The organism is Tabrizicola sp. (genome assembly GCF_034366665.1).
Taxonomy (GTDB): Bacteria; Pseudomonadota; Alphaproteobacteria; order Rhodobacterales; family Rhodobacteraceae; genus Tabrizicola.
The window spans coordinates 54327-111997 of record NZ_JAXMMF010000096.1; the positions used below are offsets into that span (position 1 = coordinate 54327).

The window sequence follows — 57671 nt, forward strand, 5'->3', positions numbered from 1 at the left end:
TATCCAGCCGCCCCGCGACATCAGGCCCAAAGCCTCCATCTGTCGCCAGCCGGTGTAGCGGGTGGATGCCCGCGTATGCAACACCGGGTTGGCGGTCAGATGGTCGTAGTAGGCAGCATATTGGCCAGCGTTGCCGAAATGCTCGCCCCGGGCCTTCTCTTCCGCGGAACGTTCGGTGATGCCGGGCAGGAATTTGGTGTGCAGGAGGATGCCTGAGGTCAGCTCTCCCCCATCGGTGGCGTAAACCTCGTTCAGCCTTGGGGGCAGCAGCGCGTGGGTGGAGTTCACATAGGCATAGCGCCAGTGCCAGCGGACCAGGGGGGTCTTGTTCAGCGTCGGCGCGCGGCGGGGGGCGACGGCGAAGAAGGCCCGCGCCCGGGCCCCGCCCTGAACCCACAAGTTGCGCATCCGGGGCTGGACCTGCACCTGATAGTTCCCGGTGTCGAACCAGCCAAGGTGGTCAGTGGGGTCGTCCCCTGGGCCGACGTCCCCCTCGGACACCGGACCTTCGGGATACATGTCCACCGTCAGCGCGCCAAAGCTGTCGCGGCCCTGGGTGTCCAGCCAGCCGGTCAGGGCAGGCAGGGGTCGGGTCTGCCAGTAGGGGTAGATCAGAAGCTCATCCGCATCCAGCGTCAGGCACCAATGGCCCGAGCCGTACTGCATCATCAGCCAGGTCAGCCAGTCCATCCCGAAGCGGCTGGCCTTGTAGCTGGCCACCGTTGCCCACAGCGACACATCAGGCTGGTCGCGCAGCAGGTTGGCTGTGCCGTCCGTGCTGGCGTTGTCCACGGCCAGGAAATGCCGCACGCCTTGCGCCCGGTGATGGCGCAGGAAATGCGGCAGGCGGGCGGCTTCGTTCCGCACGCACAGAAAGCAGAGCACGTCCTGGGGTGCGATCTGCACGGTGCGATCCTGAAGGGCGCGCAGCTCGCTCCGCTTGCGCCAGGCGCGCCAGAGCAGACGCTGGCGGCGGGTGCGCAGCTTGAACGCCAGAAGCGCCCCGGCAAGCCCGGTCAACGGGGGGTCAAGCGTGCCGATCGGGCAGGCATGGGGCAGGCCCGGGGGAAAGCTGCGCGTCTCGCCCGGGCTGCCCAAGCCTATTGCGCGGCCTTCTGCATCGCCACCATCTCGTGCAGGAAGTCCGCGAATTCTTCGCCAAACTCGGGCCGCGACAGGCCGAAGGCGACGGTCGCCTGCAGGAAACCGATCTTCGAGCCGCAGTCATAACGCTGGCCCCGGAAGCGCAGGCCGTAGACGCCGCCCTTCTTCTTGGTTTCCTGCGCGATGGCGTCGGTCAGCTGAATCTCGCCGCCCGCACCCTGCTTGATCTTGTTCAGGTTGGTCAGCACCTGCGGCGTCAGGATATAGCGGCCAATGACAGCCAGGTTTGACGGCGCTTTGCCCTGCGCGGGCTTTTCCACCATGCCCCGGACCTTGACGATCTGACCGTCATCCTCGCCGATATCCAGGATACCGTAGCTGGAGGTCCGCTTCGGCGCGACTTCCATCGCCGCGACCATGCAGCCGCCGGTTTCGGCATGGGCCTCGACCATCTGCTGCAGGCAGGGCTTTTCGGCGGCAATCACGTCGTCGGGCAGAAGAACCGCGAAAGGCTCGTTCCCGATCAGGCGGCGGGCGCACCAGACAGCGTGGCCCAGGCCCATCGGCCGGTTCTGCCGGACATAGGCGATGGCGCCCGAATCCATGTTGGTGTCCTTCAGGACATCCAGAAGATCGGTCTTGTTCTTGCGGCGGAGTTCCGATTCCAGTTCCGGCGCGTGGTCGAAGTAGTCCTCAAGCGCCGATTTCCCGCGCGAGGTCACGAATATGAATTCCTTGATTCCGGCCGCACGGGCTTCGTCGATGGCGTACTGGATCAGCGGCCGGTCGACGAGGGTCATGATCTCTTTCGGGATCGACTTGGTCGCAGGCAGGAAGCGCGTGCCCAGGCCCGCGACCGGAAAGACTGCTTTGGTGATTTTCTTCGGTTTCATGACTCGTCCTAACCCTGTCTGGTCGTGATCAATAGTTCGGGCTCAAAAGCATTGTCAGGCGAATCTGACCTTATCCGGGCAGCCCCGCGGCAATATTTGTAACCTGCCCTATGGCTGCGGGTTTCGCATCAAAAAACGACGAAAAGACGACGTCCCGACAGGCTGACAGCGTTTTCAACCTGGGGTTGCCGCGACGAGCATCCGTTCAATGATCGCGACGTCCGACGGGTTGTTCAGCTCCCAGAACTCGCGGCCGCGGGCCTGGACTTCGACGCACAGGACGGGGTGGCCGTTTTCCAGGAAGCGCAGCTGTTCCAGGCCTTCCAGCTGCTCCAGCGTGCCCAGCGGCCAGGCGGGATAGGCGGCAAGCGCGGCGGGGCGGTAGGCGTAGACGCCGACGTGGTGGAAGACCGGAGTCGGGGCCTCGGGCGCATAGGGAGTTGCGGTGAAGGGGATGACTTCCTTGGAAAAATACAGCCCGTGGCGGTTCCGATCGAAAACCGCCGTGGTGCCGCCGACCCGGCCAGCCTTGCGGTCGGCCAGCAGGCTGGCCAGCGCCCGCCCATCGCAGCGCAGGACCGGTGTTGCGATCTGGGCATGGAGGTCGGCGTTCAAGCCTGCGATCAGATCCTCGACGAACCAGGGGGGCGTCAGCGGGGCGTCGCCTTGCAGGTTCACGATGATGTCGAAGCCCGGCAGCTTGGCGGCCACCTCGGCGCAGCGTTCGGTGCCGTTGCGGGCGTCGGACGAGGTCGTCACCACCTCGGCCCCGAAGGCCAAGGCGTGGTCGGCGATTCGGGCGTCATCTGTGGCCACGACGACCCGGTCCGCGCCACGCACGGCCATCGCGGCCTCCCAGCTGCGACGGATCAGGGTCTTGGGGCCGTCCGGGCCGGTCAGCGTGACCAGCGGCTTGCCGGGGTAGCGCGTGCTGGCATAGCGGGCGGGAATGGCTATGAGCGTGGTCATTTCAGCACCACTCCCGGCGCGTAGGCGATGAAGAACGGATTGTCCCAGCCGGGCTTGCCGTAGGCAAGGGGCTGGTGGGTGTCGAACCTCACGACATGGCCCCCTGCCCCGCGCAGGACGGCATCACCGGCGGCGGTGTCCCATTCCATCGTCCGGCCAAGGCGGGGGTAAAGGTCGGCCTCTCCCGTAGCGACCAGGCAGAACTTCAGGCTGGACCCGGCCGAGGTCATGTCGCGGACAGCATAGCGCGAGATGTAATCGTCGGTCGCCTGGTCGCGGTGGGACTTGGAGGCCACGACCATCAGGGCCGCGTTGTCGGGGGTAGAGACCTTCAGCGGCGTCAGGGCGCCCGGTTCTGGGCCGAACGGGCCGGTTTCCTCAACCGCGGTGCCGTCAGGCAGGGTGTAGAACAGGCGGTCCTTGGCAGGGGCATAGACGACGCCCAGGGTGGGGATGCCGTCCCGGACATAGGCAATGTTGACGGTAAAGTCGCCGCGGCGCTGGACGAACTCCTTGGTGCCGTCGAGGGGGTCGACGATGAAGAAGGTGGTGGCGGTCAGGGCGTGGGAGGCGGCCTGTTCCTCGGTGATCAGCGGCACCTCGGGAAACGCGGCGCGCAGGCCGGCCGAGATCACGGCATCGGCGGCCTCGTCCGCCTCGGTCACCGGCGAGGCGTCGCCCTTGGCGCGGACCTCGAAGTCGGGGCCGTGATAGACCTGCAGGATACGCTCGCCTGCTTCCAGCGCCAGTCGGCGGAAAAGCGGCACTGCCTTGGCAAAATCCATCATCTCTCCTGCGGCGATTGATTAGCGGTTTTGCGGCCCTTATCCTGCGTCGTCAACGGAACGGCAAGATTTGCTGATGCAAGATGCCGCCGGAAGGAGTCTGGGCTGCATGTTCCGACACAAGCCGCAAGAGCGTTCATGGATCGGCCTGGGGTTCGAAACCCTGGAGCTGATCTATCATGTCGGCGTGCGCAACCTGCGCAAGACGCACAACAATGCGGTGCTTGGCCTGGTGATGTCGATCATGCAGGCGCTGATCATGCTGCTGATCATGTTCTTCATGATGAGCCTGTTCGGCATGCGCCGCATCGCGGTGCGCGGCGACTTCATGCTGTATGTGATGTCGGGCGTCTTCATGTTCATGACCCACGTCAAAGCCATCGGGGCGGTGTCGCATGCCGACGGGCCGACCTCGCAGATGATGATGCACGCGCCGATGAACCCGATCATCTCGATCATGGGGGCGGCCTTGGGCTCGCTTTACCAGCAGACGCTGTCAGCGGCAGTGATCCTGTTCGTCTACCACGCGCTTTGGAACCCGATCACCATCGACCAGCCGGTGGGGATGCTGGGAATGTTCCTGTTGTCCTGGTTTACCGGGATCGGGATCGGGATGGTGTTCCTGTCGGCGAAGCCCTGGCAGCCCGAACTGGTGGGCATCCTTGTCACGCTTTACACGCGGGCCAACGTGATCGCCTCGGGCAAGATGGTGCTGGCCAACAACCTGGCGACCAACCGCCGCAACTGGTTCGACTGGAACCCGCTGTTTCATACCATCGACCAGGCGCGCGGGTTCGTCTTCCTGAACTACACGCCGCGTTATACCGACTATCACTATGCCATCTATTATGCGCTGGTCTGCATGATGATCGGCCTGATGGCGGAATTCTTCACCCGGCAACATGCCTCGGCCAGTTGGAACAAGCGGCGATGATCCGGTTTCTGTTCCTGTGTCTTTTCCTGACGCTCCCCCTGAAAGCCGAGGAGTTTCCCGCGCTTTATGCTGTCACCGGCGTCTCCGCCGACGACGTGCTGAACATCCGCGCCCGACCCGATGCCGGTGCACCAATCATCGGCAGCCTTGCCCCCAATGCGACGGGGGTCGAGGTGATCGCAACATCGGGCACCTGGGCGGTGGTCAACAGCGCCGAAGGCTCGGGCTATGCCGCGCTACGCTTTCTGAGGCGCGAGCCAGGGCCGGACTGGAACGCATTGCAGACCCCGCTTGCCTGCTTTGGAACCGAACCCTTCTGGTCGCTTGAGATCGATCCCCAGCGCGGCGAGACGCGGTTCATGACGCCGGACGACCAGGCGCCCGCCGCTGAAAAGATCTCAGGCCGCTGGCCTGCCCAGCCCTGGGCGCAGTCAGCGGCGATCGGTCTGTCAGACGGCATCGCCGTTCTTGCCGGGGCCGAGTGTTCCGATGGCATGTCGGACCGCAGCTACGGGATCGCCGTCGACATCTTCCGCACCGGACCGGCAGGCGGCGGCCGCTTGTCGGGCTGCTGTCTTCTGGCCCAGCCCTGAGGCCGCATCGAAGTGCCCGGATTTTCCGCATCACCGACGAAGATTCACTGCTCTGCCCGCGCGGCAAGAGTTGCAGGCCCGAAACCGCCTGCCTATATACGCCTCACACGGGTGCCAGGCCGCCAGACCTGACACCTATCCAGGGCGGGGATGCCTCCTTCTCAAGGGTCCTTGCCGGAACATCGCCTGAAGTAAAGGGATACACACATGGCTAAAGTCATCGGTATTGACCTCGGGACCACGAACTCTTGCGTTGCCATCATGGATGGTTCGCAGCCTCGGGTCATCGAGAACTCGGAAGGCGCGCGCACGACGCCTTCGATCGTCGGCTTCACGGAAAGCGAACGCCTGGTCGGCCAGCCCGCCAAGCGCCAGGCCGTGACCAACCCGGCGAACACCGTCTTCGCGGTGAAGCGCCTGATCGGCCGCCGCCTGGGCGACGCCGAGGTGGAAAAGGACAAGAAGCTTGTCCCGTACAACATCGTCGATGGCGGGAACGGCGACGCCTGGGTCCAGGTCCGTGGCGAGAAGTATTCGCCCAGCCAGGTCAGCGCGTTCATCCTGCAGAAGATGAAAGAAACCGCCGAGTCGTACCTGGGCGAGACCGTCACCCAGGCTGTGATCACGGTGCCCGCCTATTTCAACGACGCCCAGCGTCAGGCCACCAAGGATGCCGGCAAGATCGCCGGTCTTGAAGTGCTGCGCATCATCAACGAGCCCACGGCGGCCGCACTGGCCTATGGTCTGGACAAGAAGGAATCGCGCACCATCGCGGTCTATGACCTTGGCGGCGGCACCTTCGACATCACCATCCTGGAAATCGACGACGGGTTGTTCGAGGTGAAGTCGACCAACGGCGACACCTTCCTTGGCGGCGAAGACTTCGACATGCGCATCGTCCAGTACCTGGCCGATGAGTTCAAGAAAGAGCATGGCGTCGACCTGACCCTGGACAAGATGGCGCTGCAGCGTCTGAAGGAAGCCTCGGAAAAGGCCAAGATCGAGCTGTCGTCGTCCCAGCAGACCGAGATCAACCAGCCGTTCATCAGCATGGACAAGAACACCGGGCAGCCCCTGCACCTGGTCGTCAAGCTGACCCGGTCCAAGCTGGAAAGCCTGGTCGAGGACCTGATCAAGAAGTCGATCAAGCCCTGCATCGCCGCGCTGAAGGATGCCGGTGTGTCCAAGGACGACATCGACGAGGTCGTGCTGGTCGGCGGTATGACCCGCATGCCGCGCGTGATCGAGGAAGTGACCAAGTACTTCGGCAAGGAACCCCACAAGGGCGTGAACCCCGATGAAGTCGTAGCCTTGGGCGCGGCCATTCAGGCCGGCGTTCTGCAGGGCGACGTCAAGGACGTTGTGCTTCTGGACGTGACGCCCCTCAGCTTGGGGATCGAAACGCTGGGTGGCGTCTTCACCCGCCTGATCGACCGCAACACGACGATCCCGACCAAGAAGTCTCAGGTCTTCTCGACCGCCGAGGACAATCAGAACGCGGTGACGATCCGCGTGTTCCAGGGCGAGCGGGAAATGGCCGCCGACAACAAGATGCTGGGCCAGTTCAACCTGGAACAGATCCCGCCCGCCCCGCGTGGCGTGCCGCAGATCGAGGTGACCTTCGACATTGACGCCAACGGCATCGTGTCGGTGAAAGCCAAGGACAAGGGCACCAACAAGGAACAGGCGATCACCATCCAGGCCTCGGGTGGTCTGTCGGATGCGGACATCGAACAGATGATCAAGGACGCCGAGGCGAACGCCGAAGCCGACAAGGAACGTCGTGAGCTGGTCGAGACGAAGAACCAGGGCGAAAGCCTGCTGCACTCGACCAGGAAGTCGCTGGCCGAGCATGGCGACAAGGTCGATCCTTCCACCGTCGAGGCGATCGAGCTGGCGATGGGTCCGCTGGAGGATGCGCTGAAAGGCGAAGATCCCGGCAAGATCAAGAGCGGCATCCAGAACCTGACGGAAGCTGCGATGAAGCTGGGCGAGGCGATCTACAAGGCCAGCCAGACCGAAGGCAGCGCGTCCGAGGATGACCCGCGGCCGGTGGATGACGATGATATCGTCGACGCCGACTTCGAGGACCTGGGCAACAACAAGCGGAAGTAAGCCGCAGGAACACGGGAAGGGGGCGGTCTGGCAACGGACCGCCCCTCCTCGGTTCCCTATGGGGGTTTTGCCGTGGCAAAGCGCGATTATTACGAGGTCCTTGGGGCAAAGAAGGGCGCGTCGGCCGAAGAGCTGAAGAAGGCTTACCGGACGAAGGCGAAAGAGCTGCACCCCGACCGCAACGCCGACAATCCGCAGGCCGAGGCCCAGTTCAAGGAAGTGAACGAGGCTTACGAGGTTCTGAAGGACGAACAGAAGAAGGCGGCCTATGACCGCTTCGGCCATGCCGCGTTTGAAAACGGCATGGGCGGGGGTCCGCGTCCGGGGGCCTATGGCGGCCAGCAGGGCGATTTCGCGTCGGCGTTCTCGGACGTGTTCGAGGACCTGTTCGGCGATTTCATGGGCCGCGGTGGCGGCGGAGGCGGCGGCGGGCGGTCTCGCGCCCAGCGCGGCTCGGACCTGCGCTACAACATGCGGATCTCGCTGGAAGAGGCCTATGCGGGCATCCAGAAGACGATCTCGGTGCCCACGTCCGTCACCTGCGACACCTGTCACGGGTCCGGCGCGGAAGGCGGGGCCGAGCCTGTCACCTGCCCGACCTGCAACGGTATGGGCAAGGTCCGGGCGCAGCAGGGTTTCTTCACGATCGAACGGACCTGCCACCAGTGCAACGGCATGGGCCAGATCATCAAGAACCCGTGCAAGACCTGCGGCGGCCAGGGCCGGATGCAGCGCGAAAAGCAGCTGTCCGTCAACATCCCGCAAGGGGTGGAAACCGGCACGCGGATTCGTCTTGCCGGTGAGGGCGAGGCGGGCCTGCGCGGCGGGCCGAATGGCGACCTTTACATCTTCATCGAGGTGAAAGAGCACGCCTTGTTCCAGCGCGATGGGGTGCATCTCTTTTGCCGTGTGCCCGTGTCAATGCCGACAGCTGCGCTGGGTGGCGAGATCGAGGTGCCGACGATCGATGGCGGCAAGGCCAGGGTCAAGGTCCCGGCCGGGGCGCAGTCGGGCAAGCAGATGCGGCTTCGGATGAAGGGGATGCCGGCGTTGCGGTCCTCGAACACCGGCGACATGGTGATCGAATTGGCGGTGGAGACCCCGGTCAATCTGACCTCGCGCCAGCGCGACCTGCTGAAGGAGTTCGAGAAGCTGAGCGAGGAGAACAACCCCGAAAGCTCCAGCTTTTTCAGCAAGGTCAAGGGCTTTTGGGACGGGATGAAAGGCTAGTACATGCGTAGGGTGGGCGATATCGCCCACCCTACTCTTGCGCTGCGCCGTTAACCGTTTCTCAACCATGACGCGGCAGACTTTCCCGCATGGTCCAGTCGTTCCACGAACCCTTTCTACCCCTGGTCGCGCCTGCGGGGGACGCCGATGAGGCCGAACCGCAGGCGTTGACCGGGCGCTTGCCCTCTTACATAGCCGACCACCGCCAGCGCCTGCGAGACCGCTTCCTGCAAGGCGGGGGCACAGCTCTACCAGACTACGAACTTCTTGAACTCGTCCTCTTCCGCGCGATCCCGCGGCAGGACGTGAAGCCGCTGGCAAGGCTCCTCCTCGACACGTTCGGCGATTTCAACCGGGTCATCACCGCCTCCCCCGCCCGCTTGCAGATGGTCAAGGGCGCAGGTCCCGCCGTGGTGCTGGAACTGAAGCTGGTCGAAGCCGCCGCACAACGGATGATGCGGGCGCGGGTGATCCAGAAGCCGATCCTGTCCTCGTGGGACGCGCTGCTCGACTACTGCCACACCACGATGGCCCACCGCGAGACGGAACAGTTCCGCGTCCTATACCTCGACCGCAAGAACGTGCTGATCGCCGATGAGGAACAGGCCAAAGGCACCGTCGATCATGTCCCCGTCTACCCGCGCGAGATCGTCAAGCGCGCGCTGGAGCTGAACGCCAGCGCGCTGATTCTGGTCCACAACCACCCCTCGGGCGACCCCACGCCGTCCGATGCCGACCTGTCGATGACGCATCAGGTCAAGGACGCCTGCGAAGCCTTGGGCCTGACCCTGCATGACCACCTGATCATCGGCAAAAGCCGTGAATTGAGCTTCCGCTCAACGGGCTACCTTTAGCCCACGGCTTGCGCTACGCCTAAGCGCATGAGCGACTTCGACCTTGTCATCTTCGACTGCGACGGCGTGCTGATCGACAGCGAGATCATCAGTGCCCGGATGCTGGTGACCGAGCTGGCCCGTCTGGGCCTGACCATCGACCTGGCTTACGTCGAACGCCACTTCCTGGGGCGCAGCTATCCCGTGGTGATGGAGACGATCCGGCGGGAATTCGGGCTGGACCTGCCGCCCGACTTCGAAGCGCAGTACCGTGAGGCGTTGCTGGCGGCCTTCCAGCAAGAGCTGACCATCGTCCCGCATGTCCGCGAGGTTCTGGAAACCATCGGTGTTCCATTCTGTGTGGCGACGTCCTCCTCGCCTCGGCGGGTGGAGATGTCACTGAATCTCGTAGGGCTGACTGAACTGGTCGGCGACCGTGTCTTCACCTCGACTCTGGTCGCACGAGGCAAACCTGCGCCCGATCTGTTCCTTTACGCCGCCGACCGTATGGGCGCGCGACCGGACCGCACCCTGGTGATCGAGGACAGCCTCACCGGCCTCCGCGCCGGGCTGGCGGCGGGGATGACCGTCTGGCGTTTTGTCGGCGGCAGCCATCTTGGACCGCAGACCCCCGAGGAACCCGAAGACGCCCGCCCGCACCGCAGGCTTGTCAGCTTTGCCGACTTCTTCCAGATTGCGCCCAGTCTGATCAGGCAGCCGGCATGAGCGTCGAACCCACATTGCAGGACGAGGCGGCCCGGGCGGGTTGGCTGTACTACGTCGCCGGGATGACTCAGGACCAGATCGCCGCCGAGCTGGGGGTCAGCCGCCAGCGGGCGCAGCGTCTGGTCAGTCGGGCGATGGCGGAAGGACTGATCCACGTCCGGCTGAACCACCGGATTGGCGCCTGCCTGGACCTTGAGGCCGCCTTGCGCGACCGCTTCGGTCTGGACCGGGTGCGGGTGGCCCCTGGACTGGGGGCGGGGGCCGACCCAGTGCGGGCGCTGGCCCCGGCGGCTGCGGCTGAGCTGGAGCGGTTCCTGCGGATGCCGGAGCCTTTGGTCGTCGCGCTGGGAACCGGCCGCGCGATGCGGGGGATGGTCGACGCGATGGTCGAGATGGAGGCGCCGCAGCATCGCCTGGTCAGCCTGATCGGGAACATCGCCCCGGACGGCTCGGCCAGCTTCTTCGACGTGGTGATGCGGATCGCCGACAAGGTCCGCGCGCCGCATTACCCGATGCCGGTGCCGGTGATCAGCCCCACGCCCGAAGAGAACGCGGCCTTCCATCGGCTCGGCCCGGTGCAGAAGGTGGTGGAACTGGCGCAGAAGGCGGATGTGGTCTTTGTGGGCGTCGGCCAGATGTCGAACGACGCGCCGCTGCTGGCCGATGGTTTCGTCAGCCGCGACGAACTGGACGAGATGCAGGCGGCGGGGGCGGCGGGCGAGGTCGCGGGTTGGGTCTTCGATTCGGAGGGCCGCTACCTGGACCTTGGGACCAACCGCAGGACGGGAGGGGTGCGGGTTTCGCAAGGGCTGGATCGCCCCTCGATCGGTATTGCTGCGGGTGCATCCAAGGTTCCGGCGATCCACGCGGCGATAAAATCCCGAATCATCAATGGGCTCGTGACCGACGAGACCAGCGCAAAGGCGCTGCTGGCCCGCCCCTGAACCGTGCAGGTGCGGCGGAAGAGGGGGCTTGACGACTCTGGGCTAGTTGTGAGCATTTACCCAGTAGGCGATGATTTGCTCATACGCTGATCCAGGGAGGATTACATGACCAAGACGCTTCGCGCCCTTATGGGTGCAACGGCCCTTGTCGCGCTTGCGGGCGTGGCCTCGGCCGAGACGACTATTACCGTCGCAACCGTGAACAATGGCGACATGGTCCGCATGCAGGGCCTGATGGACGACTTCTATGCCAAGCACCCCGACATCAAGGTCGAGTGGGTGACCCTGGAAGAAAACGTCCTGCGCCAGAACGTGACGACCGACATCGCCACCGGCGGCGGTCAGTATGACGTGATCACCATCGGCACCTACGAGGTTCCGATCTGGGGCAAGCAGGGGTGGCTCGAAAGCCTGAACGACCTGCCCGCCGACTATGACGTGGACGACCTTCTGCCCGCGATCCGCGGCGGTCTGACGGTGGACGGCAACCTTTTCGCGTCGCCCTTCTACGGTGAATCGTCGATGGTGATGTACCGCAAGGACCTGATGGAAGCCGCCGGGATGGCGATGCCCGACGCGCCGACCTGGGCGGACATCGAGAAGGCCGCGGCCGCGATGACCAACAAGGACGCCGGCATCTATGGCGTCTGCCTGCGTGGCAAGGCCGGCTGGGGCGAGAACATGGCCTTCCTGACCGCGATGTCGAACTCGTTCGGCGCGCGCTGGTTCGATGAGGCCTGGAACCCGCAGTTCGACAGCCCGGAGTGGAAGGCCACCTTGGACTTCTACCTGAACCTGATGAACAACTATGGTCCTCCGGGTGCGTCGAACAACGGCTTCAACGAGAACCTGACGCTGTTCAACCAGGGCAAGTGCGGCATGTGGATCGACGCCACGGTTGCGGCGTCGTTCGTGACCGGCAAGGATTCGACCGTGGCCGACAAGGTCGGTTTCGCTCTGGCCCCCGACAATGGTCTGGGCAAGCGGGGCAACTGGCTTTGGGCTTGGTCGCTGGCGATCCCGGCATCGTCGGATGCCAAGGACGCGGCCAAGACCTTCGTGAACTGGGCGACCAACAAGGACTACCTGGCGCTTGTCGCGTCCAAGGAAGGCTGGGCGAACGTTCCTCCGGGCACGCGGACCTCGCTGTACGCCAACGAGGAATACGCCAAGGTTCCGTTCGCCAAGATGACGCTGGACAGCATCAACTCGGCTGACCCGACCGCCCCGTCCGTGCAGCCGGTGCCTTACGTCGGCGTCCAGTTCGTCGCGATCCCCGAGTTTGCGGGCGTGGCGACCACGGTTGGCGAAATCTTCTCGGCAGCTTTGGCCGGGTCGAAGACCGCTGACGAGGCGCTGGCCGAAGCTCAGACCGCTGTTGCCGACGAGATGAAAGCCGCCGGCTACATCCAGTAAAGCCCGATCCCGGGGGGTGCCTCCCCAGCCCCCGGGATCACCTTCGGCTTGCGGGCCGCGTTGCCTGCAAGCCGACCCTTCCAAACCGAAAACCCGTACGAGTTGCTTGCGTGGCCACCGTTCCTGGCCGCACCCTGTCGTCATCCGCGCTTCGGGAGACTGCCCCATGTCCACGCATTCCAGCCGTCTTGCCGCCCGAGCAATGGTCGCGCCTTCGGTCGTCCTGCTGTTGATCTGGATGATCGTGCCCTTGGCGATGACGCTGTACTATTCCTTCCGGTTCTACCGGCTTCTGTCGCCGGACCGGACGGGCTGGGTCGGGGTCAACAACTACCTGTGGTTCTTCAACTCGCCCGATTTCTGGCTGGCCATGTTCAACACCCTGGCGCTGGTCGGTGGGGTGCTGTTCATCACCGTGGTCCTGGGGACTCTGATCGCGCTTCTCATCGACCAGCCGATCAAGGGGCAAGGCTTCCTGCGCATCCTGGTCATTGCGCCGTTCTTCGTCATGCCCCCCGTGGCCGCCTCGATCTGGGAAAACCTGTTCATGCACCCGCAGAACGGGTTGTTCTCCGCCGTTTCGCGCGCCCTGGGGTACCAGCCGATCCTGTTTCTGGAGCAGTACCCGATGTGGTCGATCATCGGCATCGTCAGCTGGGAATGGCTGCCCTTCGCCACGCTGATCCTGCTGACAGCGCTGCAATCCTTGTCATCGGAACAGCTTGAGGCGGCCGAGATGGATGGCGCCAGCCCCTTCGCGCGCTTCCGCTATATCATCCTGCCGCACATGACGCGGGCGATCACCGTGGTCATCCTGATCCAGACGATCTTCCTTCTGGGCATCTTCGGCGAGATCTTCACCACCACCCAGGGCGGGCCGGGGTCGGCCTCCACGACGCTTCCCTACATGATCTTCAAGCAGGCCATCGCCGCCAAGGACATCGGGCGCGCGGCGGCGGGCGGGATCATCGCGGTGATCCTGGCGAACATCGTGGCCTATTTCCTGATGCGCGGCCTTGGCCGGAACCTGGAGAACTGACGATGGCCCGCGCCCTTTCCCCCCGCCGCATGTGGATCACCACCGCCGCCGCCTGGTTCGTGGCGCTGCTGATCTTCTTCCCGGTCCTCTGGATGATCCTGACCAGCTTCAAGACCGAAGCCAGCGCCGTCGCCATGCCGCCCCAGTTCCTGTCAGCCGACTGGACGCTGGAGAACTACGCCGAGGTCTGGTCGCGGTCGGATTACCCGCGGTTCTTCTGGAACTCGGTCGTCATCTCTGTCGGCTCCACCCTTCTGGGCCTGCTGATCGCCATTCCCGCCGCCTGGGCGATGGCTTTCGTGCCGGGGAAAAAGACCAAGGACCTTCTGATGTGGATGCTGTCCACCAAGATGATGCCCGCCGTGGCGGTGATGATCCCGCTGTATCTTCTGTTCCAGCGGCTGGGCCTGATCGACACCAAGGTCGGCCTCGTCATCGCGCTGATGCTGATGAACCTGCCGATCATCATCTGGATGCTCTACACCTACTTCAAGGAAATCCCTGGGGAAATCCTGGAGGCTTCCCGCATGGACGGGGCCACGCTGTGGGGAGAGATCATCTATGTCCTGACCCCGATGGCGCTGCCCGGGATCGCGTCCACCATGCTTCTGAACATCATCCTCGCCTGGAACGAAGCGTTCTGGACCATCGTCCTGACGACCACCAAGGCGGCCCCCCTGTCGGCCTTCATCGCCAGCTTCTCGGCGCCGCAGGGTCTGTTCTACGCGAAACTTTCGGCGGCATCGGCGATGGCGATCATGCCGATCCTGATCCTTGGCTGGTTCAGCCAGAAGCAACTCGTCCGCGGCCTGACCTTTGGCGCGGTGAAGTGAGGTAACATGGGCAAGATCCAACTGACCAAGGTGCGGAAGTCGTTCGGCGAGGTCGACGTCATCCCCGGCATCGACCTGACCATCGAAAACGGCGAGTTCGTCGTCTTTGTCGGCCCGTCCGGCTGCGGGAAATCCACGCTGTTGCGCCTTATCGCGGGGCTGGAGGATACGACCAGCGGCGTGATCGACATCGACGGCAAGGACGCGACGAACCTGCCGCCGGCCAAGCGCGGTCTGGCGATGGTGTTCCAGAGTTACGCGCTTTACCCGCACATGACGGTGCGCAAGAACATCGCCTTTCCGTTGAAGATGGCAGGCATGTCGCCCGAAGAGCAGGACAAGCGGGTTGAACGGGCCGCCAAGGTGCTGAACCTGTCGAACTATCTCGACCGTCGCCCCGGCCAGCTTTCCGGCGGCCAGCGCCAGCGGGTCGCCATCGGGCGGGCCATCGTCCGCGAACCGGCGGCCTTTCTTTTTGACGAACCCCTGTCCAACCTCGACGCTGCGTTGCGCGTGGGGATGCGGCAGGAAATCAGCGAGCTTCACCAAAGCCTCAAGACCACGATGATCTACGTCACCCACGACCAGGTCGAAGCGATGACGATGGCCGACAAGATCGTCGTCCTGAACGCGGGCCGGATCGAGCAGGTCGGCGCCCCGCTGGAGCTGTACAACCACCCCAGGAACCTGTTCGTGGCGGGCTTCATCGGCAGCCCCAAGATGAATCTGATCGAAGGCGCCGAGGCCGCCAAGCACAACGCCCACACCATCGGCATAAGGCCCGAGCATATCACCGTGGGCGATGGCCCTTGGGAGGGGGTCGTGGGCCTGTCGGAGCATCTGGGGTCGGACAGCTTCCTCAAGGTCGCGGTCGAAGGCCTTGGCACGATGACCGTCCGCGCGCCGGGTGAGGTTCACGCCCGCCACGGCGACCGCATCCGGCTGGCTCCGGCCGGGAAAATTCACCGCTTTGACACGAATGGACTGGCGATATGAGACTTGCAGGGAAAACGGCGCTTGTGACCGGCGGGGCACGGGGGATCGGGTTGGCGTTCGTCGAGGCCTACTTGCGCGAAGGCGCGCGGGTGGTGATCGCCGATGTGGGTGGCGCTCAGGACGCGGCGGCAAAGCTGGGCGACAAGGCGATGGGGGTCACGATGGACGTGACCGATCAGGCCTCGATCGACGCGGGCGTGAAGGCGGCGGCGGAGTGGGGCGGGGGGATCGACATCCTGCTGAACAACGCCGCCATCTTCGATCTGGCCCCCATCGTGGACATCACTCGGGCGAGTTACGACAAGGTCTTTGCGGTGAACGTCGCGGGGACGCTGTTTCCGTTGCAGGCGGTGGCGAAGGTGATGATCGCGCAAGGACGCGGCGGGAAGATCATCAACATGGCCAGCCAGGCGGGCCGCCGGGGTGAGGCCTTGGTGGGGGTCTATTGCGCCTCCAAGGCCGCCGTCATCAGCCTGACGCAGTCGGCGGGGCTGGACCTGATCAAGCACAAGATCAACGTGAACGGGATCGCTCCGGGAGTCGTGGACACGCCAATGTGGGACGCGGTGGATGCTCTCTTTGCCAAGTACGAGGGCAAGCCGAAGGGCCAGAAGAAGCGTGAGGTCGGCGAGGCGGTGCCTTACGGTCGCATGGGCCGCCCCGAGGACATGACCGGGGCCGCCGTCTTCCTTGCCTCCTCCGAGGCCGATTACATTGTCGCCCAGACGTTGAACGTCGACGGCGGCAACTGGATGAGCTGAGCCATGACCGTGCAAATGCCCTCATATGACCGTTCCAAGCTGACCCCTGGCATCGTCCATATCGGCCTTGGGAACTTCCACCGGGCGCACATGGCCGTCTATCTGGATGACCTGTTCGGGATGGGGCTGAACCACGACTGGGCGATCTTGGGGGCCGGAGTGCGCGAGGGCGACGCGCGGATGCGGGATGCCTTGAAGGCTCAGGACTGTCTGTCGACGGTGATCGAGCTGGACCCGAAGGGCAAATCGGCACGGCGGGTGGGGTCGATGATCGACTTTCTACCGGTTCAGGCGGACAACGCGGCCCTCATCGCGGCGATGTCACGGCCGGAGATCCGGATCGTCAGCCTGACGGTGACCGAGGGCGGCTATTTCATCAACCCGGCGACGGGGGAGTTTGACCCCTCTCACCCCGAGATCGCAGCGGACGCGGCGGACCCGCACCGCACAGCCTTTGGCGCGATCATCGCGGCGCTTAAAGCACGCAAGGCAGCGGGGGTGGCTCCGTTCACGGTGATGTCCTGCGACAACCTGCCGGGCAACGGGCATGTGACGAAGGCCGCCGTGGTGGGGCTGGCGGGGATCAAGGACCCGGCGCTGGCGGATTGGATTGCGGCCAACGTGGCATTCCCGAACGGGATGGTGGACCGGATCACGCCGGCGACCGGCCCGCGCGAGCGCGAGATGGCGGCTAGCTTCGGCCTCGGCGATGATCCGGTGCCGGTCACTTGCGAGCCGTTCCGGCAATGGGTGCTGGAGGACACCTTCCCCTCGGGTCGTCCGGCCTTTGAAAAGGTCGGCGTCACGCTGACACCCCACGTCCACAATTTCGAAATGATGAAGATCCGCATCCTGAACGGTGGCCATGCGACCATAGCCTATCCGGGCGGGCTTCTGGACATCGAGTTTGTCCACGAAGCGATGGCGAACCCGCTGATCCGGGGCCTTCTGGACAAGGTGGAGGTCAATGAGATCATCCCCTACATCCCCCCGGTTCCCGATACGAACCTTGGCGACTATTACCGCAAGATCGTGGAGCGGTTCAGCAACCCCGAGGTCGCTGATACCGAACGCCGCCTGTGCCTTGACGGGTCGAACCGGCAGCCGAAGTTCATCGTGCCCTCCATCCGCGATGCGCTGGCGGCGGGCGGGTCGGTGGAGGGGCTGGCCTTGGTCAGCGCGCTCTGGTGCCGGTATTGCTTTGGCGAAACGGACAGCGGCACGCATATCCCGCCGAATGATCCCGACTGGGACGCGCTGGTCGCCCGGTCGAAGGCCGCCAAGGCGCGACCGTCGGCATGGCTGGAGATGACGACGGTCTATGGCGATCTGGGGCAGGACGCGCGGTTCGCCGGGGCCTTCGAGCGGCAGCTGAACCGGCTTTGGGCCGTGGGAACCAGGGCGACCCTGACCGAGTACCTGGCCTAGGGCGCCGGGTCCTCGGCGGGGGCGAAGTCGGGGACCACCCAAAGCTCCACCCTCCGGTTCAGCTGGCGGCCGATGGCGGTTTCATCACAGGCCATCGGCAGTGCCTCGCCAAAGCCTTCGACCACCGGAAGGTCGGTCGCAGCAAGGTCCGGCGCCACTGCCGCCAGTTCCTGCGCCACCTTGGCCGCCCGTTCGACCGACAGCGCCAGGTTCGCCTGCGCCGCCCCCGACCCGTCCGAGAAGCCGGCCAGCACCAACTTCTGATCCCGGAACTGCCCCGCCGCGATCAACTGCGCCAGGTCCACCAGATTGTCCTGCGATTGCGCGTCCAGCGTCGACGACCCATCCTCGAACCGGAAGGTCAGGCTGACCCGGTCCGCCCCGTCCATGATCCCCGCCAGCCGCTTGAGGTCGTCCAGCGTCACATCCTCGCCCGCGCCCTGGATCGCGTTGATCAGGCGCAGCCCGTCCGCCGTCATCGGCTGGCGGCTGGCCGAGCGGTCGACGAAGCCCGCCGCCAGGACCGCCGCCTGCGCCTCGGGCGTGCGCAGGAAATCCAGGAACTCGCGCGTCAGCAGGGGCAGGCGGCGCTTCGGGGTCAGCAGCAGAACCGGCAGCGCCAGGGGATAATCCTCGGCCTTGATCGCCAGCGCGGTGGGCAGCAAGGGGAAGCCGCAGCTGTCGGTCAGGGGCATCCGCCGCGCCGGAGCAATCGCCGACCGGCCCGAGACGGCAATGGCCCACGGGTCCTTCGCCACTGCATCGGCCAGCGTCGCAAGGTCGGGGTGCTGAACCGCAGGCATTTCCCGGGTGCCAAGCCTTTCGCCCAGCGCACGCTGCAAGTCGGCCTCGGCGGCCAGGGCGTGCAGCACGATGGGCATGTCCGGGCCGCCGATCTCTGCCCAGTTGTCCACCTCTCCTCCCAGGATCTTTGCCAGTTCGACAGTGGAAATCTCGGGCGTGGGATTGTCCGGGGCGACCAGCACCACCAGCGCGTCCATCGCGACCGAGTGGTTGCCCAAATCCGGCTCGGCGCGGAAGGTAAGCTTCAGGTCCGCCGACCCGTCCTGCACGGCTGCCGTGGCAAGGTCCGGCTGCATCGGCGTGAAGGACACCTCGGCCAGGTCCTTGCGGCTTTCGGGGTCCAGGATGCGGGCCTGGAACCCCGCGCCTGTGCCGCCCTCATAGACCAGGCCGCGCGCCTGGGCGAAGGCCTGGAACAGCGCGGGCAGCAGTCCGGCCGCATCGGGCGAGCCGACAATCCGCATTACGGCCTTTGGCGCGATCAGATCCGGGCAGGCTGGACCCTCGCAGATGACGCCCTGACCGTCCACGGTCAGCTGCCCGTAAGCCGTGTCGATGCGGTAGAATTCGCCGTCATAGCCCTGCAGGGTGCCGGTCAGCACGATGCCGCCCTCGCGGGCGACAAGGGTGACATCCTGGGCGGCAATGGGCCCCGAAATGCACAGCGCAGCGCAAAGCGCCGCGAGTCCTGCCTTCACACCCATCGACCGTTCCGAACCCTTACTTAGGAGCGGCGAGTTTCAGGCCAGGCGCAAGATTCTTCAACACCAGAATGTCGCCTGCGGTCCCGCACAGCGGCACGGCAATGATCTGCTCGGTCGTCGAGGCGACGCCGCCGCTGGACTGCGCCGTCTCGACCCGCAGGGTCCGGCCACAGGTCGCCGGGGTGATCCGCAGCTCGCCCGTGATGTCGGCCTTGCCCAGGTCCTTGCCGGGAACCGAGTAGACCCGGGCCAGAACCGGCGAGGGGAGATTGGAATGCCCCAGCGCCATGACGCCCTGCTCCAGCCCCGACACGGCCGAACTGCCGATCAGCACCTTGTCGCCGTCGATGACCCGCAGCTCCATCTCGACCGGGCTGTCCCAGCTGATGGCATAGCGGGCGTAGGATGCGGCGTCCGGCACGGTGACGCGGCCCAGGACCAGACGGGAATCCTGCAGATAGACCGCAACCATCGCGTCGGGCCGCAGTGCGGGAAGCATCACGGTCGCCATCCCGTCGGCCTTGGTCTGCGCCGAGAAGGACAGGCCGGAATGTCGGACCACGAAACGTTCGCCGCGGTTGCAGGGCGCGATCAGGCTGGCCTCGATCATCGCGCCGGGAAGGGGAACCAGCGACAGCTGCGCCTGGCATCCGTCGCCGGCCGAGCCTGGTGCCGCAGCCGCGACCGTGGTGATGCCGGTGACCTGACCCAACCCCGGATCGGCGGGCGTGCTAAGCGAGGCCGAGTCCGGAACAGCGGGATTTTCCGACGGAACGCTGGCAGCGCGCGGCTCACGCGCCGCACCCGCTGCGGTCAGCAAAAGTGAATGCTGGGCCGCAGGAGCCTTCAGGTGTTCCGCTGTATGGGCGGCTCCGAACGCAACCGCCAGAACGGCGGACACTTGCAGAACCTTTTTGCCCCAAAGCATGGCAGTGCCCCGGTGAGAATCGTTACCGTTTCCGGGGTAGAGCCCAATAGGGGCGGAGAAATGGCATTAATTGGGAAGGCTTACGGATTGCTGCCCTGATCGGCCGGGAATCACCCCGGCCGCAGCGGCCGCCCTAGGCAAGGCGACCGTGGCAGTGCTTGAACTTCTCGCCCGAGCCGCAGGGGCAATTGTCATTCCGCCCCGGATTGCCCCAGGTTGTCGGGTCGGCCTCGTCGAAACCGGCCAACCGGGTGGCAGCTTCCGCAGCCGGAGCGGCCGCCAGCGCCACGGCGGGTGCTGCGGCGGCAGCGGCTTCTACCACCTTTGGCGCTTGGGCGGCGGCCATCTGGCGCACCATTTCGTCCTGCTCTTCCTGGGTCACCGGACGGATGCGCGACAGTTGCTGGGTCGTCTGTTCCCGCAAGGAGTTCAGAAGATTGCCGAACAGCTGGAAAGCCTCGGTCTTGTACTCGTTCAGCGGGTCGCGCTGCGCATAGCCGCGGAAGTTCACCACCGACCGCAGATGCTCCAGCCGCAGAAGGTGCTCACGCCACTTGCTGTCGATGGCTTGCAGGAGGACCTGCTTTTCGATGGTCTGCATGGTCGGAGCACCGAACTTTTCGGCCTTCTCGGCCATCATCTTGTCCGAGGCCTCGACGATCCGCTCCTGGATCACGGCCTGGTCGACGCCTTCTTCGGCAGCCCAGTCGGCAATCGGCAGGTCCATGTTCAGCATGTCGCGGACCGAGGCGGTCAGCGCGTCGGTGTCCCAGGCATCCGGGTAGGACTTGGGCGGCATGGCCAGGTCGACAAGGTCCTCGATCACCTGATGGCGCATGTCGGCGGCGACGTCGGCGACGTGGTCGGCCTGCATGATCTCCATCCGCTGCGAGAAGATCGCCTTGCGCTGGTCGTTCATCACGTCGTCGAATTTCAGCAATTGCTTGCGGATGTCGAAGTTGCGGCCTTCGACCTTGGCCTGCGCCTTTTCCAAGGACTTGTTCACCCAGGGGTGAACGATGGATTCGCCTTCCTTCATGCCCAGCTTGGACAGGATGGAATCCAGCCGCTCAGACCCGAAGATGCGCATCAGGTCGTCTTCCAGCGACAGGAAGAAAGCCGACCGACCCGGGTCGCCCTGACGGCCCGAACGGCCGCGCAGCTGGTTGTCGATCCGGCGGCTTTCGTGGCGTTCGGTGCCAAGGACGAACAGGCCCCCGGCCTGCTTGACGGCCTCTTCCTCGTCCTTGTGGGCGGCCTCGATCCGGGCACGGATGGCGACGTGGTCGCCTTCGGGATCGGCGGCGATGGCCTCCATGATCTTGAACTCGACGTTGCCGCCCAGCTTGATGTCGGTGCCGCGGCCAGCCATGTTCGTCGCGATGGTGACCGAACCAAGCTTGCCGGCGTCAGCGACGATCTTGGCTTCCATCTCGTGCTGGCGCGCGTTCAGGACGCTGTGCTGGATGTCGGCGCCTTTCAGCAGCGCGGACAGCTGTTCGGATTTCTCGATGGACGTGGTGCCGACAAGGATCGGCTGGCCCTTCGCATGGGCCTCCTTGATGGCCACGACGATGCCGTCATACTTTTCGCGCGCAGTGCGGAAGACCTGGTCATGTTCGTCGATCCGGGCGACGGGACGGTTGGTCGGAACCTCGACCACGCCCAGACCGTAGATCTCGCGGAATTCCTCGGCCTCGGTCGCGGCGGTACCGGTCATGCCGCCCAGCTTTTCGTAAAGCCGGAAGTAGTTCTGGAAGGTGACGCTGGCGTAGGTGACGTTCTCGGGGTTGATCTTGACCCCTTCCTTCGCCTCGATCGCCTGATGCAGGCCCTCGGACAGCCGGCGGCCCTTCATCATGCGGCCGGTGAATTCGTCGATCAGCATCACCTCGCCGTCGCGGACGATGTACTGCTGGTCCTTGAAGAACAGCTTGTGCGCCCGCAAGGCCTGGTTGACGTGGTGCACGATGGACGTGCTTTCGGCGGCATAGAGGTTCTGCCCTTCCGGCAGGATGCCCGCCTGGCGCAGAAGATCCTCGATGACGTCGTTGCCCTCTTCCGTCAGGGTCACGCCGCGGGTCTTTTCATCCACCGCGTAATGATCCGGCGTCAGATGCGGGATCACCTTGTCCACAGCCGAGTACAGCGTGCTGCGGTCCTGGCTGGGACCCGAGATGATCAGCGGTGTCCGCGCTTCGTCGATCAGGATCGAGTCCACTTCGTCGACGATCGCATAGTTGTGCCCACGCTGCGCCATGTCGTCCAGCGAGGCTTTCATGTTGTCGCGCAGGTAGTCGAAGCCCAGCTCGTTGTTCGTCGCATAGGTGATGTCGGCGCGGTAGGCGGCCTTCTTCTCGGCGTCGGGCTGCTGCGAATAGACGACGCCCGTCGTCATCCCCAGCGCGGCATAGACCTTGCCCATCCATTCCGCGTCGCGCTTGGCCAGATAGTCGTTCACCGTGACGACATGCACGCCCTTGCCGGTCAGCGCGTTGAGGTAGGCCGCGAAGGTGGCGACCAGCGTCTTGCCTTCGCCCGTCTTCATCTCGGAAATGTTGCCCTGGTGCAGGAACATCCCGCCCTTCAGCTGCACGTCGAAGGCCCGCAGGCCCAAGGCCCGCCGTGCACCCTCGCGGCAGTTGGCAAACGCCTCGGGCAGGATCGCCTCCAGGCTTTCGCCGCCCTCTTGCACGCGCTTCTGAAACTCGCGCGTCTTGGCGATGATGCCTTCATCGGTCAGCGCCTGGAACTGTGGCTCCAGTGCGTTGATCTGCGCCACCACCGGGCGGACGGACTTTACCTTGCGGTCGTTCGGAGTCCCGAACACCTTCCGCGCAATCGATCCAAGACCCAGCATGCTTTCTCCGTGGGGCGGCTTCTCTGACAGCATCGTGTGGCCGTTGGGCTTGCCCGCCCCCACGGCCTTCCCTAGAAGGTCCAGAGCATGACCGGATGGGCCCGTTCCACGCGACTGTCGCGATGTAAGGGGAAGCACCGGCATAGTCAACTTAAGCAGGGCGACGGCCCCGATCAGGAGGTGGTGAAAATGATGAAACGCTCGAAGTTCTGGTCGGTTCTGGCAGTGACGGCGGCGCTTTCGGGCCCTGCATTGGCCGAGGGTGAGACCGCCGATACCGTGGTCGCGACCGTGAACGGGGTGAACATCACGCTTGGTCACATGATCGCGTTGCGCGAAACGCTGCCGCCGGAATACCAGCAGCTGGCGGATGACGTGCTGTTCAAGGGCATCTACAACCAGCTGATCCAGCAGGAAGTCCTGGCTCAGTCCGTGGGCGAGCTTGGCCCCCGTGTCGCCGCCACCCTGGAAAACGACAAGCGCGGCCTCGTATCGGGCATCGCGATCGAGAACATCGTCGCCACCGCCGTCACCGACGAGGCGCTTCAGGCGGCCTATGACGCCCGTTTCAAGGACGCCGCCCCGCAGACTGAATACAACGCCGCCCACATCCTGGTCGCCACCAAGGAAGAGGCTGACGCCATCAAGGCCGAACTGGCCGGCGGCGCGGACTTTGCCGAGATTGCGAAGGCCAAGTCCACGGACACAGGATCGGGCGCCAATGGCGGCGATCTGGGCTGGTTCGGTCTGGGCATGATGGTCAAGCCCTTCGAGGAGGCCGTCATCGCCGCCAAGGTGGGCGAAGTGACCGACCCGGTGCAAAGCGACTTCGGCTTTCACCTGATCCTGGTCAACGAAACCCGCGTGGCCGAGAAACCTACCTTGGACCAGCTGCGCGACGAACTTGCGGCCGAGGTTGAAAACACCGCGATCAATGCGAAGATCGAAGAGCTGACCAAGGGCGCGACGGTGACACGGGAAGGCGAAGGGCTGGACCCGGCCCTGCTGAAGAACTCGGCCCTGATCGACTGAAGTTGCGATAACCTGGGGGGACGGTGATGGCAAAGACTGACTGGAAAGCCGAAGCGAAGGCGCTGAAGAAGAAGGTCCGCAAGCTGAAGGACAACATCACCGCTGCCGCCGGTCCGATGGCCGAGGCAGTGCAGGATGCGGTCAGCGATGTGGTGGCGGCGGCGAAAAAGGCGATGAAGCCGGTCTCGCCGCTGGCCCCGGCCAGTTTTCCCGTGTTGCCCGCAATCAAGGGCGCGGAATTCGCCGCCGTCGAAGCTGGTGTGCGCTACCAGAACCGCAAGGACGTGATGCTGGTCCGCCTGGCCCCCGGCACAACGATGGCCGGGGTCTTCACCCGGTCCTCGACCCGGTCGGGCTGCGTCCGCGACTGCCAGGCGAAATTGGCGATGAAGGTCCCGGCAGATGCCGGGGCGGCGATCATCGTGAACTCCGGCAACTCGAACGCCTTCACCGGGAAATTCGGCGATGAGGCCGTTGCCGCCGTCACTGGCGCAGTGGCCCAGGCGCTGGGGGTCCCCGCCTCCCGCGTCTTTTCCTCCTCGACCGGAGTCATCGGCGAGCCGCTGCCATTCGAGAAGATCACCGCCAAGGTCCCCGACCTGGTTGCCGCACTGACCGAAGATGCCGTGGAGATGGCTGCCCACGCAATCATGACCACCGACACCTTCCCCAAGGGTGCCGCCGCGACGGTGCAAGGCGAAGGCGGGATGATCCACATCTCCGGCATCGCCAAGGGCTCGGGCATGATCGCGCCCGACATGGCGACGATGCTGGTCTACATCTTCACCGACGCCAAAATTTCAGCGGTTGCATTGCAAAAACTGGTCGCGCGCAACGTGGACGCGACGTTCAACTCGATCACGGTGGACAGCGATACCTCGACCTCGGACACCCTCCTGATCGCCGCCACCGGGCAATCCCCCGCGGCCGAGCTGAAAGGCCCGGCGCTGAAGGCCTTCGAGACCGCCCTGGCAGGTGTGATGCGCGACCTTGCGCTGCAGGTCGTGCGGGATGGCGAGGGTGCCACCAAGCTGGTCGAGGTGCGCGTGACGGGTGCGGCCACGGATGAGGACGCCGCCAAGGTTGCCTTCGCCATCGCCAATTCGCCTTTGGTGAAAACCGCCGTGGCCGGGCAGGACCCGAACTGGGGCCGCATCGTCGCGGCCGTCGGCAAGTCGGGCGCAGAGGCCGACCGCGACAAGCTGACAATCCGCTTCGGCGACATCCTCGTCGCGCAGAACGGCTGGCGGAACCCCGACTACAAGGAAGACGACGGCGCAGCCTACATGCAGGGCCAGGAACTGGTCTTCGCCGTGGACCTCGGTCTCGGCAAGGCAAAGCGGTCGGTCTGGACCTGCGACCTGACCTCCCGCTACATCGAAATCAACGCCGACTACCGCTCCTGATTTCATCTGTCCGAAAATATCCCGGGGGTCCGGGGGCTGGCCCCCGGGGTTCCCCACAAGGACCGCCCATGAAAATCGTCCTCGTCTCTGCCGTCGCCCTGATTGACCCCGACGGTCGCGTCCTTCTGGCCCAGCGGCCCGAGGGGAAGTCCCTCGCGGGTCTTTGGGAATTTCCGGGCGGCAAGGTCGAACCCGGCGAATCGCCCGAGACAGCGCTGATCCGCGAGTTGAAAGAGGAACTCGACATCGACACCTGGGCATCCTGCCTGGCTCCACTGACCTTCGCCAGCCACGCCTATGACGACTTTCACCTCTTGATGCCGCTTTTTGCCTGCCGGAAATGGCAGGGCACGGTCCGCTCGCTGGAGGGCCAGCAACTGGCCTGGGTCAAACCGAATCAGCTTCGCGACTACCCGATGCCCCCTGCCGACCTGCCCCTGATCCCCATCCTGCGCGACTGGCTCTGACCCGCCGCTCGTCGAAGCCCTTCGGGCACTCCTCGCTATAGCCACAGCGAGGAGAAGCCGAAGGCGCACGAGGAGCAGGCCAAACAGAAGAACGCCGGACCAATGGCCCGGCGCTTTCGTGACAGTCTCTGGAGGTGCCGGTCACTCCAGCGTGCGCTGGACCTCTTCCCGTTCGAAGATCTCGATGACATCGTTCTGCCGGATGTCCTCGTAGTTCTCGAAGGCCATGCCGCATTCCTGGCCCGAGATGACTTCCTTCACCTCGTCCTTGAAGCGTTTCAGCGTCTTCAGAGTGCCCTCGTGGATCACCACGTTGTCGCGCAGCAGACGCACCCCGGCCGACCGGCGGGCAACGCCCTCGGTAACCAGGCAACCTGCGACCTTGCCGACGTTCGACACCTTGAAGACCTCGAGGATCTTCGCGTAGCCGATGAAGGTCTCGCGGACCTCGGCCTTGAGAAGCCCCGACGCGGCGGCTTTGATGTCGTCGACCAGATCGTAGATGATCGAGTAGTAGCGGATCTCGACGCCCTTCTGGGTGGCGGACGCCCGGGCCGTCGCATTGGCGCGGACGTTGAAGCCGATGATCGGGGCCTTCGACGCCTCGGCCAGGGCCACGTCGGTATCGGTGATCGCACCCACACCCGAGTGCAGCACGCGGACGCGAACCTCGTCGTTCCCGATCTTCTCCATCGCCTGGACGATGGCTTCCGCAGAGCCTTGCACGTCGGCCTTGATCAGGATCGGCAGTTCCGCGACGGACTGGTCGGCCTTGGCCTTCGCCATCAGCTGTTCCAGCGTGGTCGCAGCACCCGCCGCGGCACGTTTGTCCTTGGCGGTCTTGATCCGGTAATCGGCGATCTCGCGGGCTTGCGCCTCGGTCTCGACGACGTTCAGGGTGTCACCGGCGGACGGAGTGCCGGACAGACCCAGCACCTCGACCGGAACCGACGGACCGGCTTCGGCAATCGTCTCACCCTGATCATTGATCAGCGCGCGAACCTTGCCCCACTGCTCGCCGACGACGAAGATGTCGCCCTTGCGCAGGGTGCCGTTCTGGACCAGCACCGTCGCCACAGGGCCACGGCCCACGTCAAGCTTGGCTTCGATGACGGCACCGGAGGCTGCCCGGTTCGGGTTGGCCCGCAGTTCCAGCAGTTCAGCCTGCAGCGCAATGGCTTCCAGAAGGTCGTCCAGACCAAGGCCGGTCTTGGCCGAAACCTCGACATCCTGCACGTCGCCCGACATGGCTTCCACAACGATTTCGTGCTGCAGAAGGTCGGTGCGCACCTTTTGCGGGTTCGCTTCGTGTTTGTCGATCTTGTTGATCGCCACGATCATCGGGACCTTGGCGGCCTTGGCGTGGTTGATCGCCTCGATCGTCTGCGGCATCACGGCATCGTCGGCCGCGACCACCAGCACCACGATGTCCGTCACCTGAGCCCCGCGCGAACGCATGGAGGTGAAGGCCGCGTGGCCGGGCGTGTCAAGGAACGTCACCAGCTGCCCGTTGGGCGTCTTCACCTGGTAGGCGCCGATGTGCTGGGTGATCCCGCCCGCTTCGCCCGAGACGACGTTGGCCTTGCGGATCGCATCCAGAAGCGAGGTCTTGCCGTGGTCGACGTGGCCCATGATCGTGACGATCGCGGGGCGCGGCATCAGGCTGGTGTCGGCATCCTTGACGGTGTCGATGACCTGTTCGACGTCGGCGTCCGAGACGCGAACCGCCTTGTGGCCGAATTCCTCGATCACCAGTTCCGCGGTGTCGGCGTCGATGGCCTGGTTCATCGTGACCATCATGCCCATTTTCATGAGCGACTTGACCACATCCGCGGCGCGTTCGGCCATCCGGTTGGCAAGTTCCGAGACCACGATGGTTTCCGGCAGCTGCACGTCGCGAACCTGCTTTTCGGCCTTCTGACCCAGACCCAGCGCCTTGGCGCGGGCCTTTTCCTGCTTGCGCTTCATCGCGGCAAGGCTGCGCTGACGGCCGCTGTCGCCGGACATCGCATCGCTGAGGGTCAGCTTGCCCGAACGACGGCCTTCGTCGCCGGCGCCACGCTTGGCACCCCGGTCGCCACGGTCGTCCTTTTCGCGGTCGGTCTTGCGAGGGCTAAGGCCGGGCTTGGCCCCGGCAGGTCCGCGCGGATCTTCGGTCGAGGCGGGCGCAGCCGGCGCGGCACGGTCGGCCGGTTTGGCCGCAGCAGCCGGAGGCGGCGTGGTCGACCGGGCACGGGTGCCCAAAACATCGGCCTTGCGGGCTTCGGCCGCGGCGATCTTGGCGGCGGCTTCGGCCTTGGCGGCGCGTTCCTCTTCCTCGGCCTTCAGGCGCAGGGCTTCGGTGCGTTCGCGATCCTCACGCTCTTTGGTCTCGATCTCGGCGCGGCGCTGGGCGCGGTCTTCCTCGCGGATGCGGTCCTCTTCGGCGCGGCGCAGGGCATCTTCGGCCTCACGCGCCTTGGCGGCGCGAAGGGCGGCCAGACGCCGATCCATTTCGGCGTCGGAAATCCCTGCGGGCCGCTTCGACGGATCACCGTAGTTCGTTGGCGCAGCCGACTGGCCCGCGCCGGGCGTGCCTGGCTTCGGGGCGGCGGTGGGAACCACCACGCGCTTGCGTTTCGTTTCGACCACGACGCTCTTGGTCCGGCCGTGGCTGAAGCTTTGCTTCACCTGTCCGGAACGGGGGGCGCCCCCAAGGCCAAGAGGTTTCTTGCCGTCAGTATCGCTCATGCGTTCTTCGTATCCTTCATGGCGGTCTCGCCGCCGTCATCCCCACCGGCCTGCCCACGCAAGCCTGCGAGTTTTGCCGCTTCCATTACAACACGGGACCTGAGTCCACCAGCGGCAAGCGCGGCGTGTATCGCACGTTCGCGCCCGAATGCCAAACCGATTTCCCCAGCCGAAAGGCAACCAATGAAGCCCTTTTCGCCATCTGGCGCGTGCAGCTTCGTCTTGCCCCGTTCCGACCCGTCGCTGGCCTGGATCAGCGTCACCGCTGTGCCCTTGACCAGCCAGTCCTTCACCTTCTCGTAACCCGTAACCGCGTCGCCCGCCTTGCGTGCCATCGAAAGCATTTCGATGGTCCGCTGCAGGACCAGCGCCTCGACCAGATCGGCCAGCCCTTCGGCGACCTTTACCGGCTGGCGGGCTGCACGAGAGAAGAGATTCTTCTTCGCCGCCTTGTCGATCGCCGCACGGTCGGCCGAGACGTAAATTCCACGGCCAGGCAGCTTGCCCATCACATCAGGCACAAGCTGACCTTCCGGCCCCAGGCAAAAGCGGATCAGACCCGCTTTCGGCTGGCTTTCCCCGGTCGCAATGCACTTGCGTTCCGGATCGTCCCGTTCTTTTTCCCGGCCGCCGCGTGTCAACGCGTGTCCCCGAGGCCTGAGATCAGGCCTCGGCCTCCTCATCTTCGGCAACCTCGTCAGAGGGTTGCTCCAGTTCGGTCGGGTCGACCCAGCCCAGCATCACGCGGGCGGTCATGATCAGGGTCTGCGCTTCCTCAAGCGACATCTCGAACTTTTCCAGGACGCCTTCGTCCTTCTTGCGCTGACCGTTTTCGGTGGTCCAGCCACCGGCCAGTTCCCAGTCGGCGCAGGTGGCGAAGTCTTCCAGCGTCTTGATGCCGTCGTTTGCGAGCGCCTCCAGCATCTGCGGCGTCAGGCCTTCGAAGTTGACCAGGCTGTCTTCCACACCCAGCGCGCGGGCGTTTTCCATCGCCTTGGCGTTGGCCGCTTCCAGATAGTCGCGGGCGCGGGCCTGCAACTCGCCTGCGGTGCCTTCGTCGAAGCCGTCGATGGACAGCAGTTCGTCCAGGTCGACATAGGCGACTTCTTCCAGGTTGGTGAAGCCTTCGGCCACCAGCAGCTGAGCCATCATCTCGTCAACGTCCAGCGCCTCCATGAACAGCTTGGTGCGTTCGGCGAATTCGGCCTGACGACGCTGCGATTCTTCGGCTTCGGTCAGGATGTCGATATCAAGGCCCGTCAGCTGGCTGGCCAGACGCACGTTCTGGCCGCGGCGGCCGATGGCGAGGCTAAGCTGCTCGTCGGGGACGACGACTTCGATCTTCCCGGCCTCTTCGTCGAACACGACTTTCGAGACTTCGGCAGGCTGCAGCGCGTTCACCAGGAACGTGGCGGTGTCCTGGTTCCACGGAATGATGTCGATCTTTTCACCCTGCAACTCGTTCACCACGGCCTGAACGCGGCTGCCACGCATACCGACGCAGGCGCCGACCGGGTCGATGGAGTTGTCGTAGCTGATCACGGCGATCTTGGCGCGCGAACCGGGGTCACGGGCCACGGCCTTGATCTCGATGATGCCGTCATAGATTTCCGGCACTTCCATCTTGAAAAGCTCGGCCATGAACTGCGGGTCGGTGCGCGACAGGAAAACCTGCGGGCCACGCGGTTCGCGGCGGACGTCCTTGATGAAGCAGCGGATGCGGTCGCCGATGCGATAGGCTTCGCGGCCGATCTTCTCGTTCCGGCGCAGGATGCCTTCGCCACGACCGATGTCGACGATGACGTTGCCATATTCCTCGCGCTTGACGGCGCCGTTGATGATGGTGCCCTTGCGGTCCTTGAATTCCTCGAACTGGCGGTCACGCTCGGCTTCGCGGACCTTTTGCAGGATGACCTGCTTGGCGGACTGCGCGGCGATGCGGCCCAGGTCGACGGGCGGAACTTCGTCGATCACCTCGTCGCCAAGCTGCGGGTCGGCCAGGTAGGTCTTGGCCTGCTTCGCGGTGATCTGAGCGTGGTGATTCTCGACCGCGTCATCCTCGACCACGGTGCGGACGCGGGTGAAGGACGCGCGGCCGGTCTTGCGGTCGATCTTGACGCGGATGTCCATCTCGGCGCCGTAGCGCGACTTGGCGGCGCGGGCGAGGCTGTCTTCCATCGCCTGGATCACCAGGTCGGGGTCGATCATCTTTTCGCGCGCCACGGCTTCGGCGGTCTGCAGAAGCTCCAGCTGGTTGGCGGATGTGATTGCCATCGGCGTCTCTCCCTAGTGTTTCGTCTGGGGGGCAGGCTCGTCGTCCTCGTCCCCGTCGTTGTCTGGCCCGTCAATTTCTTCGATTTCGTCGAACTGGCCGTCAGTCGGTTCAGAAACCTTCTTCTGGCGCAGCATCTCGGCGATCAGCGCGTCGGTCAGGATCAGCTTGGCATCGGACAGCCAGTCGAACTGCAGCCCGATGGTGACCTCTTCGCCCGAGTCCTCGATGGTAATCAGGACCTCGTCGCCCTCGACCCCCGCCAGATCCCCCTTGAAGCGGCGGCGGCCGTCGATGAGTTCCGTCGTCTCGATCCGGGCTTCCCAGCCCTTCCACATCTCGAAATCCTTCAGCCGGGTCAGCGGCCGGTCGATCCCGGGGGAGGACACTTCCAGGACGTAGTTGTCCTCCAGCGGGTCTTCCACGTCCAGAACGGCAGACACGGCAGTCGAGATGTCGCCGAGTTCATCGACGCCGATCCCGCCATCAGGACGGTCGGCCATGATCTGCAAAACCCGCGTCTTGCCGCCCATCAGGCGGATGCGGACCAGTTCGAAGCCCAGCCCTTCGATCACCGGGCCGACGATGTCAGCCAGGCGGCGGTCGATGGCAGTCTTGGCGATCAGATCGGACATTCAGTTTCCAGAAACAAAAAGGCGGACCCAGCGGCCCGCCCGTGACTTTCGGTAGCTTCAGGTTTGGACCCGGAAGCAGCTGTTGAGGGGGATATACGCCCCCGCCCCCGAGTCTGCAAGGGGGATGCTCATCGAGCACTTCGTGCACTCTTCGCAAGCGCCCAAGCGAGGAGTGCACGAAGTGCTCGACGAGCGGCCGTCAGAGTTTGCGGAACACCATCACCAGGCCCCGGTCGTCCTTGTGCGGGTGGTCGGCCCCTTCGTAGATCGGGATGTCGCGCCAGCCGACCGGAGTGATCCGGCCCTGCGCCACCAGCCGCGCCAGTTCGGACCCGAAGCCAGCCCCGTCCAGCACCGCGCCGATGGTACCGCAGGCGAAGACAGCGCCGGGGCGGGTGATGCGCAGAAGCTCGGGGAAGCATTCCGGGCCGACATGACCGTGGGTGAAGGTGCCGCAACTGACCACCGCGTCATAAGTGGCGTCGGGGATGTCCAGCGCCTTGGTCAGGTCGCCCAGCATCAGGCTGCGGTAGACGCCTTTGGGGCGGGCGATCTCCAGCATCTCGGGCGTGATGTCCAGCGCATCGACGGTCCGGCCGCGCAGGTGCTCGGCCACCAGGCCGGTGCCCGCGCCGATGTCCAGGATCTCGGCCTCAGGCCCAATCTCGGCGTCAAGGATCGCCGCGATCTCGCGCGGGGCGATGTAGCCCCAGGCCGCGCCAAAGCTGTCGTCATAGGTCTTGGCCCAGTCGCCATACATGCGGCGGGCTGCGTCGGGACCGTCGATCTGATAGGCCTCGTCCAGATCATAGCCGTCGTCGGTCATCTGCCATCCCTCCTGCGTTGGCGCAGTGATGCAGCCTGCGGGTCACAGAAGAATGACGACAAACGGGAACCCAAGTCTGCCCAATCCGGTTTCCTTAGATTGAAGGGGTCGGCACAAGCTGCAATAGTCCGGCTAAGGCTGCCGATGAGGGTCCGAGGCGTGTTTTCCAGTCATCAAGTGCTGCGGGTCCAGGGGGCTGTCGCTGCGGTCCTTCTGGGCCTTGGCGCAGCGTCTGCTCATGCGCTGGACCGGCTGGACTTCGTCGTTGCCGGCGGGTCCGCGGACCTGACCCAGGCGGTGCAGGATGCCTCGCAGGTGCGGTCGCTGCAGGCGCAGGGCCAGACCGATCCGCAGGACCTGCTGGCGGCTGCCCGGGCGGATTATGCCCGTATCCTGGCGGCGATGTATGCCAGGGGCCATTACTCGGTCGTGATCCGCATCCGCATCGACGGACGCGAGGCGGCGGCCATCCCGGCGCTGGAGGCCCCGACGGCGATTTCGGCGATCCGCATCGACGTGGACCCCGGTGATCCGTTCCGCTTCGGGCTGGCGCGGGTCGCCCCGCTGGCCCCGGACAGTGAACTGCCCCAAGGCTTTCGTGCCGGAGCTGTGGCGGAAAGCGGGGCCGTGGCTGAAGCGGTAGACGTGGCGATCAAGGCTTGGCGCGAGTCGGGGCACGCCAGGGCTTTCGTCGCGCGCGAAGAGATCGTGGCCGACCATGCCGCGCGGCGCCTGGACGCCGATGTTGGCCTGACGCCCGGTCCGAAACTGCGCTTCGGCCGGCTGGAGATCACTGGCGAGGAGCGGATGCGTGAGCGTCGCATCGCCAAGATCGCGGGCCTCCCGGAAGGCGAGACCTTCAGCGAGACCGAACTGCGCCGCGCCGAAACCCGGTTGCGGCGAACCGGCATCTTTTCCTCGGTGGCGCTGACCGAGGACGAACAGGTCACGGCGCCCGACCTGCTGGGGATCACCGCGACTGTGGTCGAACAGAAGCCCCGCCGCTATTCCTTTGGGGCCGAGATCGCCAGCCTGGACGGGGTATCGCTGTCCGCGGCATGGTTGCACCGCAACCTTCTGGGCGGGGGCGAACGGCTGGGCGTTGCGGCGGACGTGACGAACATCGGCTCGGGCGAAAGCGGGATCGACTACGGGGTCGAGGTGACGCTGGACCGCCCGGCAACGCTGACGCCGGACACCACGGCGGGTCTGGTGCTGGGCTACAGCCACGAAGACGAGATCGACTATGCGCTGGATTCGGTCACCTTCGGGCTGAAGTTCAGCCACATCTTTTCCGAGACGCTGACCGCCCGGGTCGGCCTGACCTACGACTATCTGGACGGCAGCGACCCCGGCGGCAGCTTCACATTCCGCAATCTGTCGCTGCCCATCGGCGTCACCTGGGACAAGCGGGACGTGGCCAACAGTCCGACCAAAGGCTTCTACCTGGACGCCGAGGCCAAGCCCTTTGCCGGGTTCGGCACCACGGGCTCGGGTCTGCGGGCGACGATGGATGGCCGGGTCTACCGCAGCCTGGGCGAGCCGGGGCGCTTTGTCATCGCCGCACGGGCGCAGGCGGGGGCGGTCTTCGGCTCCAGCCTTCTGGAAACCCCTCGGGACGATCTGTTCTTCTCGGGTGGGGGCGGCACGGTGCGGGGCCAGCCCTACCGGTCGCTGGGAATCGCGGTGGCGCGCGGGTTCGGGCCGCAGTTCCTGATCGGCGGCAAGTATTTCCTGGCCGGGTCGCTGGAGGCGCGGGCCAAGGTTACCGACAAGATCGGCGTCGTGGGGTTCGTGGACTGGGGCAGCATCGGGCTGGACGGGTTCACGGGAGGTTTCTCGGACTCGCACGCCGGGGCGGGCCTCGGTCTGCGCTACGAGACCGGGCTGGGACCGATCCGGCTGGACGTCGCCTCGCCCATCAGCGGCAAGACCGGCGACGGGGTGCAGATCTACGTCGGCCTGGGGCAGTCCTTCTGATGCGGCTCGCCCTGATCGCCTGTCTGACTGCCGCCCCGGTCCTGGTGCAGCCCGCCTTCGCGCAAGAGGACGACCGCGACTACCTGACCGCTTTCCTGGAGGACACCCTGTCCGACGCCGGGCGTCAGGTCACGGTGACCGGCTTTGCGGGTGCGCTGTCGTCGCAGGCGACCATCCAGCAGCTGACCATCGCCGATGACCAGGGCGTCTGGATCACGCTGAACGGCGTCGTGCTGGACTGGAGCCGCTCGGCCCTCTTCTCGGGCGAGCTGAACGTCAGCGAACTTTCCGCGCAAGAGATCATCATCGCCCGGCTGCCCGAGACGGATGACGGCGTGCCCGATGCCGAGGCCTCGGGGTTCAGCCTGCCCGAGTTGCCGGTCTCGATCAGCGTCGACCGGGTGGCGGCCGAGAGGATCGAGCTTGCGCCCGCCGTGCTGGGCCAGACCGTGACGGGGACGCTGGAAGCCTCGATGCAGCTGTCGGGCGGAGAGGGGCGGGCCAATCTGGACCTTCTGCGCACGGGCGAGGGGCCGCAGGGCAAGATCACGCTGGACGCCGCCTATTCCAACGTGTCGCGGGTACTGGGCCTGGACCTGGTGGCCGAGGAAGACGGCGAGGGGATCTTCGTCAACCTGCTGGGCGTGCCGGGCCGACCTTCGGCCTTGCTGCGGGTGCAGGGCGAAGGAACGATCGACGACTTCCTTGCGGATGTGTCCCTGGCAACCGACGGGGCCGAGCGGCTGCAGGGCACCGTGCAGCTGCAGGCGGCCGAGCCATCGGGCTATCGCCTGCTGGCGGACCTGTCGGGCGACCTTGCGCCTGTGCTTGCGCCCGATCAGGTGGCCTTCTTCGGCAACGAAGTGGCGCTGAAGCTGGACGCGCGGCGGACGGCTGCGGGCCGGACGACAGTGGACCGCTTCGACCTTGCGACCCGGTCACTGACTCTGGGCGGAACGGCCGAGATCGCGGCGGATGGGCTGCCCGAGTGGTTCGACGTCACCGGAACGCTTGCCGCGCCGGATGGCGAACCTGTGGCCCTGCCCTTCGCCGCCGATACCCGGCTGGCGCGGGCCGACTTCCGCCTGAAGACCGAGGTCGGGGGTGAGGGCTGGTCGGGTCAGGTCACGCTGCAAGGCCTGGACCGCCCGGACCTTAAGCTGGCGCGGGCGGACCTGGGCGGCTCGGGCCGGATCGGTCGGACCTCGGCGGGAAACAGCTTTGGCGGGACTTTGACTTTGGCAGCGTCGGGGATCGCGCCCACCGATCCGGCGTTGGCCCGTGCGCTGGGGACAGAGATCGCGGGTTCATTGCGGATGTTCTTCAAGGAGGGCGCGGGTGCCCTTCAGTTTTCCGATATCCGTCTGGAAGGCGCGGGGCTGACCGGGGTGGGGGCGGTCAAGATCGAAGGGTTGGAGGATGCCTTCCTGGCCAGCGGCAAGCTGACCGTTCAGGCACAGGACTTCGCGCGGTTCTCGGGGCTGGCGGGGCGGCCGCTGGGCGGGTCGGGAACGCTGGTCGCCAGCGGGTCAGCCAGCCGACTGTCGGGGTTCTTCGATCTGGACCTGGCCTTCGACGGCACCGGCCTAAGCCTGGACGTGCCACAGGTCGACCGGCTGCTGGCCGGGCGGTCCACGCTTGCCGGCTCGATCCGCCGGGACGACAGCGGGACCATCCTGCGCACCCTTGACCTGGTTGCGGGCGGGCTGGTGGCAAAGGCCAGCGGCACGCTGTCCAACGAGGGCACGAACCTTTCGGGCACCGTGCGGCTGGACGACCTGTCGGTGCTTGGCCCGGGCTATGGCGGCGCGCTGGCGCTGGAGGGCAGCTTCACCGGACTGCCCCAGGACGGGCGGCTGCAACTGTCCGGCACCGGGCAGTCGCTGCGGCTGGGCAGTCCCCAGGCCGACCGGCTTCTCGCGGGGGAAAGCCGGCTGGAGCTGGACCTTGGCCTTAAGGACGGCGCCCTGCAGGTGCGCTTGGCGCAGCTGGGGAACCCGCAGCTTTCCGCCACCGCGCGGGGCGAGATTGCGGGGGATACGCGCCGGATCGACCTGGAAGCGCGGCTGGCCAACCTTGGGCTGATCGTCCCCGAACTTGAGGGGCCGCTCACATTTGGCGGAACCGCCACGCAGGATGCCACAGGCTATGCAGTGGACCTGACCGGGTCGGGTCCCGGCCAGATCCGCGCGACGGTGGCGGGCCGCATCGCGAATGGTTTCGGCTCGGCCGACCTGGCGATCCGGGGCTCTGGGGCGGCGGGGCTGGCGAACCTGTTCATTGCGCCAAGGTCCGCCTCGGGGGACATCGGCTATGACCTGCGGCTGCAGGGGCCGCTGACGCTGGCCTCGCTGTCGGGTCGCATCACGCTGTCGAACGGGCGCATCGTCGATCCGAACCTGGGCCTTGCGCTGCAGGGGGTCGAGGCGATCGGGACGCTGCAAGGCGGATCGGTGCAGTTGCAGGCGACGTCGGGCCTGTCTTCGGGCGGGCGGCTGCGGGTGGACGGGCCGATCCAGCTGACCGGCGCGCGCAACGCCGACCTGGCGCTGACGCTGGACGCGCTGCGGCTCTATGACCCCGAGCTTTTCGACACGCGGGTCAGCGGCACGCTGGCCTTGCGTGGCCCGCTTCAGGGCGGAGCGCTTCTGTCGGGTGCCCTGCAACTGTCGGAGACCGAGGTTCGGGTCCCCGCCTCGGGCTTCAGTTCGGCTGCCGCACTGCTGGACATCGACCATGCGCGCGAACCCGGCCCGGTCCGCGAGACGCGGCGCAAGGCGGGCCTTCTGGGGGACGCCAACGACCGCGGCGCCCGGGGGCAGGCGCGGCCCATCGGCCTGGACATCACCATCTCGGCCCCGTCGCAGGTCTTCATCCGGGGTCGGGGGATCGACGCCGAACTGGGGGGAGAGTTGCGCCTGCTTGGCACGACCGACGATGTGCGCCCCGCCGGCGGCTTTCAGCTGATCCGAGGTCGGCTGGACATCCTGGGCCGCCGCCTGGTCCTGTCGCGCGCCGACCTTAGCCTTGAGGGCAGCCTGATCCCGCAGATCAGCGTGGCCGCCAGCACCGACAGCGACGGCATCACCAGCACGGTGACCGTGGAAGGCCCGGCCAACGATCCGGTGGTCAGCTTCAGCTCGTCGCCCGAACTGCCGCAGGAAGAGGTGCTGGCCCAGCTTCTGTTCGGTCGCGGGCTGGACAAGATCTCGGCCCTGCAGGCAGCGCAGTTGGCCAATGCCGTGGCCGTCCTGGCGGGCCGCAGCGGCGTGGGGCTGGTGGGCAACCTGCGGCGGAACTTCGGACTGGATGACCTGGATGTCACCACCTCCGAGGATGGATCGGCGGCGCTGAAGGCGGGCAAGTACATCTCGGAGAATATTTATACCGAGGTCGAGATCGACCAGGACGGCAAAAGCCAGATCAACCTGAACCTGGACCTGCGCGATGGCGTGACGGTCAAGGGCCGCGTGGGTGCCGATGGTGAGACCGGGATCGGGGTCTTCCTGGAAAAGGACTACTAGGCCGTCAGTCCGCCTCTTCGTCCGCGCCGCACATCACGATGCACAGGACCAGGGGCACCATCAGCCAGGGCAGAAGACCCTTGCTGGAGGCAGCGCCTTCCTCGACCACGACGGGCGGCTCTTCGACCACGACAACCGGGCCACCAGCCTGAAGCGGCGCGGCAAGCGCCAGGAACAGCGCGACTGCGATCAGCGATTTCATCCGGCCCTCCTGTCAGCGTGTCCGTATCGGCGTCGGTGTCCAAGGATAGGCGTCTGGCCTGCCCGGTGCATGGGTTCTGAACCGGATGCGTAAAGATTACCCTAAACTGCGCGCAATCGGCAGCAGTTTCGCCCCAAAACGGCGGGCTAGGGTCAGATTTAGGGCGTAAGGTCAGTCGATGACGCGGGCAAAGTCGATGTAGCCCAGTCCGGCGCTGACCCATTGGCGCGACTGGCGAATCATCGCGCCCTCGATCCAGAACTCGTTGGTGATCTTGCCGCCGCCGGAACTGCGGGTGCAGGTCTCGGTCAGATGGGTGGTCGCATGAGCGCGGCCCACCACCTCGATGCGTTCAGTGCCGACGCTGCTGGTCACGCAGTCATAGGTGCGCCGGGTGCCCTGGTCGTCGGGACCAAGGAAGAAGTAAAGCCGCTGGTAGGGCGTTCCAACCTGCCGAAGCTGCCCGACCGAAGGTGTCTGGGCCGACATCAGGTCGAAGCCAAGGCCGCGGGTCTGGATCAGCACGCCATCGCGCTGCGAGAAGGTCGCGCCATCGGGGGTGGCCCAGGTCAGCACACCGCCCTTTGCGTCGCTGACGGTCAGGAACCCGGTCTGCCCCAGCGCCTGCGACGACACCAAGAGGATCGGCTGGCCCGCTTGCGCCAGCTCGGCCCGCAGGTCCTGGGGCGAGGCGGGTTGGGCAGCGGGCGCTGCCTCTGCCCCCTGCCCCTTCAGCTTCGCCATCCCGGTTTTCGCCACGGCTCCAACAGCAGCGGCCATCGGGTTGGGCGTCTTGTCGTTGCCGCAGCCCGCCAGCAGGGCCAAAGCCGCCACCCCGGCCAGCGCCAGTTTCAGATGCTTCACCGCCAGACCCTTCCCCAATCGGGGTCAAGCCCGTCGGTGTGATATTCGCGGATCGACTGATACAGCCGGTCGTCGACATTCAGGCGCGCGCCGCCGTCGCCGCCGTTGGGCCGGAAGTTCAGGTCAAGGCCGCGACGGGTGTCGGTGCCCAGCGCCCAGTTGAACGGGATGGTCAGGCGCACACCCTTGTCGAACCCACCCTCGCCAAACTCTTCGGCGCTGACGTCGGTCACCGTGGCAAAGGCCCCGACGCGCCAGCCATTGGCGAAGACACGGTCGACCGACACGGTCGCGCCCACGTCGCCCGCCAGATAGCGGCCGACATCCAGCTGACCCAGGTAGCCGTTGCCGAAATCGTAGTAGGCCGAGACGTGGCCGGTGACGATGTCATAGTCGTATTCGCCAAAGCCCAGACCGCCATCGGTGTCGCGTTGCCTGGTGTAGTTCACCTCGGCCCCAAGGGCGAGCTGGCTGTCCACCGGCTTCCACAACAGCTCACCCGAAACCCCGGCATGCATCCGCTCCAGATAGCCGACAGAGACCCGGGAATACAGGCTGTCAGCCGGGCGGGCGAACCAGGCCAGCGTCAGCTTCTCCAGCGCCGGATCGCCGAATTCGTTGTAGCGTGAGCCATCGGTGCGGACGCGCGGCAAGGTCGAGGTCGAGACCGATCCCTCGCGGTTGCTGGCAAGTTCCTTGTAGATCGAGCCGGACAGCACCCAGCCCGGCGCCATGTCGTAGTTCGCCGACAGCCGCAGGCCGATGTCACCCTCCATCGGTTCGGACAGGCGGACGACGGGGCGCAGGCTCCAGCGGAACTTGGGGTAAAGTTCTTCGTCGCCCAGCGACCAGGCCGGCGCAGGACCGGCGTCGGTGACCGTCACCCGCTCACGCAGCAGGGATGCGTTGTCGGCGGTGTATTCCAGCGCTTCCAGGTCGCTGCGGCGGATGGTGACCTTGGAGGCACCGATGCCGTTCACCACGGGCACGATCTCGAACACTTCGACCGAGGCGGGCATGACGTGGCTAAGCGCCCGTGCGGTGCGGCCGATGGCCTGCGATCCGGCGTCGATCCGGCCGTTGCGGATGCGGACCTGCACGGTGTCGGCCGTGTAGGCCAGGTTTTCCACGGCAATCCCGTCCTTGGCCAGGCGCTTGGCCAGGTTCTGCCGCAGGATCGGTCCGGCGTCGGGCTGGCTGACCCAGCCGCTGTCATAAGCCTCGGGGTCGGCCGCGCGGGCGGGCCGCGCCTTGACCGGGACGGGGGCCTTGCCGACGATGCCGCCGGTGGCCCGGCTTTTCGGGTCCAGAATGATGTGGAAGGCCAACGCGAATTCGGACCCGTAAAGCGAATAGGCCCCGAAGCGCATGTAGGGGTTGCGCTGGTATTCGACGCCAAAGTTGAACGGGCTGTCACGCTCGATCAACCCGCGCTCGGCGTCTTCCAGCACATAGGCGTCGGACGAGTATTCTGCCTTCAGCGTCCAGTTGTCGTTGACCTTGTATTCCACGCCCGCAAATGGCGCCGCCTCGCCGCGGAACCACTGGTCGCTGTTCGGCACCCCCAGCGGATCGACCGCAGGACGACTGCCGAAGGGCGCGCCGATGCCGCCATCAGTCCCCAAGCGCCCCCAACCCAGGCCTGCCGTCACCTTGACCTTGTCGCCGAACGTCTTGGTGGCAGCAAGATATTCGGACGAAAACAGCCCCTGCCCCGTCAGGTCCTGCAACCCGATGGTCAGCGCCGGGGCGATCTTGCCCTCTTTCAGGATCTGGTAGCGCAGGTCGATGCTGCGGTCGCTTTCCTCGGCATCGCCCGGGATCAGCGTGTCCCAGTCGCGCCAGGTCTGAAAGCGGAACGACCCCGACAGACGTTCGCTGAACTGAAAGCTCAGCGTCGCGCGGGTGACCGGCCCGATCAGCGCAGTCGAGAACGAAAACGTCGCATCCTTCTGCGCATCACCCGACGGCATGTCGATCAGGCCCGTCGCACCGTTCAGGTTCAGCGTGCCCGACATTTCGGCCAAAGCGGGGGCACTGGAAAGCGCAGTGCCAAGGACAAGCAAGGCGAGAAGGCGGGACGAAGGCTGCATGGCGACCGGTTCTTGGGATGATGCCCCAATCTATGCGAAGATACAGCGGACAGGGCAAGGGCTATAAGGCTGCGGTCAGGCGGAACCCGCGTAGCTATGGCTTTTCGGACATGCCGCCAGGATCAGCCGTCTTCCAGCTTGATCCGCAACTCGCGCAGCACGGGAAGCAGCGCCCGCACCCGGTCGGCGCCGATGGCCTGCACCACCTCGGCGATCAGGGGGACGACGCTGGCCAGGGCCGACTCACGCGCCGCCCGGCCCGAGGGGCTGATCGCCACGAACTTCTGCCGGGCATCCTCCCAGTCCGGGCGGATGTGGACGTGGCCTGCCCATTCCAGCTTGGTCAGCGTGTTGGTCATCGCCCCGCGCGTCACATGGAACGACTTCGCCAGCTGCGCCGGGGTCCGTTCGTCATTGATCCGCGCCAGATGGTTCAGCACGGAAAAATGCGACAGCTCCATCCCCTTGGGCAGCACCTTCGAGATGCGGTTGCGCGCCAGCTGGTCGGCCATGAACAGCTCGCCAAACAGCGCTACAGCGATGTCATCGGCCTTTTCCGCGCTCATGGTCCGTCGAAGTCCCGGTCATGCGTCAGCGACGGCACCCGGCCCCGCGCTTCGGCCACGCGGTCAAGGTCAAGGTCCACCAGAGTCACCCCCGGTTCCACCCCGGCATCTGCGAGGATTTCCCCCCAGGGCGCGATGGCCAGCGAATGGCCGTGGGTCTTGCGGCCTTTACCCTGCGTCTCGGGATGAAACCCGGTCTGCGCGGGGGCCAGCACAAAGCACCCCGTCTCGATCGCCCGGGCACGCAGCAGGGTTTCCCAATGCGCCGCCCCGGTGATGTGGTTGAAGGCCGCCGGGACCGTGATCACTTGCGCGCCACCCTGCGCCAGCCGCCGATAGAGGGCGGGGAAGCGGACGTCGTAGCAGACGGTCATGCCGATCCGGGCGAAGGGGGTCTCTGCCACCACGGCCTTCGACCCCGGCCGGTAGCCGTCGCTTTCCCGGTAAACCTCGGTCGGGGACACGTTGACGTCGAACATGTGGATCTTGTCGTAGCGCCCCGCCACCGATCCGTCGGGCGCGATCAGGAAACTGCGGTTGGCAAAGCGACCGTCCGCGTCATGGGTCAAGAGGCCCAGCGAACCGATCAGCAGCCAGATGCCCGCCGCCTTCGCCTCGGCACGCAGGGCGGCAAGCGTTTCGTCCCCGTCCTCATGCCGGAAGACCGACCGCTGATGCGCCCGGCTGGACGAAAGGCCGTTGGTCAATTCCGGCGTCAGGACAAAGCCCGCCCCGCCTGCCACCGCATGCCGGATATGGCCCAGCGTCACCGGCAGGTTCGCCGCCGGATCATCCGAGACGGTCAGCTGGACCAGGCCGGCGCGCATCAATCGGCCAGCATCGGGTCAAGCTTGCCCGCGTGGTCCAGCGCATGGATGTCGTCTGACCCGCCGACATGCTGCCCGCCGATGAATATCTGCGGGACGGTTCGACGTCCGTTCGCCCTCTGCGTCATCTTCGCCCGCAGATCGGGGTCCTGGCTGACATCGATCTCGGCATAGGCGACGCCCTTCTTCTGCAAAAGCCGCTTGGCGGCGTGGCAGTAGGGGCAGAACGGAGTGGTGTAGATTTCGACCGGGCGCATCGCAGATTCCTCTTTGCGCGCCAGTCTACAGGGGTTCAGCCGCCTTTCGCAACGCGCGCCAGCCCCAGCACCGAAACCGAGCGCGCACCTGCCGCAAAAAGCGCCTCACTTGCCGCGGCAAAGGTCGCGCCCGAAGTCATCACGTCGTCGACGACCAGAACATCCCGGCCGAGAACCTGCTTTTCCCGGCTCTTTGGAACACCGAATGCGTCGACCAGATTGGCAAAGCGCGCGTCGCGGGTCTTGCCGTCCTGGTTGCCTGTGGACCGTCGGCGGACCAGCGCGTCCGGGCAATGATCCAGCCCCGCCGCCTTGGCAATATTGCGCGACAACAGGGCCGCCTGGTTGAACCGCCGCCGAAACAGCCGCATCCAGTGCAACGGCACCGGCACCACCAGCATCCCGGGCTTCAGGATCGGCTGCGCCGCCTTCAGCATCCAGCCCGCGGCAGGTCGCGCAAGGTCCATGCGGTCACCGTGCTTCAGTGCCAGAACCAGACGCCGCCCGTTCTCGTCATACATCAGGGCCGAGCGGCCCCGGTCCCAGGGACGCGCGATGGTCATGCAGTCATCGCAGTGCGCCTGCTCGGTGGCGTCCTGGCCAGGCAGCGGCACACCGCACTTGTCGCAGACGAGGCCACTTATGAAGGGCGTTTCGCGCCAGCAGTCGGCGCACAAACCGAAGTCGCTTTGCACGGGGGCCGAACAGGAAATGCACTGCGGCGGGTAAAGTAGCTGCAGCGCGCCTTGCAATCCCATTCTCCGCTCCTAAAGTCCCGCCGATGACCCAGCCGCCCACCCTGACCGACCGGAAGGCCCTGGCCCGCCACCGCACCCGCGCCCGCGCATTGCCCGGCCACGACGATGCGCTGTTCCTGCATCGCCTGGCCCTTGATGACCTGCAGGAGAGACTCAACGAGGTTAACAAAAGGTTTACATCCGCGGCCGTGGTGACAGCTTATCCCCAGATTTTCGCGGACTTTCCGACCTCTGCAATGGTGCCCGACGATGATCTGATCGCGCTGGAACCAGGCGCGCACGATCTTGTCGTGCATTTCATGGCGCTGCATTGGGCGAATGACCCCGTGGGCCAACTGGTGCAATGCCGCCGCGCCTTGCAGCCGGACGGTCTGTGCCTGGTGGTCCTGCCGGGGGGGCGCAGCCTGCAGGAACTTCGCGCCTGCCTGGCCGAGGCCGAGGCGGCGGTCACCGGCGGCCTTTCGCCCCGGGTGGTGCCGATGGGCGAAATCCGCGATCTGGGCGGGCTGATGCAGCGGGCGGGCTTTGCTCTGCCGGTGGCCGACAGCCTGGTCCAGACGGTGGAGTATCGCAGCTTTCCGGCACTCCTCTCCGACCTTCGTGCCGCGGGCGAGACGAATGCCCTGGCCGCCCGCCTGCGCCGCTTTACCCGCCGCGCGGTTCTTGCCAAGGCCGCGGATATCTACTCCGATAGCTACAGCACGCCGGAGGGTCGGCTGGCGGCTACGGCCGAGTTGGTCGTGCTGACCGGCTGGGCGCCACACGAAAGCCAGCAACAGCCCTTGCGGCCCGGATCGGCCCGGTCGCGGCTGGCCGATGCGCTGGGTGTGCCCGAGAAGCCCCTCAAAGACGGTTGACCCTGCCGACCAACCCCTTATGTCCCCCCATGAACCATTGGGAAGAATACCATGCTGGATGCCCGGACCGGAGCCGTGACTGGGACCGACGTCGTCCCAGGCGAAGGGCGCCTTGCGCACGCCCCCGCCGACCACCCCCGCGTCCGCAAGGCGCGGATCGGGGTGCTTCTGGCCAACCTTGGCACGCCGGACGCCTACGACTACTGGTCGATGCGGCGCTATCTGAACGAGTTTCTGTCGGACAAGCGCGTGGTCGACATTCCCAGCTGGAAGTGGCAGCCGCTGCTGCAGCTGATCATCCTGACCAAACGGCCCTTCACTTCGGGGGCGAATTACAAGCTGATCTGGAACGAAGAGCTGAACGAAAGCCCGCTTCTGACCATCACCAAGGCCCAGACGGCGGCGATTGCCGAGATGATTGCGGACCGGCACGGCGCCGACATCATGGTCGACTTCTGCATGCGCTACGGCAACCCTTCAACCGACGAGAAGGTCAAGGCGATGGTCGCGGCGGGGTGCGAGAAGGTGTTGTTCTTCCCGCTTTATCCCCACTACGCCGGGGCGACCTCGGCCACCGCGAACGACCAGTTCTTCCGCGCCCTGATGAAGGAAAAGCGGCAACCTGCAGTGCGGACCGTGGCCGAATACTTCGACCATCCCCTGTACATCGACGCCTTGGCCAAGTCGGTCGAGACGGTCTATGCGGGCCTTGATCATCGCCCCGACGTGCTGGTCGCCAGCTACCACGGCATGCCGAAACGCTACCTGATGGAGGGCGACCCCTACCACTGCCACTGCGCCAAGACGACGCGGCTTTTGCGCGAACGGCTTGGGTGGGAGAAGGGGTCGATCGACACCACCTTCCAGTCGGTCTTCGGGCGCGAAGAGTGGCTGAAACCCTACACGGTCGAGCATGTGGCCGAACTGGCGAAGGCCGGGAAAAAGCGGATCGCGGTGATGGCTCCGGCTTTCTCGGCGGACTGCATCGAGACGCTGGAAGAGATCAACGGCGAGATCCGGGAGGCCTTCGAACATGCCGGGGGGGAAAGCTTCACGTACATTCCTTGCCTGAACGACGACGCGGCTCATATCGAGGCGCTGGTCGCGGTGATCGAGGAAAACCTGGGTGGGTGGCTGCCTCGGAAGGGGTGATGTGTCCACGGTGGACATTTTCGAATTATCGTTTTAATTCCGCGTGATACCCGTGGCCGTTCAAGGTTTCTTAACACCTTCCCGCAAGGGGAACCGCGCCGCTTGGCCGGGCGTTCTTTCGCCATGCGCATCGCCACATTCAACGTCAACGGGATCAACGGGCGCTTGCCGGTGCTGCTGCGTTGGCTGGAGGAGACTCAGCCGGATGTGGTCTGCCTGCAGGAGCTGAAAGCCAGCGACGACCGCTTTCCGGCAGGTTCCATCGAGGATGCCGGGTATGGCGCGATCTGGCACGGGCAGAAAAGCTGGAACGGCGTCGCGATTTTGGCGAAGGGGCGCGAGCCGGTGGAGACCAGGCGCGGCCTGCCAGGGGTCGAGGACGGGCAAAGCCGGTATATCGAGGCGGCAGTCGGTGGCGTGCTGATCGGGGGGCTTTACCTGCCGAACGGCAACCCGGCGCCGGGGCCGAAGTTCACGGCAAAGCTGGAGTGGTTCCGCCGCTTTCGTGACCATGCGGCGGACCTGTTGCGGCAGGACGTGCCGGTGGTGCTGGCAGGAGATTACAACGTGATGCCGACGGAACTGGACGTCTACAAACCGGAACGCTGGCAGAAGGATGCGCTGTTCCGGCCCGAGGTGCGGGCGGAATATGCGCAGTTGCTGGAGCAGGGCTGGACCGACGCGATCCGGCATCTGCATCCCGGCGAGCGGATCTACACCTTCTGGGACTACTTCCGGAACGCCTGGGGCCGCGATGCAGGGCTGCGGCTGGACCATCTGCTGCTGTCGCCCGACCTGAAGCCCAAGCTGAAGGCAGCCGGGGTCGACCGGCACGTCCGGGGCTGGGAGAAGGCCAGCGACCACGCGCCGACCTGGATAGAGTTGAAGCTGCCGCCGGGCGGACGTCAGGGGCTATAGCCTAACGACAGGTGGACTTGCCCACCGTGCGCCGTCTAGCCTTCCCTGTGAAATACCGGGGGGATGACAGAGATGACGCTGCACGGGAAAGCGCTGATCGCGGGGCAGGCAAGCGGCGAGGTTCTGCATGCCGATACCGGCCTCAGCTTCATGGGCGGGGTTGATGCGGCGACGGGCCGGGTCATCGACGTGCACCATCCCTTGTGTGGGCAGTCAGTCGCCGGGAAGATCCTGGCGCTGCCCAGCGGGCGGGGGTCGTGTTCGGGCAGTCTGGTGATCTTCGAGCTTTTGCTGAACGGCCACGCTCCGGCGGCTCTGGTCTTCCGACACAAGGAGACGATCCTGACTCTGGGTGTCCTGATCGCGGCAGAGCTGTTCCAGCGCGGCATTCCGGTGCTGCAACTGGACGAGGCCGGGTTTGCCGCGCTGTCCAAGGCGCGCTTTGTCAGGATCGAGGGTGATAGGGTCCAGCCGACCGAGACGCTTGCCGCGGGGCCGCACACATTTGTCCTGCCGAAACCGGACCCGGCGGACTTTACCCTGGCCGACATCGACCGGCGCTTTCTGGCGGGCGAGTTCGGCGAAGCGGCCCGGATTGCCGCGCGCATCGTCTTGCAGACCGCCCGGATCGAGGGCGCGACGGAACTGGTCGATGTGGACATGGCGCACCTGGACGGGGTCTTCTACCAGGGTCCCGCTGGCCTGCAATTTGCCCGGAAGCTGTGCGACATGGGGGCAAAGGTCCGGGTGCCCACCACGATGAATGCGATCTGCGTCGACCGGCGGCAATGGCGCGCTCAGGGGGTTGCCAAGGGGCTGGGTGAGGCCTCGGACGCGCTGGCCGACGCCTATGTCGAGATGGGCGCGAAGCCGACCTACACCTGCGCGCCCTACCTGCTGGACCCGGCCCCGAAGGCTGGACAGATGATCGCCTGGGGCGAGTCCAACGCAGTGGTCTTCGCCAATTCGGTGCTGGGGGCGCGAACGCTGAAGTACCCGGATTATCTGGACATTCTGGTTGCCCTCACCGGCCGTGCCCCGGCAGCGGACTGCTATCTTGACGCCAGTCGCCGCGCCACGATCCGGCTGGACCTGCCGCCCTTGACCGATCTGGACGACCTGTTCTTTCCGCTTCTGGGGTATCACGTCGGCAAGATCGCCACGAACGAGATCCCGCTGATCTGCGGGCTTGAAGGCCAGAAGGTCAGCCATGACGACCTGAAGGCCTTCGGGGCGGCATTTGCCACGACCTCGGCTGCCGCGATGTTCCACATCCTGGGCATCACGCCCGAGGCCAGCACGGCCGGGGCGGTGCTGGCAGACGAAGTCCGGGGTGTCACCGTGACGCTGCAGGACCTGGCCGAGACCTGGGAAGAGCTGAACATCGCGCGCACGCCGGATGTGGACATGGTTTCGCTGGGCAATCCGCATTTCTCGCTGACCGAGATCGCCGCTTTGGCCCGGCTGTGCGACGGCAAGCGCAAGGCGGACGGGGTTCGGCTGATCGTCACTTGCGGGCGCGACGTCCATGCCCAGGCCAAGGCAGAGGGGTTGATCGACAGGATCAAGGCTTTCGGCGGCGAGGTGCTGAACGATACCTGCTGGTGCTTCATCGCCGCGCCGGTCGTGCCGCAGTCGGTGCGCAACATCGCCACCAACTCCGGCAAATACGCGCATTACGGGCCGCCGGCAGTTGGGAAGGACTTTCACTTCGCCAGTCTGGAGCGCTGCGTGGATGCTGCCGTCACCAGCCGGATCGACACGACACTGCCCGCCTGGTGCCACCGGGACGCATGAAAAAGACCGCGGGGCCTTGCAGCCGCGCGGTCCGGTCCGTTCAGCGGTGCCGAAGCGTCAGATCAGGCGAACCTGGGTGCCAACCTTGGCGAATTCGTACAGCTCTTCGATGTGTTCGTTGTAAAGCCCGATGCAGCCGTTCGACGAGCGGCGGCCGATCTTGCGGGTGTCGTGCGTCCCGTGGACCCGGTAGTAGGTCCAGCCCAGATACAGTGCGCGCGACCCAAGCGGATTGTCGGGCGCCCCACCTTCGACCACATCCGGCCATTCCGGGTGACGTTCCTTCATCGAGGCGGTCGGACGCCACGTCGGGTTCACCACCTTCTGGACGACCGAGGTCACGCCGCGGCGCGTCAGCTCTTCCGACAGGGGGACCGAGGTCGGGTAAAGACGGTAGATCGACTGATCTTCCGACCAGTAGTGCAGCGCGCGCGAGGTGGTGTCAGCCAGGATCGCACCGTTGCGGGTGTTGTCGAAGTAATCTTCCCAGCGCAGCATCCGGAAGCTGGACACGTTGTTGCGCACCGAGGCCGAAGCCGGCTGGGTGAATTCGGTGCTGCCGTCCTGGGCAAAGGACGGCAGGGCTGCCAGACTGGCGGCACCAACCACCCCACCCAGAACCGCGCGACGGTTGATCGGACCGTTCGACATGGTGATTACTCCTGAAAGACGCGTTTCGGGGTGGATATAGCCACTTTCATCTGCAGGCGCAAATCAAACACCCGTCAGTGACCGCCTATCGCCAAGATGCCCGTTTGAACCTGCCGCAAGCTTCCGTTAAGGAGAGGCCGAATGGCCGCTTCGGGCGGCTCTGATCTGGTGGACAGAATGGATAGACGCGTATTCCTGGCGCAGGGCCTGTTCCTGGCGCTTGCGGCCTGTGGGACGACGGGCCAACCTCAGCTTGGCGCGGACGGCAAACCCCTGCCGCGGGTCTACCGGATCGCGGACGAACGTGCGGTGTCGTTCCGCTTCCTGGATGCGATGAACACGCTGCGGGCGGCGAAGTCGCTGCCTCCGGTGGCGTTTGACGCGAACCTGAACGCGGCCGCTGCCACCCATGCGCGGGACATGTCGGTGCAGAACCGGCCCTGGCACTTCGGCTCCGACGGCTCGTCGCCGCTGGTCCGGGCACAGCGCGCCGGGTTCACCGGGCGGCTTCTGGGCGAGAACATCTCGGAAACCTACGAGACCGAGCTGGAGACGCTGTCGTCCTGGATGGGCCGCGACGATACCCGCGTGGTGATCATGGACCCGCTGGCGACCCGGCTGGGCTTTGCCTGGTTCCAAGAGCCGAACGGCAAGATCTGGTGGACGATGGTGACGGGGGCCTGATCGCCCGTCATCCTGCGGAACGGGGGCCTTCGGGCCCCTTTTTCATGGCAGGATGAAGATCGGGGTGCCGGGTTTCACCATCGCGTAGACCCGTTCCATTTCCTTGTCGGTCAGGGCGATGCAGCCCCAGGTCCAGTCGCGACTGCTGATCCGGGTGTTCGGGCCGCCGTGAATGAATATCTCTCCACCCGGGGATTTGCCCTGGGCTTCGGCAAAGGCGATGTCCGCCTCGTTCGGGTACGAGATGCCAAGCGACAGGTGGAACTTGGAATCCGGGTTCTTGTGGCTGATGAAATACTGGCCTTCCGGCGTCTTGCCGTCGCCTTCGAACTGCTTGTGGCCTTCGGGGGCGAAGCCAAGCGCGATGTCGTAGGTCTTCAGCACCTTGTCATGGTGGAAAAGGTACATCTTGCGGTCGGCCTTGTGGACCTGGACCTGCGTCACCTCGGGTCCGTTGTAGCGCTTGAACTTCGAGCCGCAGCCCGAAAGGCCGATCACCGCCACCAGGATCGCCAACCAACCGAGAAACCGCATGCCCTTGTCCGCCTGTATTTTTTTCTTATCGGTACAGGAATCGGGGTGATTTGCCTAGTGTGGCAAACTCTCCAGGGCTTCACGGATGTGTCAGGGGCGCGACAGGCGGGCGACAAGCTCGATATGGGTGGACCAGCGGAACTGGTCGACGACCTGGACCCAATCGAGCCGGTAGCCCTGTGCAATCAGCGTCTTGGCGTCACGGGCGAAGGTGACGGGGTTGCACGAGACGGCGGCAATGACCGGGATTTTGGACGTGGCCAAGGTCTGCGTCTGCGCCTCGGCCCCGGCGCGTGGGGGGTCGATGACGGCCCCGGTGAAGGTGAGGAGTTCGTCAGGTTCCAGGGGGCGCCGGAACAGGTCTCGCGTCTCGGTGCTGATGCGGTGGAGGTTGGGGGTGTTGCGGGCGGCAAGATCGAGGGCCTTGGTCATCGCCGGGTCGCCTTCGACGGCGTGGACTTCCATCTTTTCGGCCAACGGCAGGGTGAAGGTGCCAACGCCGGAAAAGAGGTCGACGATGCGTTTCTGCGGTCCAAGGGCGTGTTTCACGGCATGGAGGAGTGCAGCTTCGCCCTCTTGCGTAGCCTGCAGGAAGGCCCCCGGCGGGGGAACAACGGTAGCCTGGCCCATCGTCAGCGCTGGGCGGTCGCGGAGGGCGACGGTCTCGCCGTCCCAGGTCAGGCGGGAGAAGGCGTGAGTTTCAACCAGGCGGGCGAGGTCCATTCGCAGGGCGCTGTCCAGGGCTTTGCCTCCGCTGACCACAACATCTGGCCCCCCGCGGGTCAGCGTCACCTGCAGCGAGAGTTCAGTCGTGCGCGATCCACCGGCCATAACCAGGGCTTGAAGACCGGGGAAGGCAGCAAGGATGCCGGGGTGGAGGAGCTGGCAGTCGGGAATCTCGGCGATGGTGTCCGAGGCGCGGGCGTGGAAGCCGATCAAAACGCCGGACTTGGTGCGACGGGCAGAGAGGGTCGCACGGCGGCGGGAATTGGGGGGAGAGGTCACCAGCGGCAGGAACTCGGCGGTCAGGCCCTGGCCCGCGAGAGCGGTTTCGATGACATGCTGCTTCCACTGGGCCACGAAGGCGTCAGAGGCGTGTTGCAGCTGGCAGCCGCCGCAGGCGCGGGCGTGGCGGCAGGGGGGTTTGACGCGGTCGGGCGACGGTGTGACGATCTTGGGATCAATAAGCCGGTCGCCGTCGAGCGTGCCCTCGACCACTTCGCCCGGAAGCGTGCCTGGGACATAGATCGGCCCCGAGTCCTGGTCGCGTGCGATGCCGTGGCCGAGGTGGCCCAGCCGGTCGATGGTGACAATCACTCTGCCGCTTCCGCTTCTTCGTCTTCTACGCCGATGAAGCCGCCTGATTGCCGTTTCCAGTAGCGCGCGTAAAGCCCGTCCTTGGCCAGAAGTTCGTCATGACTGCCGATTTCGACGATCCGGCCACGATCAAGGACGATGATCCGGTCCATCGCGGCGATGGTCGACAGGCGGTGCGCGATGGCGAGGACGGTCTTGCCCTGCATCACGCGGCCCAGCGCCTCTTGAATGCTGGCTTCAACCTCGGAGTCGAGCGCGGATGTGGCTTCGTCCAGCACCAGGATCGGCGCGTCCTTCAGGAAGGCGCGGGCAAGGGCGATGCGCTGGCGCTGACCGCCGGACAGCTTGACCCCGCGCTCGCCAAGGTAGGCGTCATAGCCCTTGCGGCCGTTGTGGTCGAGCATGCCCGCAATGAACTCATCTGCCTCGGCAGCCTTGGCGGCGGCGACGATTTCGTCCTGACTGGCTTCGGGTCGGCCGTAGGCGATATTATCGCGCGCGCTGCGATTGAACATCGCGGTTTCCTGCGTGACCATGCCGATCTGGCGGCGGAGGGACTCTTGCGTCACGCCTCGCACGTCCTGGCCGTCGATGGTGATGCGGCCCTGTTCGGGGTCGTAAAGCCGCAGGAGGAGCGAGACGAGCGAGGATTTCCCGGCGCCTGAAGCCCCGACGATGCCCAGCTTTTCCCCGGCATGGATGGTCAGGTCGATGTCCCGGACACCTCCGCGTTCGCGACCATAGCCAAAGGTGACATGGGCAAAGTGGATCTTGCCCTTGATCCGGGGAAGCGGCTTGGCGTCCTTGGCATCCGCAAGGGTGTGGGGGACTGACAGGGTGCGCATACCGTCCTCGACCTCACCCACGGATGTGTAAATCGACATCAGGGTAAAGCTGACCCAGCCAGACATCTGCGCGATCCGCAGCGCGATGGCCCCGGCGGCGGCGATGTCGCCCGCCGTGGCGCTGCCCTGTTGCCAAAGCATGACCGTGCCGCCGATCAGGAGGACCGGAAGGACCCCGGCCAGTAGCATCAGCGCAAAGCGGAACCAGGTGGAGATGACGCCGAATTCGAGGGAGCGTTCGCGGAAGACCTCCATCGCGTCCAGAGCCACTCGGTCTTCGAAGGCGGCATGGGCGAAAAGCTTGACCGTCTTGATGTTGGTGATCGTGTCGACGACCTGGCCCGAGACCATCGCGCGGCTGGAGGCGCGGGCGGCGGAGTTGGTGCGGATCATCGGCATGAAGAAGCGGATGAGGAAGATGTAGGCGACCAGCCAGACCAGCAGGGCGGCGGCGACCTTCATGTCGACGGCGACCAGGAAGGCCACGGAGCCGATGACCGAAGCCAGGGCGAAGCAGACGGTGTTGATGACTTCCGTCGCCACGTCGGTGACAGCGCGGGCGGCCTGCATCTGCTTTTGCGCGATGCGGCCGGCGAAGTCGTTGTCAAAGAAGGTGACGGCCTGGCCAAGCGTCCAGCGGTGCAGGCGCGACAGGACCAGCGGCATCACGTTCGGGCCGATGATGATGCTGTTCGACGCCGAGGAGACGGCAAACGCGAGCGGACGGAGGAGGATGTAGAAGACGAGGAACCAGACGACGAGGTTCCAGTGCGTTGCGAAGAAGTCCGTGGGGCCGGAGTTGACGGCCGCGTCGATCACCCAGCCGAGGATGAGGGCGCTGACGACCTCGGTGACACCCGCCAGCGACGACAGGATGCCGGCGATGACGAGCATCGGCCAGGACCCGGCCAACGACCAGCGCATGAATGCGCCCAGCCGTTGCGGCGGAGGGCCGTCGGCGGGGCGGAAGGCGTCGATGAGGGAGCCGAGGCTTTGAAGGGCGCTCATGTGGTTGAGGTAGGCCGGTTGTTGGGGCGAGGCAAGGGTTTACGTCTTTGGGCAGAGTCAGTTCCCTGTGAACCTGCTCGTCGATGACTTCGTCACTCCTCGCGGGCCGTGCCGAGGAGGAGACGAAGTCGAACGACGAGGGTTATTCGGCGGCTTCCTCGTCCAGCCCGATAAAGCCGCCGGACTGCCGCGCCCAGAAGCGGGCGTAGAGGCCATTCCGGCGCAGGAGGTCGTTGTGCGGGCCGTCTTCGACCACCTCGCCGTCCTCCAGCACCACGATCCGGTCCATCGCGGCGATGGTGGACAGGCGGTGGGCGATGGCGATCACCGTCTTGCCCTCCATCACGCCGTAGAGGGCACCCTGGATCGCGGCCTCGGCCTCGGAGTCCAGCGCGCTTGTCGCTTCATCCAGGATCAGGATCGGGGCGTCCTTCAGGATCACCCGGGCGATGGCGACGCGCTGACGCTGGCCGCCCGACAGCTTGACGCCACGTTCCCCGACATGGGCGTCATAGCCGGTGCGGCCCTGAAGGTCCTCCAGCGTCAGGATGAAGTCGTGCGCTTCGGCCTTCCTGGCGGCGGCGATCATGTCGGCTTCCGTCGCATCGGGGCGGCCATACAGGATGTTGTCGCGGACCGAGCGGTGGAGGAGGCTGGAGTCCTGCTGGACCATGCCGATCTTCTGGCGAAGGCTGTCCTGCGTCACGTCGGCGATGTTCTGCCCGTCGATCAGAATCGCGCCGCTTTCAGTGTCGTAGAACCGCAGGATCAGCTTGACCAGCGTCGATTTTCCCGCGCCCGAGCGGCCGACGACGCCGATCTTTTCGCCGGGGCGGATGGTCAGGCTGACGTTCTTCAGCCCCCCGAAGCCGCGCCCGTAGTGGTGGCTGACGTCCTTGAGTTCGAGGAGACCCTTGCTGAACGCAAGCGGCTGCGCGCCGGGCTTGTCGACCAGGGTGACGGGCTGGGCAATCGTCTCCATCCCTTCGGCCAAAGTGCCGAGGTTCTGCACCAGCTGGGTCGAGGCCCACATGATCCAATAGGTCATCGAATGCAGCCGCAGGACCAGCGCCACGGCCCCGGCAACGACGCCGACGGTGGCAAGGTCGTGGGTCCAGAGCCACATGGCCAGGCTTGAGACGCCCAGGATCATCAGCCCGTTGATGAAGGTCAGGGCGATGTCCATCTTGGTCACGATCCGCATTTCCTTCTGGAAGGTCGTGCGGGCGTTCTCGATGGAGTCCTTGGCGTAGTTCAGTTCGCTGTCCTGATGGGCGAAGAGCTTGACGGAATGGATGTTGGTGTAGCTGTCCACGACGCGGCCCGTAACAGCACTGCGGGCGTCGGAGGAGGCGGTGGCGGCAGGCCCCGCGCGGCGGATCGTCCAGCGCATGAGGGCGATGTAAGCAACCAGCCAGATCAAGAGCGGGATCATCAGGCGCGGGTCGGCATCGGCCAGCATCAGCAGCGCGCCAAGGAAGGTCGCGGCGGCGAAGGCGGCCATGTCGAAGACCTGGAACACGGCATCCCCGGCTGCGGGTGGGGCCTGCATGATCCGGTTGGCGATGCGACCGGCGAAGTCGCTTTCGAACCAGCCGACGGGCTGGCGCAGGACATGGCGGTGCGCCCTCCACCGCATCATCGTGCCGAAGTTCGTGAGGATCGTGTTGTGGAGCAGGCCCACAGAGCCGCCCGCGACCAGGGGACGAACGATCAGGATCACCAGCGCGGCGATCAGAATCTCGCCCCAGTGGTTTTGCAGGAAAGCCTGCGGGGACTGGCCGGTCATCAGGTCGACGAGGCGGCTGAGATACCAGATCATGCCCACATCCAGGACCGCGTTGCCGACCGAGAAGAGAGCGGTGACGGCAAAGACGCCTTTGAACGGGCGGATGTAGTCCTTCAGGAACGGCCAAAGCCGGGTGGGCGGGGCGTCCTGTTCAACATAGGGTTGATAGGGATCGACGAGGTTTTCGAGGAAACGAAACATGGGGGAAGACCCTGAAAGGTAGCAGCGATGGGCGAAGGCGGGGCTATAAGCGACCGCCACAACGGGATCGGTCAACTCAGGCGAGCTGGTATGAGATCCCGTGTTCCATGCTTGTCTCCGTTCTTGGGTTCGGGTTGCTTAGCCGAATCGCGGCGGATTGTCACGTCCCTTTCAGCAACGCGTCGCGGCTGAGGGTGAGGTCAGAGGCAAGCCATCGCGCTTCCAGGGCCTTCAGCCGCGCGCCAAGCGCCTCGCCCTGCAGGGCAGGCATCAGGTCGGCGGCGGTGACGGGGAAGCGGGCTTTGGCACCGCGATGGACCTCGGCTTCCCAGTCTTGCAGGGGATGCGTGCCAAAGCTGGCGGCCCGGGCAAGGACTGCATCGGACCCAAGAGTTTCACCCAGTTTCCAGCCCAACGCGGCGGCGGTGTCAGTGCTGCCAAGGGCCGTGCGAAGGGCGGCAAGGTCGCGGCCTTCGGCTTTCGAGAGGCGAAGCTGATCCGTATCGCCGCCCAGCACGGACAGGCGGCGAAGCCAGCGTGGCGGCTGGTCGGCGTCGAGGTGCCCCGCTTCGAAATGGACGAGCGGGGCTAGGACGCGCGGGTCGGCATCGGTCAGGACATAAGCGAGGACACCGGCGTGGGACATGGCGGCGACGGCGGGGGCCGGGTCGCGGGCGGTGAGGAGTTTGCGCAGCTCAGCCGTGATGCGTTCGCGGGAGATGCCGTCGAGGCCTTCGGCCAGCGCGGCGCAGGCGGCAAGGCCATCGGGGTCAATCCCGCCCTCGGGGTCGCCATAGGCGGCGTGAAAGCGGAAGAAGCGGAGGATGCGAAGGTAGTCCTCGCGGATGCGGGTTTCGGCATCGCCGACAAAGCGGACATGGCGGGCGTGCAGGTCGGGCAGGCCGCCCAAGGGGTCGATGACGGTGCCGTGGCGGTCTGCATACAGCGCGTTCATCGTGAAGTCGCGGCGCTGGGCGTCTTCCTCAATCTTGTCCGAGAACGCCACCACCGCGCGGCGCCCGTCGGTTTCGACATCGCGCCGGAAGGTGGTGACTTCGTGCGGTTTGCCATCGGCGACAACCGTGACAGTACCGTGGTCTATGCCGGTGGGGACGGGTTTGAAGCCCGCCGCTTCGGCGATGGCAGAGACGGTTTCGGGGGTGGCGTCAGTGCTGATGTCCACGTCGCTGACAGGTTCGCGCAACAGCGCGTTGCGGATGCAGCCACCGACGAACAGCGCCTTGTGGCCCGCGCTTTCCAGTGCCTGCATCAGGGCTTGCGTGCCCGGATGGCCCAGCCAGTCGCCCGCTACTTTCATGGCCCCACCCGGTCCGCCAACCCCCGCAGGATACGCGCGGTGGCGCCCCAGATGTAGTAGGGGCCGTACGGGACTGCGTAGTAGCGGCGCCAGACGCCCATCCAGCGGCGACGCTCGATGGCGAAACGGGCGGGGGTCAGGACGTGGGCGAGGGGGACGGTGAAGACCTCTTCGACCTCTCCGGCCTCGGGCGTGGGGTCGAAGGGGCCACGGATCAGGCCAACGAAGGGGGTGATGGCAAAGCCGGTCACCGTTTCGTGGACCGGCAAGGTTCCAAGAATCTCGACGCGATCCTTGGGAAGCCCGATTTCCTCATGCGCTTCACGCAAGGCGGCGGCTTCGGGGCTGGCGTCGGTGGCGTCAACCTTGCCGCCGGGAAAGGCGATCTGGCCGGGATGGTGCTTCAGGTGCGAGGACCGCTTGGTCAGGATCAGGCGGGGACCATCGTCCCGCAGCCAGACCGGAACCAGCACGGCGGCGGGGCGCAGCGGCTTGTCGGCGGGCGGACGGATGCCCGGGTTCAGGTCGAAATCCGAGGACGGCCCGGCCGGGCGGGCAAGTGCCGCGCGAAGCCTGTCCTCGGGTTCGATCATTCCGGTTTGACCGCTTCGAACCCCAGGGTCTTGGGGTCCATCTCGTAATGCGCGCCGCAGAACTGGCAGTCGGCGGTGACGACCCCGGCCTCGGTCGTCATCTTGGAGATGTCCTTCTGGCTGTAGATGGACATCGTGCTGCGGACCTTCTCTTCGTTGCACGAGCAGCCGAACCGCACCGGCTGGGCGTCAAAGACACGGGGGCCTTCCTCATGGAAGAGGCGGACCAGAAGGTCGGTGGGTGGAAGCGAGGGGCCGATCATCTCCAGCTCTTCAACGGTGTCGAGCAGGATGTTGGCGCGGTTCCAGTTGTCAGAGTCGGCACCGCCCAGGATGTCGGCGTGGGTCAGAAGCCCACCCTCACCGCTGCCCTGTTCGGCCGCGACACCGCCCACGGCAGGCATGTGCTGCAACATGATGCCACCGCCGCGCCAGTGCAGCGGGCGGCCCGGCTCGGCGCTTTCGCCGAACGCAAGCTGGAAGCGCGTTGGAATCTGTTCGGACTGGGCGAAGTAGGTCTGCGCGCAGTCGGACAGGCTTTTGCCGGCGATGGGGGTGAAGCCCTGGTAGGGCACCATGCCTTCGCCCTGGTCGATCATGACCGCGAAGTAGCCCTCACCGATCTGGGAGAACGGGTCGGCCTTCAGGTCCAGACGGTCGGGGTCATAGCTGG

Annotated in this window: 50 protein-coding genes (2 of these 50 cut by a window edge); 23 read left to right on the forward strand and 27 right to left on the reverse strand. The window is 65.5% G+C overall.

All coding sequences use genetic code 11. The features are described 5' to 3' along the window. The 4 genes from U1E69_RS12855 to cysQ all read right to left on the reverse strand — a co-directional run. A protein-coding gene (locus U1E69_RS12855) for a glycosyltransferase family 2 protein (RefSeq protein WP_322244764.1) crosses the window boundary here: on the reverse strand, positions 1-1020 show its 5' portion. 3 nt of this gene lie to the left of the window's left edge; the window shows 1020 of its 1023 coding nt (coding positions 1-1020); the start codon lies at positions 1018-1020; its stop codon lies off the left edge, out of view. 80 nt (positions 1021-1100) lie between these two features. Beyond that, positions 1101-1997 carry a UTP--glucose-1-phosphate uridylyltransferase GalU gene (galU, locus tag U1E69_RS12860; RefSeq protein WP_322244765.1) on the reverse strand — a complete coding sequence of 299 codons (897 nt, stop codon included), beginning with the start codon at positions 1995-1997 and terminating at the stop codon, positions 1101-1103. Between the two features lie 174 nt (positions 1998-2171). Continuing rightward, the gene (locus U1E69_RS12865; protein WP_322244766.1) at positions 2172-2966 is read right to left on the reverse strand and encodes a manno-octulosonate cytidylyltransferase; all 795 of its coding nucleotides are present in this window, start codon (positions 2964-2966) and stop codon (positions 2172-2174) included. Beyond that, on the reverse strand, positions 2963-3751 hold the full coding sequence (cysQ, locus tag U1E69_RS12870; protein ID WP_322244767.1) for a 3'(2'),5'-bisphosphate nucleotidase CysQ: 789 nt from the start codon (positions 3749-3751) through the stop codon (positions 2963-2965). Before cysQ ends, U1E69_RS12865 begins: the two co-directional genes overlap by 4 nt. Positions 3752-3860: 109 nt before the next feature. On the opposite strand from cysQ, the gene U1E69_RS12875 reads away from it, so the two are divergent. From U1E69_RS12875 to U1E69_RS12935, 13 genes are all read left to right on the forward strand, one after another. Further along, the gene (locus U1E69_RS12875; protein WP_322244768.1) at positions 3861-4685 is read left to right on the forward strand and encodes an ABC transporter permease; all 825 of its coding nucleotides are present in this window, start codon (positions 3861-3863) and stop codon (positions 4683-4685) included. After that, complete coding sequence (locus tag U1E69_RS12880; protein WP_322244769.1) at positions 4682-5278, forward strand: COG3650 family protein; 597 nt, start codon at positions 4682-4684, stop codon at positions 5276-5278. Before U1E69_RS12875 ends, U1E69_RS12880 begins: the two co-directional genes overlap by 4 nt. 207 nt (positions 5279-5485) lie before the next feature. Then, on the forward strand, positions 5486-7393 hold the full coding sequence (gene dnaK / locus U1E69_RS12885) for a molecular chaperone DnaK (RefSeq protein ID WP_322244770.1): 1908 nt from the start codon (positions 5486-5488) through the stop codon (positions 7391-7393). Positions 7394-7465: 72 nt separating this feature from the next. Continuing rightward, positions 7466-8623 carry a molecular chaperone DnaJ gene (gene dnaJ, locus U1E69_RS12890; protein WP_322244771.1) on the forward strand — a complete coding sequence of 386 codons (1158 nt, stop codon included), beginning with the start codon at positions 7466-7468 and terminating at the stop codon, positions 8621-8623. Between the two features lie 89 nt (positions 8624-8712). Further along, entirely contained in the window at positions 8713-9477 is a 765-nt protein-coding gene (gene radC, locus U1E69_RS12895) for a RadC family protein (RefSeq protein WP_322244772.1), read from the forward strand. Positions 9478-9504: 27 nt separating this feature from the next. Further along, positions 9505-10182: an HAD family hydrolase gene (locus U1E69_RS12900; protein WP_322244773.1), complete on the forward strand. Its 678-nt coding sequence runs from the start codon at positions 9505-9507 to the stop codon at positions 10180-10182. Further along, positions 10179-11126: a sugar-binding transcriptional regulator gene (locus U1E69_RS12905; protein WP_322244774.1), complete on the forward strand. Its 948-nt coding sequence runs from the start codon at positions 10179-10181 to the stop codon at positions 11124-11126. The genes U1E69_RS12900 and U1E69_RS12905 overlap by 4 nt, the downstream gene beginning before the upstream one ends. 105 nt (positions 11127-11231) lie before the next feature. Then, positions 11232-12542 (forward strand): sugar ABC transporter substrate-binding protein, encoded by a 1311-nt coding sequence (locus U1E69_RS12910; RefSeq protein WP_322244775.1) that lies wholly within the window; start codon positions 11232-11234, stop codon positions 12540-12542. Positions 12543-12708: 166 nt separating this feature from the next. Continuing rightward, the gene (locus U1E69_RS12915; protein ID WP_322244776.1) at positions 12709-13581 is read left to right on the forward strand and encodes a sugar ABC transporter permease; all 873 of its coding nucleotides are present in this window, start codon (positions 12709-12711) and stop codon (positions 13579-13581) included. A 2-nt stretch (positions 13582-13583) separates the two neighbouring features. Next, positions 13584-14414 (forward strand): carbohydrate ABC transporter permease, encoded by an 831-nt coding sequence (locus U1E69_RS12920; RefSeq protein ID WP_322244777.1) that lies wholly within the window; start codon positions 13584-13586, stop codon positions 14412-14414. Positions 14415-14420: 6 nt separating this feature from the next. Beyond that, positions 14421-15410: an ABC transporter ATP-binding protein gene (locus tag U1E69_RS12925; RefSeq protein WP_322244778.1), complete on the forward strand. Its 990-nt coding sequence runs from the start codon at positions 14421-14423 to the stop codon at positions 15408-15410. Then, entirely contained in the window at positions 15407-16171 is a 765-nt protein-coding gene (locus tag U1E69_RS12930) for an L-iditol 2-dehydrogenase (protein WP_322244779.1), read from the forward strand. The genes U1E69_RS12925 and U1E69_RS12930 overlap by 4 nt, the downstream gene beginning before the upstream one ends. A gap of 3 nt (positions 16172-16174) precedes the next feature. Next, the gene (locus U1E69_RS12935; RefSeq protein WP_322244780.1) at positions 16175-17599 is read left to right on the forward strand and encodes a mannitol dehydrogenase family protein; all 1425 of its coding nucleotides are present in this window, start codon (positions 16175-16177) and stop codon (positions 17597-17599) included. Here U1E69_RS12935 and U1E69_RS12940 read toward each other — a convergent pair. The 3 genes from U1E69_RS12940 to secA form a co-directional block, all read right to left on the reverse strand. After that, positions 17596-19107, reverse strand: a complete 1512-nt coding sequence (locus tag U1E69_RS12940; RefSeq protein ID WP_322244781.1) for a phosphate ABC transporter substrate-binding/OmpA family protein — start codon at positions 19105-19107, stop codon at positions 17596-17598. The genes U1E69_RS12935 and U1E69_RS12940 overlap by 4 nt on opposite strands. A 16-nt stretch (positions 19108-19123) precedes the next feature. After that, positions 19124-20035, reverse strand: a complete 912-nt coding sequence (locus tag U1E69_RS12945) for a hypothetical protein (RefSeq protein ID WP_322244782.1) — start codon at positions 20033-20035, stop codon at positions 19124-19126. Positions 20036-20168: 133 nt separating this feature from the next. Further along, positions 20169-22895, reverse strand: coding sequence for a preprotein translocase subunit SecA (gene secA, locus U1E69_RS12950; RefSeq protein ID WP_322244783.1), 2727 nt, complete (start codon positions 22893-22895; stop codon positions 20169-20171). Between the two features lie 189 nt (positions 22896-23084). On the opposite strand from secA, the gene U1E69_RS12955 reads away from it, so the two are divergent. From U1E69_RS12955 to U1E69_RS12965, 3 genes are all read left to right on the forward strand, one after another. After that, positions 23085-23927, forward strand: a complete 843-nt coding sequence (locus tag U1E69_RS12955; RefSeq protein ID WP_322244784.1) for a peptidylprolyl isomerase — start codon at positions 23085-23087, stop codon at positions 23925-23927. 173 nt (positions 23928-24100) lie between these two features. Beyond that, positions 24101-25333 carry a bifunctional glutamate N-acetyltransferase/amino-acid acetyltransferase ArgJ gene (gene argJ / locus U1E69_RS12960; protein WP_416200284.1) on the forward strand — a complete coding sequence of 411 codons (1233 nt, stop codon included), beginning with the start codon at positions 24101-24103 and terminating at the stop codon, positions 25331-25333. 68 nt (positions 25334-25401) lie between these two features. Next, positions 25402-25800: a (deoxy)nucleoside triphosphate pyrophosphohydrolase gene (locus tag U1E69_RS12965; RefSeq protein ID WP_322244786.1), complete on the forward strand. Its 399-nt coding sequence runs from the start codon at positions 25402-25404 to the stop codon at positions 25798-25800. A 141-nt stretch (positions 25801-25941) separates the two neighbouring features. Here the strand turns inward: U1E69_RS12965 and infB are convergent, their stop codons facing one another. The 5 genes from infB to U1E69_RS12990 form a co-directional block, all read right to left on the reverse strand. After that, the gene (gene infB, locus U1E69_RS12970; protein WP_322244787.1) at positions 25942-28530 is read right to left on the reverse strand and encodes a translation initiation factor IF-2; all 2589 of its coding nucleotides are present in this window, start codon (positions 28528-28530) and stop codon (positions 25942-25944) included. Beyond that, positions 28527-29171 carry an RNA-binding protein gene (locus tag U1E69_RS12975; protein WP_322244835.1) on the reverse strand — a complete coding sequence of 215 codons (645 nt, stop codon included), beginning with the start codon at positions 29169-29171 and terminating at the stop codon, positions 28527-28529. Before U1E69_RS12975 ends, infB begins: the two co-directional genes overlap by 4 nt. 22 nt (positions 29172-29193) lie before the next feature. Then, positions 29194-30804, reverse strand: a complete 1611-nt coding sequence (gene nusA / locus U1E69_RS12980; RefSeq protein WP_322244788.1) for a transcription termination factor NusA — start codon at positions 30802-30804, stop codon at positions 29194-29196. 12 nt (positions 30805-30816) lie between these two features. Beyond that, entirely contained in the window at positions 30817-31437 is a 621-nt protein-coding gene (gene rimP, locus U1E69_RS12985) for a ribosome maturation factor RimP (protein ID WP_322244789.1), read from the reverse strand. Positions 31438-31636: 199 nt separating this feature from the next. Next, positions 31637-32263 (reverse strand): class I SAM-dependent methyltransferase, encoded by a 627-nt coding sequence (locus tag U1E69_RS12990; protein ID WP_322244790.1) that lies wholly within the window; start codon positions 32261-32263, stop codon positions 31637-31639. 177 nt (positions 32264-32440) lie between these two features. Here U1E69_RS12990 and U1E69_RS12995 point away from each other — a divergent pair, with 177 nt between their 5' ends. Together U1E69_RS12995 and U1E69_RS13000 are read left to right on the forward strand one after the other, a co-directional pair. Next, positions 32441-34243: an autotransporter assembly complex protein TamA gene (locus U1E69_RS12995; protein ID WP_322244791.1), complete on the forward strand. Its 1803-nt coding sequence runs from the start codon at positions 32441-32443 to the stop codon at positions 34241-34243. Next, the gene (locus tag U1E69_RS13000) at positions 34243-37767 is read left to right on the forward strand and encodes a translocation/assembly module TamB domain-containing protein (RefSeq protein ID WP_322244792.1); all 3525 of its coding nucleotides are present in this window, start codon (positions 34243-34245) and stop codon (positions 37765-37767) included. The genes U1E69_RS12995 and U1E69_RS13000 overlap by 1 nt, the downstream gene beginning before the upstream one ends. 4 nt (positions 37768-37771) lie before the next feature. Here the strand turns inward: U1E69_RS13000 and U1E69_RS13005 are convergent, their stop codons facing one another. The 7 genes from U1E69_RS13005 to U1E69_RS13035 form a co-directional block, all read right to left on the reverse strand. Then, positions 37772-37969, reverse strand: coding sequence for a hypothetical protein (locus U1E69_RS13005; RefSeq protein WP_322244793.1), 198 nt, complete (start codon positions 37967-37969; stop codon positions 37772-37774). 171 nt (positions 37970-38140) lie between these two features. Next, complete coding sequence (locus U1E69_RS13010) at positions 38141-38833, reverse strand: YjbF family lipoprotein (RefSeq protein WP_322244794.1); 693 nt, start codon at positions 38831-38833, stop codon at positions 38141-38143. After that, positions 38830-40926, reverse strand: coding sequence for a YjbH domain-containing protein (locus U1E69_RS13015; protein ID WP_322244795.1), 2097 nt, complete (start codon positions 40924-40926; stop codon positions 38830-38832). The genes U1E69_RS13010 and U1E69_RS13015 overlap by 4 nt, the downstream gene beginning before the upstream one ends. 122 nt (positions 40927-41048) lie before the next feature. After that, a complete protein-coding gene (locus U1E69_RS13020) occupies positions 41049-41492 on the reverse strand; it encodes a MarR family winged helix-turn-helix transcriptional regulator (RefSeq protein ID WP_322244796.1) in 444 nt (147 codons plus the stop codon). After that, positions 41489-42319: a carbon-nitrogen hydrolase family protein gene (locus tag U1E69_RS13025; RefSeq protein WP_322244797.1), complete on the reverse strand. Its 831-nt coding sequence runs from the start codon at positions 42317-42319 to the stop codon at positions 41489-41491. Before U1E69_RS13025 ends, U1E69_RS13020 begins: the two co-directional genes overlap by 4 nt. Next, positions 42319-42576, reverse strand: coding sequence for a glutaredoxin 3 (gene grxC, locus U1E69_RS13030; protein WP_322244798.1), 258 nt, complete (start codon positions 42574-42576; stop codon positions 42319-42321). The genes U1E69_RS13025 and grxC overlap by 1 nt, the downstream gene beginning before the upstream one ends. Before the next feature lie 35 nt (positions 42577-42611). Continuing rightward, positions 42612-43334, reverse strand: a complete 723-nt coding sequence (locus U1E69_RS13035) for a ComF family protein (protein ID WP_322244799.1) — start codon at positions 43332-43334, stop codon at positions 42612-42614. Between the two features lie 23 nt (positions 43335-43357). Between U1E69_RS13035 and U1E69_RS13040 the strand changes: the two genes are divergently transcribed. From U1E69_RS13040 to U1E69_RS13055, 4 genes are all read left to right on the forward strand, one after another. Further along, positions 43358-44191 carry a methyltransferase domain-containing protein gene (locus U1E69_RS13040; protein WP_322244800.1) on the forward strand — a complete coding sequence of 278 codons (834 nt, stop codon included), beginning with the start codon at positions 43358-43360 and terminating at the stop codon, positions 44189-44191. Between the two features lie 51 nt (positions 44192-44242). Next, positions 44243-45343: a ferrochelatase gene (gene hemH / locus U1E69_RS13045; protein ID WP_322244801.1), complete on the forward strand. Its 1101-nt coding sequence runs from the start codon at positions 44243-44245 to the stop codon at positions 45341-45343. Between the two features lie 123 nt (positions 45344-45466). Then, entirely contained in the window at positions 45467-46261 is a 795-nt protein-coding gene (gene xth, locus U1E69_RS13050; RefSeq protein ID WP_322244802.1) for an exodeoxyribonuclease III, read from the forward strand. Between the two features lie 63 nt (positions 46262-46324). After that, positions 46325-48058 carry an aconitase family protein gene (locus tag U1E69_RS13055; protein ID WP_322244803.1) on the forward strand — a complete coding sequence of 578 codons (1734 nt, stop codon included), beginning with the start codon at positions 46325-46327 and terminating at the stop codon, positions 48056-48058. A 57-nt stretch (positions 48059-48115) separates the two neighbouring features. Here the strand turns inward: U1E69_RS13055 and U1E69_RS13060 are convergent, their stop codons facing one another. Further along, positions 48116-48709, reverse strand: coding sequence for a L,D-transpeptidase (locus U1E69_RS13060; RefSeq protein WP_322244804.1), 594 nt, complete (start codon positions 48707-48709; stop codon positions 48116-48118). A gap of 177 nt (positions 48710-48886) precedes the next feature. Between U1E69_RS13060 and U1E69_RS13065 the strand changes: the two genes are divergently transcribed. Further along, positions 48887-49393: a CAP domain-containing protein gene (locus tag U1E69_RS13065; RefSeq protein WP_322244805.1), complete on the forward strand. Its 507-nt coding sequence runs from the start codon at positions 48887-48889 to the stop codon at positions 49391-49393. A gap of 42 nt (positions 49394-49435) precedes the next feature. On the opposite strand, the gene U1E69_RS13070 is transcribed toward U1E69_RS13065, so the two are convergent. From U1E69_RS13070 to U1E69_RS13100, 7 genes are all read right to left on the reverse strand, one after another. Then, complete coding sequence (locus U1E69_RS13070; protein ID WP_322244806.1) at positions 49436-49927, reverse strand: L,D-transpeptidase family protein; 492 nt, start codon at positions 49925-49927, stop codon at positions 49436-49438. 90 nt (positions 49928-50017) lie between these two features. Beyond that, positions 50018-51244 (reverse strand): class I SAM-dependent RNA methyltransferase, encoded by a 1227-nt coding sequence (locus U1E69_RS13075; RefSeq protein WP_322244807.1) that lies wholly within the window; start codon positions 51242-51244, stop codon positions 50018-50020. Then, positions 51241-53097, reverse strand: a complete 1857-nt coding sequence (locus U1E69_RS13080; protein WP_322244808.1) for an ABC transporter ATP-binding protein — start codon at positions 53095-53097, stop codon at positions 51241-51243. Before U1E69_RS13080 ends, U1E69_RS13075 begins: the two co-directional genes overlap by 4 nt. Before the next feature lie 142 nt (positions 53098-53239). Continuing rightward, positions 53240-55087, reverse strand: a complete 1848-nt coding sequence (locus tag U1E69_RS13085; protein WP_322244809.1) for an ABC transporter ATP-binding protein — start codon at positions 55085-55087, stop codon at positions 53240-53242. A gap of 160 nt (positions 55088-55247) precedes the next feature. Continuing rightward, positions 55248-56405 (reverse strand): CCA tRNA nucleotidyltransferase, encoded by a 1158-nt coding sequence (locus U1E69_RS13090; RefSeq protein ID WP_322244810.1) that lies wholly within the window; start codon positions 56403-56405, stop codon positions 55248-55250. Next, complete coding sequence (locus U1E69_RS13095) at positions 56402-56998, reverse strand: CoA pyrophosphatase (protein ID WP_322244811.1); 597 nt, start codon at positions 56996-56998, stop codon at positions 56402-56404. Before U1E69_RS13095 ends, U1E69_RS13090 begins: the two co-directional genes overlap by 4 nt. After that, on the reverse strand, positions 56995-57671 hold the 3' portion of the coding sequence (locus tag U1E69_RS13100) for an Hsp33 family molecular chaperone HslO (RefSeq protein WP_322244812.1). It continues 310 nt past the right edge of the window; only the last 677 of its 987 coding nucleotides appear in the window; its start codon lies beyond the right edge, outside the window; the stop codon is at positions 56995-56997. Before U1E69_RS13100 ends, U1E69_RS13095 begins: the two co-directional genes overlap by 4 nt.

Coding starts and splice junctions, on each gene's coding strand:
- U1E69_RS12930 (WP_322244779.1), top strand. CDS start 15,407: ATGAGACTTGCAGGGAAAACGGCGCTTGTGACCGGCGGGGCACGGGGG.
- U1E69_RS13060 (WP_322244804.1), bottom strand. CDS start 48,709: ATGTCGAACGGTCCGATCAACCGTCGCGCGGTTCTGGGTGGGGTGGTT.
- argJ (WP_416200284.1), top strand. CDS start 24,101: ATGAAGCCGGTCTCGCCGCTGGCCCCGGCCAGTTTTCCCGTGTTGCCC.
- U1E69_RS13035 (WP_322244799.1), bottom strand. CDS start 43,334: ATGGGATTGCAAGGCGCGCTGCAGCTACTTTACCCGCCGCAGTGCATT.
- U1E69_RS13000 (WP_322244792.1), top strand. CDS start 34,243: ATGCGGCTCGCCCTGATCGCCTGTCTGACTGCCGCCCCGGTCCTGGTG.
- U1E69_RS13055 (WP_322244803.1), top strand. CDS start 46,325: ATGACAGAGATGACGCTGCACGGGAAAGCGCTGATCGCGGGGCAGGCA.
- U1E69_RS13065 (WP_322244805.1), top strand. CDS start 48,887: ATGGATAGACGCGTATTCCTGGCGCAGGGCCTGTTCCTGGCGCTTGCG.
- U1E69_RS12905 (WP_322244774.1), top strand. CDS start 10,179: ATGAGCGTCGAACCCACATTGCAGGACGAGGCGGCCCGGGCGGGTTGG.
- U1E69_RS12965 (WP_322244786.1), top strand. CDS start 25,402: ATGAAAATCGTCCTCGTCTCTGCCGTCGCCCTGATTGACCCCGACGGT.
- U1E69_RS13020 (WP_322244796.1), bottom strand. CDS start 41,492: ATGAGCGCGGAAAAGGCCGATGACATCGCTGTAGCGCTGTTTGGCGAG.
- radC (WP_322244772.1), top strand. CDS start 8,713: ATGGTCCAGTCGTTCCACGAACCCTTTCTACCCCTGGTCGCGCCTGCG.
- U1E69_RS12880 (WP_322244769.1), top strand. CDS start 4,682: ATGATCCGGTTTCTGTTCCTGTGTCTTTTCCTGACGCTCCCCCTGAAA.
- dnaK (WP_322244770.1), top strand. CDS start 5,486: ATGGCTAAAGTCATCGGTATTGACCTCGGGACCACGAACTCTTGCGTT.
- U1E69_RS12990 (WP_322244790.1), bottom strand. CDS start 32,263: ATGACCGACGACGGCTATGATCTGGACGAGGCCTATCAGATCGACGGT.
- infB (WP_322244787.1), bottom strand. CDS start 28,530: ATGAGCGATACTGACGGCAAGAAACCTCTTGGCCTTGGGGGCGCCCCC.
- U1E69_RS12940 (WP_322244781.1), bottom strand. CDS start 19,107: ATGGGTGTGAAGGCAGGACTCGCGGCGCTTTGCGCTGCGCTGTGCATT.
- U1E69_RS13095 (WP_322244811.1), bottom strand. CDS start 56,998: ATGATCGAACCCGAGGACAGGCTTCGCGCGGCACTTGCCCGCCCGGCC.
- secA (WP_322244783.1), bottom strand. CDS start 22,895: ATGCTGGGTCTTGGATCGATTGCGCGGAAGGTGTTCGGGACTCCGAAC.
- U1E69_RS13015 (WP_322244795.1), bottom strand. CDS start 40,926: ATGCAGCCTTCGTCCCGCCTTCTCGCCTTGCTTGTCCTTGGCACTGCG.
- U1E69_RS13005 (WP_322244793.1), bottom strand. CDS start 37,969: ATGAAATCGCTGATCGCAGTCGCGCTGTTCCTGGCGCTTGCCGCGCCG.
- galU (WP_322244765.1), bottom strand. CDS start 1,997: ATGAAACCGAAGAAAATCACCAAAGCAGTCTTTCCGGTCGCGGGCCTG.
- nusA (WP_322244788.1), bottom strand. CDS start 30,804: ATGGCAATCACATCCGCCAACCAGCTGGAGCTTCTGCAGACCGCCGAA.
- U1E69_RS12920 (WP_322244777.1), top strand. CDS start 13,584: ATGGCCCGCGCCCTTTCCCCCCGCCGCATGTGGATCACCACCGCCGCC.
- U1E69_RS12900 (WP_322244773.1), top strand. CDS start 9,505: ATGAGCGACTTCGACCTTGTCATCTTCGACTGCGACGGCGTGCTGATC.
- U1E69_RS12935 (WP_322244780.1), top strand. CDS start 16,175: ATGACCGTGCAAATGCCCTCATATGACCGTTCCAAGCTGACCCCTGGC.
- U1E69_RS13085 (WP_322244809.1), bottom strand. CDS start 55,087: ATGTTTCGTTTCCTCGAAAACCTCGTCGATCCCTATCAACCCTATGTT.
- U1E69_RS13090 (WP_322244810.1), bottom strand. CDS start 56,405: ATGAAAGTAGCGGGCGACTGGCTGGGCCATCCGGGCACGCAAGCCCTG.
- xth (WP_322244802.1), top strand. CDS start 45,467: ATGCGCATCGCCACATTCAACGTCAACGGGATCAACGGGCGCTTGCCG.
- grxC (WP_322244798.1), bottom strand. CDS start 42,576: ATGCGCCCGGTCGAAATCTACACCACTCCGTTCTGCCCCTACTGCCAC.
- U1E69_RS12945 (WP_322244782.1), bottom strand. CDS start 20,035: ATGCTTTGGGGCAAAAAGGTTCTGCAAGTGTCCGCCGTTCTGGCGGTT.
- U1E69_RS12925 (WP_322244778.1), top strand. CDS start 14,421: ATGGGCAAGATCCAACTGACCAAGGTGCGGAAGTCGTTCGGCGAGGTC.
- U1E69_RS13025 (WP_322244797.1), bottom strand. CDS start 42,319: ATGCGCGCCGGCCTGGTCCAGCTGACCGTCTCGGATGATCCGGCGGCG.
- U1E69_RS12910 (WP_322244775.1), top strand. CDS start 11,232: ATGACCAAGACGCTTCGCGCCCTTATGGGTGCAACGGCCCTTGTCGCG.
- U1E69_RS12915 (WP_322244776.1), top strand. CDS start 12,709: ATGTCCACGCATTCCAGCCGTCTTGCCGCCCGAGCAATGGTCGCGCCT.
- cysQ (WP_322244767.1), bottom strand. CDS start 3,751: ATGGATTTTGCCAAGGCAGTGCCGCTTTTCCGCCGACTGGCGCTGGAA.
- U1E69_RS13040 (WP_322244800.1), top strand. CDS start 43,358: ATGACCCAGCCGCCCACCCTGACCGACCGGAAGGCCCTGGCCCGCCAC.
- U1E69_RS12955 (WP_322244784.1), top strand. CDS start 23,085: ATGATGAAACGCTCGAAGTTCTGGTCGGTTCTGGCAGTGACGGCGGCG.
- U1E69_RS13070 (WP_322244806.1), bottom strand. CDS start 49,927: ATGCGGTTTCTCGGTTGGTTGGCGATCCTGGTGGCGGTGATCGGCCTT.
- U1E69_RS13080 (WP_322244808.1), bottom strand. CDS start 53,097: ATGAGCGCCCTTCAAAGCCTCGGCTCCCTCATCGACGCCTTCCGCCCC.
- U1E69_RS12865 (WP_322244766.1), bottom strand. CDS start 2,966: ATGACCACGCTCATAGCCATTCCCGCCCGCTATGCCAGCACGCGCTAC.
- rimP (WP_322244789.1), bottom strand. CDS start 31,437: ATGTCCGATCTGATCGCCAAGACTGCCATCGACCGCCGCCTGGCTGAC.
- U1E69_RS12875 (WP_322244768.1), top strand. CDS start 3,861: ATGTTCCGACACAAGCCGCAAGAGCGTTCATGGATCGGCCTGGGGTTC.
- hemH (WP_322244801.1), top strand. CDS start 44,243: ATGCTGGATGCCCGGACCGGAGCCGTGACTGGGACCGACGTCGTCCCA.